This window comes from Enterobacter sp. C6 (genome assembly GCF_008122455.1).
GTDB classification, from domain to species: domain Bacteria; phylum Pseudomonadota; class Gammaproteobacteria; order Enterobacterales; family Enterobacteriaceae; genus Enterobacter; species Enterobacter pseudoroggenkampii.
On the sequence record NZ_QPFW01000244.1, the window covers coordinates 1 to 57,671 of the forward strand.

A 57,671-nucleotide genomic window follows, 5' to 3' on the forward strand; every position below is an offset into this window, starting at 1 on the left:
AAGCGTTTATTTTCGCTTTTCTCTGCTGACCCGGCGGCGTGTGTGCCGTTGTTCCGTGTCAGTGGAGGCGCATTATAGGGAGTTATTCTGAAGTGACAAGCACAAAATACAAAAAACTTTTCGTTCGCTCACTTTTCAAACTTAACGCTTATTTATGTCGCGAATCGTCCGTTAAATGTGCGATTTCTCGCGCAAAACTGGCTACCTGCGACCAGTCGGTATAAACCACTTCTTTACGCGTGTCGGTTTCGCCCCCGGTCATCTTCATAATCAGGCGGATCATAAAGCGGTCATACCAGCGGTAGCGAGGGTAGCGCAGCGCGCCGGCAAAGACAGCGCACAGTTCAGGCTGCCACGGCGAGCTGAGTAAAAACTTGCGCGTGTAGCTGTTGGTCTGCGGCGTGCGCTTCTCGGGTTTACGCGCGACCAGATTGACCGAGTAAAATGCACCGGGCAGTTTATTGAGCACCGCCGTGTGCTTTTTCACAAAACGATCCAGCGCCGGATGGAAATGCCCGTAACGAATAGATGCACCAATTACCACGCGGTCGTAATCCTGCCAGCTTATCTGCTCAGCACGGTTCAGGTTCACCACATCCGAGTAAATACCCAGCTCTTTTAATTCCGATGCCAGATACGCGGCAATCTCGCGCGTTTGCCCGTCTCGCGTAGAGAAAAGAATCAGTGTCTTCATCAATAGCTCCTTACTCGCGCCAGAATGTAGGGGTGAACAGCACCAGCAGCGTAAAGACCTCAAGACGACCAAACAGCATATTGGCGATGAGGATCCATTTCGCGACCGGGTTCATACTGGCAAAGTTATCCGCCACAACCCCCAGGCCAGGCCCAAGGTTGTTCAATGTTGCGACGACCGACGCAAAGGCGGAGAAATCATCCACACCCGTCGCGATAATCGCCAGCATACTGACGATAAAGACCAGCGCATACGCCGAGAAGAACCCCCACACCGCTTCGAGGATACGTTCCGGCAGCGCGCGGTTACCCAGCTTGATGCTGTAGACCGCGTTCGGGTGGACCAGGCGTTTCAGCTCACGGTTGCCCTGCTTGAACAGCAGCAGAATACGGATCACCTTCAGGCCACCGCCCGTCGACCCCGCACAGCCGCCGATAAACGCGGAACAGAGCAGAAGCACCGGCAGGAACAGCGGCCAACGGGCGATGCTGTCCGTAGTAAACCCGGCGGTTGTCGCCATCGACACCACCTGGAAGAAGGCCTGGTTTAGCGTGGTCAACGCGGAGTTATAGACATCATGGAACCAGAGCACCAGGGTACAGATAATTACCAGCGTCAGCTGGACGCCAATAAACATGCGGAACTCAGGGTCACGCCAGTACACCTTCAGGCTGCGCCCGCTCAGTAAAGAGAAGTGCAGGCCATAGTTACAGCCAGAGATCAGCAGGAAAATGGCAATAATCGTGTTAATCGTTGGGCTGTCGAAGTAGCCGACGCTGGCATCGTGGGTGGAGAACCCGCCGATAGCAATCGTCGCGAAGCTGTGTCCGATGGCGTCGAAAGCGGGCATCCCGGCAAACCATAGCGCCAGCGCACAGGCCACCGTCAGCAAGACATAGATAAGCCAGAGAGTTTTCGCCGTCTCAGCAATACGCGGGCGCATCTTGTTATCTTTCAGCGGTCCGGGCATTTCGGCGCGATAGAGCTGCATCCCACCAACGCCCAGAATAGGCAGAATGGCCACCGCCAGGACGATGATCCCCATCCCCCCGAACCACTGCAGCATCTGGCGATAAAAGAGAATGGCGTGCGGAAGTGAATCCAGCCCCACCAGCGTCGTCGCCCCGGTGGTCGTTAAACCGGAGAAGGATTCAAAAAAGGCATCCGTGATGCTCAGGTTAGGCTGTTCAGAGAAGATAAAGGGTAGCGAACCAACGCTCCCCAGCACCGTCCAGAACAGGACCACTATCAGAAACCCTTCGCGAGATTTCAGCTCACCTTTCTGGCGACGGTTTGGCCACCACAGCAGCGAGCCAATCGCCAGCGCGACAAAGAAGGTCTGGGTAAATGCCCGCCCCGCGCCGTCCCGGTAGATAAGCGCCACCAGTCCAGGGAGAATCATCGTCCCGGAAAAGAGTATGACCAGCAGTCCAACGATTCGGGTTATGGCACGAAAATGCATCTCTGCCGCTTCCTTTGGTATTCAAAAGTGAGGTGGGGATTATTCTTCAATCGGCAGCAATTGCAACGAACCACGACTAAAATCAGCCAGTTTTGCTGAAAAAGCAGCCAGTTCCGCCTGAGGAAGCGCCACGCGTAATTGCACCATTGCCTGATATTCACTGTGTGCGATGACACCGTTAAACTGCCGCAGCAGCGCTTCAATACCCGATAGCTGGGCGTAATCGCATAATAAAGTATATTCGGTAAGCGGCGTTTTGCGGGTAGTGACCAGCATATTAAGCGCCTGCTGCACGCCCCCGCCATAGGCTTTAACCAGCCCACCGGTGCCTAACAAAATGCCGCCGTAGTAGCGCACCACCACGGCGGTTATTTCGCCCACGCCGCTGCCCATAAGCTGGGAGAGCATGGGTTTACCGGCCGTGCCCGCCGGTTCACCGTCATCGGAAAACCCCAGCTGCTGTGAATCGTCCGGCGGCCCTGCTACCCACGCCACGCAGTGGTGACGGGCGTCAGGATGCTCAGCCCGGACGGACTCGACAAACGCTTTTGCCGCCTCTACGCCGTCGGTATGCGCCAGCAGCGTAATAAAGCGGCTTTTCTTGATTTCCTCAACAAAGGTGACCGGTTCAGCCGGTATTAGCCAGCTTTCCATCAGGCCAGCTTCAGGTCTCGCGTCATATTCTCGATACCGTTTTCGTGAATCACCACGTTATCTTCGATACGAATACCGCCAAACGGCTTCAGCGCGTCAATTTTTTCCCAGTTGAAGTGCTTGCTGAACTGGCCTTCACGCCACGGCGCCAGCAGGGATTCGATAAAGTAGATCCCCGGTTCAATCGTCAGCACCATGCGCGGTTCCAGAATGCGGGTGCAGCGCAGGTAAGGATATTTAGACGGTGCCGCCAGGTGCGTACCGGTATCATCCTGCATAAAGCCCGCAACGTCGTGCACCTGCAGGCCCAGCGGGTGACCAATGCCGTGCGGCATGAAGGGCCCGGTCAGATCGTTCTCGACCATCGCCTCTTCGCTCATGTCTTTCACAATCTGGTGCTTACGCAGCAGTTTGGCGATGCGCTGATGGAACTGGATGTGGTAATCCACATAGCTGGTGCCCGCCTTCATGGTGGCAATCAGCGCCAGCTGTTCATCGTTCACGTCTTTGATCAGCTGCGCGAACTCGGTGTCCGCATTCGCCGCCCAGGTGCGGGTCAGGTCGGCCGCGTAGCCGTTGTACTCTGCCCCTGCGTCCAGCAGGAAGCTGCGCATTTCCGACGGAACCTGGTGATCCAGTTTGGTGTAGTGAAGCACAGACGCGTGCTCGTTCAGCGCGACGATATTGCTGTACGGCACGTCGGTATCACGGTGGCCTGTCGCGGTCAGATAGGCCTGATTGATGTCGAACTCGCTCATCCCCGACTGGAACGCTTCATGCGCCGCACGGTGACCATTCACCGCCGTTTTTTGCGCTTCACGCATGCAGTAAAGTTCATAGTCGGTTTTATATGCGCGGTAATAGTGCAGATAATCCAGCACCCCTTTCGGATTGAGTTTGTCTGCCGGAATATCCAGACTCAGCGCACGCTCCGGAACAGGGCCAATGTAGCCGATGTTGCCGCGCGCGGCAGGCAGTTGGCTGCCAATACCGTCCGCTTTCGGCAGCGCAATGACCTCTATCTCTTCCGTCCAGAAAGAGGTCGGCAGCGGTTCTACGTTGTGCCAGTAATCGACCGGCAGGTAGAACCACAGTTTCGGTTTGTTCACGCCATCCACCAGCAGCCAGCAATTTGGAACCTGCGTCACCGGTACCCAGGCTTTAAACTGCGGGTTCACCTTAAACGGATAAGCGTGGTCATCCAGAAAGGTATTCATCAGCTCGCCGGAGTGGATCAGCAGCGCATCCAGCTTAAAGCGGGCCAGTACATCGCGGGTACGTTCTTGTAGGGTAACGATATGATTTTTATAAAGCGAAGCCAGTGAGTCCATCATTCTTCCTTTCGTTTTTTTGACCTCAAGTCATCGCATCTTAGCACACCTCACTCCGGCTGCGTGATTTCCACCGACCGTGATCAATGCAGCATTTTCTTAATGAGTAATTTGCATTTTATTAACATAAATCCCACACTCCGATTCATCTGGTATGACCAGATCCAATTGCTGGATTCAGGAGACTGACATGCTCTACAAAGGCGACACCCTGTACCTCAACTGGCTGGAAGATGGCATTGCCGAACTGGTGTTCGATGCCCCCGGCTCAGTGAACAAGCTTGATACCGCGACGGTGGCCAGTCTTGGCCAGGCGCTGGATGTTCTTGAAAAACAACCTGAATTAAAAGGGCTGCTGCTGCGTTCGAACAAAGCGGCCTTTATCGTCGGTGCCGATATCACCGAGTTCCTTTCGCTGTTCCTGGTCCCGGAAGAACAGCTGAGCCAGTGGCTGCACTTTGCCAACAGCGTCTTTAATCGTCTGGAAGATCTGCCTGTCCCGACCATTTCCGCCGTTAACGGCTACGCGCTGGGCGGCGGCTGCGAGTGCGTGCTGGCGACAGACTATCGCCTGGCGACACCGGACCTGCGCATCGGCCTGCCGGAAACCAAGCTGGGCATCATGCCGGGCTTTGGCGGCTCCGTCCGTATGCCGCGCATGCTGGGTGCCGACAGCGCGCTGGAGATCATTGCCGCAGGTAAAGACGTCGGCGCAGAACAGGCGCAGAAAATCGGCCTGGTCGACGGCGTTGTGAAACCTGAGAAGCTGGTTGAAGGTGCTGTCGCCATTCTGCGTCAGGCGATTAACGGCGATCTCGACTGGAAAGCCAAACGCCAGCCGAAGCTGGAGCCGTTAAAACTCAGCAAGATTGAAGCCACCATGAGCTTCACCATCGCCAAAGGCATGGTCATGCAGACGGCGGGCAAACACTACCCGGCGCCGATCACGGCGGTGAAAACCATTGAAGCGGCTGCCCGTCTCGGACGCGATGAAGCGCTGAAGCTCGAAAATCAGAGCTTTGTCCCGCTGGCGCACACCAATGAAGCCCGCGCGCTGGTCGGTATCTTCCTGAACGATCAGTTCGTGAAAGGCAAAGCCAAACAGCTGACTAAAAACGTTGAGACGCCAAAACATGCGGCGGTACTCGGCGCGGGCATTATGGGTGGCGGCATCGCTTACCAGTCGGCCTGGAAAGGCGTGCCGGTGGTGATGAAAGACATCAACGAGAAATCCCTGACGCTGGGCATGACCGAAGCGGCCAAGCTGCTGAATAAACAGCTTGAGCGCGGCAAAATTGACGGTCTGAAGCTTGCAGGCGTGATCTCCACCATTCAGCCCGTGCTGGAATACAGCGGTTTCGACCGTGTCGACGTGGTGGTCGAAGCCGTCGTCGAGAACCCGAAGGTTAAAAAAGCGGTGCTGGCGGAAACGGAAGACAAGGTTCGTCCTGAGACCGTGCTGGCCTCTAACACCTCCACCATTCCAATCAGCGAACTGGCGAGCGTGCTGAAGCGTCCGGAAAACTTCTGCGGTATGCACTTCTTCAACCCGGTACACCGTATGCCGCTGGTCGAAGTGATCCGTGGGGAAAAAACCTCCGACGAAACCATCGCTAAAGTGGTGGCATGGGCAAGCAAGATGGGCAAAACGCCGATCGTCGTTAACGATTGTCCGGGCTTCTTCGTCAACCGCGTGCTGTTCCCTTATTTCGCCGGTTTTAGCCAGCTGCTGCGCGACGGCGCGGACTTCCGCAAAATCGACAAAGTGATGGAAAAACAGTTCGGCTGGCCGATGGGACCGGCGTATCTGCTGGACGTTGTGGGCATTGATACCGCCCACCACGCCCAGGCGGTAATGGCGGCAGGCTTCCCGCAGCGCATGCAGAAAGACTATCGCGACGCGATTGACGCGCTGTTCGACGCTAACCGCTTCGGTCAGAAAAACGGTCTGGGCTTCTGGCGTTATAAAGAAGACAGCAAGGGCAAACCGAAGAAAGAAGAAGACGCGGCGGTGGATAGCCTGCTGGCTGACGTATGCCCGCCGAAACGCGACTTCACCGACGATGAGATCATCGCCCGCATGATGATTCCGATGATCAACGAAGTGGTGCGTTGCCTCGAAGAAGGCATCATCGCCAGCCCTGCAGAAGCCGATATGGCGCTGGTATACGGCCTGGGCTTCCCTCCGTTCCACGGCGGCGCGTTCCGCTGGCTGGACACGCTCGGTAGCGCCCGCTATCTCGATATGGCTCAGCAGTATCAGCACCTCGGCCCGCTGTATGAAGTGCCGGAAGGGCTGCGTAACAAAGCGCGCCATAACGAACCCTACTATCCAGCAGTTGAGCCAGCCCGTCCGGTTGGCGAACTGAAAACGGCTTAAGGAGTCACAATGGAAAAGGTTGTCATTGTTGATGCGATTCGCACCCCGATGGGCCGTTCAAAAGGCGGTGCATTCCGTAACGTGCGTGCGGAAGACCTCTCCGCGCACCTGATGCGTAGCCTGCTGGCGCGTAACCCGGCGCTGGATCCTGCTGCGCTGGACGATATCTACTGGGGCTGCGTGCAGCAGACCCTGGAGCAAGGCTTCAACATCGCCCGCAACGCGTCGCTGCTGGCGGAGATCCCACATTCAGTTCCGGCCGTCACCGTGAACCGCCTGTGCGGTTCGTCAATGCAGGCGCTGCACGACGCGGCGCGCATGATCATGACCGGCGATGCGCAGGCCTGCCTGGTGGGCGGCGTTGAGCACATGGGCCACGTGCCGATGAGCCACGGGGTCGATTTCCACCCGGGGATGAGCCGTAACGTGGCGAAAGCCGCGGGGATGATGGGTCTGACCGCCGAGATGCTTTCTCGTCTGCACGGCATCAGCCGTGAAATGCAGGATGCCTTTGCCGCGCGCTCTCACGCTCGCGCATGGGCGGCGACACAGTCCGGTGCCTTTAAGAATGAGATCATCCCGACCGGCGGTCACGACGCAGACGGCGTTCTGAAGCAGTTCAGCTACGACGAAGTCATCCGCCCGGAAACCACGGTCGAAGCGCTGTCTACCCTGCGCCCGGCGTTTGATCCGGTCACCGGTACGGTCACGGCGGGAACGTCGTCCGCCCTGTCCGACGGTGCCGCGGCGATGCTGGTGATGAGCGAAAGCCGCGCCCGCGAGCTGGGCTTAACCCCTCGCGCTCGGGTACGTTCGATGGCGGTTGTGGGCTGCGATCCTTCAATCATGGGCTACGGCCCGGTTCCGGCCTCGAAGCTGGCGCTGAAAAAAGCGGGCTTAACCGCCAGCGACATCGATCTGTTCGAGATGAACGAAGCGTTCGCCGCGCAGATCCTGCCATGCATTAAAGATCTGGGGCTGATGGATCAGATCGACGAGAAGATTAACCTCAACGGCGGCGCGATCGCCCTCGGTCACCCGCTGGGCTGCTCCGGTGCGCGCATCAGCACGACGCTGATCAACCTGATGGAACGCAAAGATGCCCAGTTTGGTCTGGCAACGATGTGTATCGGGCTGGGTCAGGGTATCGCGACGGTGTTTGAGAGAGTGTAGGTCTAATACGTAGGCCCGATAAGCATCGCGCCATCGGGCTTTTGCCGGGAGGCGCTGCGCTTTCCCGGCCTACGAGAGGTACCTCGCCGCCAGTGGCGTCACTGGCGAAGAGAGAGAGTTTAGTTGCCGTTCTTCCCGCCTGTCAGGGGCGGGTTTTTTATTTAAATGAAGGCAAACGCATCGCCAAACAGGCGGTCTTCACGCGCATCACGTTCGTTACAGAACAGATCGCGGGCGATTTTCGCCATCTCGAAACGGCCAGCGATATAGATATCGTGCCCAGCCAGCGTACCGTGATCCTGCAGCACCGCCGTCAGCACCGTACCGCTACGCCCGCGCCAGCCCTCTTCCGGCTGCTCAACCACCGGCTCAATGCGCAGGTTAGGATGGGTGACGCTCAGCGCTTCCAGTTCAGACAGATCGTACAGATGTTTCTCTTCGCGGCCACCCCAGTAAATGGTGATGTCACGGTCCGGGTTACGCGCCAGTGCGGTCAACAGAATGGAGCGCACGTAGGAGAAGCCTGTACCGCCAGCGATCAGGATCAGCGGACGGTCTTCGTCATCGCGCAGCCACGCATCACCGTGCGGAATATCCACCACGATTTCACGTTCCTTCAGGATGCGATCCATCACCGCCATCGCATACAGGTTAAGCTCTGACGCACCAATATGAAGCTCAATAAATTCCTGCTCCGCCGGCGTTGAGGCCATAGAGAAAGGACGCTTATCACGCTCATCCATCACAACCATCAGGTACTGACCCGCGCGGAAAGAGAATGGCGCTTCTGGCACTAAACGGACGCGATATACGGTGTCGGTGATGGCATCTACCGAGGTCACTTTACAGCTTAAGGTTGTCATTCGCTCTCTCTGTCGGGAAGTCTATAGGGCTTAACGGTCAGCTCAGGGTTTACCGTTATTCATTATGGCCAGCTCGTCCCAGATCGCGTCAATGCGCGCGGTCACAGCAGGATCTTTTTTGATCGGGCGACCCCATTCACGGTCGGTTTCGCCAGGCCATTTATTTGTGGCATCCAGTCCCATCTTTGAGCCAAGACCGGAAACCGGCGAGGCAAAATCCAGGTAATCTATCGGCGTGTTTTCGACTAACACCGTATCGCGCGCCGGGTCCATTCGCGTGGTAATGGCCCAGATTACGTCATTCCAGTCGCGGGCGTTAACGTCATCATCGCAGACAATAACAAATTTGGTATACATAAACTGGCGCAGGAAAGACCACACGCCCATCATCACGCGTTTAGCATGACCTGGATACTGCTTCTTCATCGTGACCACCGCCATGCGATACGAGCATCCTTCAGGCGGCAGATAAAAATCAACTATTTCCGGGAACTGCTTTTGCAGGATCGGCACAAACACTTCATTCAGCGCCACGCCCAGCACCGCCGGTTCGTCCGGTGGGCGTCCGGTATACGTGGAGTGATAAATCGCATCTTCACGCTGCGTAATGTGCGTCACGGTAAACACCGGGAAGTTATCCACTTCATTGTAATAGCCGGTGTGGTCGCCGTAAGGGCCTTCTGGCGCCATTTCACCCTGCTCAAGGTAACCCTCCAGCACAATTTCTGCACTGGCCGGAACTTCGAGATCGTTAGAAATACACTTCACGACTTCGGTTTTCGTTCCGCGCAGCAGGCCTGCAAACGCATATTCAGAAAGGGTATCCGGCACGGGGGTGACGGCTCCCAGAATGGTGGCCGGATCGGCGCCTAAAGCGACAGACACCGGGAAACGCTCCCCCGGATGCGCAGCGCACCACTCCTGGAAATCCAGCGCGCCGCCGCGATGCGACAGCCAGCGCATGATGAGTTTATTCTTGCCAATCAACTGCTGGCGGTAAATACCGAGGTTTTGCCGCTCTTTGTGAGGGCCGCGCGTAACGGTGAGCCCCCAGGTGATCAGCGGCGCAGCATCTTCCGGCCAGCACTGCATGACAGGGATTTTGGTCAGATCAACCTCATCGCCTTCCAGCACCTTCTGCTGGCACGGCGCGCCGCGCAGGCGTTTGGTAGGCATGTTCAGCACCTGCTTAAACTGCGGCAGTTTGTCGAACAGATCGCGGAAGCCTTTCGGCGGCTCCGGCTCTTTCAGGAAGGCCAGCAGCTTACCGACTTCGCGCAGGGCCGTGACGTCTTCCTGCCCCATCCCCAGTGCGACGCGACGCGGTGTACCAAACAGGTTGCAAAGCACCGGCATGGAGTACCCTTTCGGATTTTCAAACAGTAACGCGGGGCCACCGGCACGCAGGGTGCGGTCAGCAATTTCTGTCATCTCCAGATAAGGATCAACAGGAAGTGTAATACGTTTGAGTTCACCCTGCTTTTCCAGCAGCGTCAGGAAGTCGCGGAGATCGTGGTATTTCATGCAGTTAATCATGGCCTCTCTGTAAGCGCTTCATTATACGGCGTATGCCTGCTTGATGCTGTAATTTTGTTAAATAAGCGTGAACTTATGCGTTCTGTTCCGTTTTCCCCCATTATAATCAACTTAGCGATCCCGCCAGGGTTTTGATATGCTTGCGCCCCGAACTAAGGGAAAGAGTGATTATGCAGGCCTGGTATTTACTGTATTGCAAACGCGGGCAACTTCAGCGCGCGCAGGAACATCTTGAACGTCAGTCTGTAAATTGCCTGACGCCCGTGATCACGCTTGAAAAAATGCAGCGCGGGAAGCGCACAACCGTCAGTGAGCCGTTGTTCCCGAACTACCTGTTCGTGGAGTTCGACCCGGAAGTCATCCACACCACCACCATCAGCGCCACGCGTGGCGTCAGCCACTTCGTTCGTTTTGGTGCTCACCCGGCAACGGTTCCGTCGACGGTCATTCATCAGCTGTCGATTTATCAACAGCCTGAAGGGATCACCGACCCCGAAACCCCTTACACGGGCGATAGCGTCGTAATTACCGAAGGCGCTTTCGAAGGCCTGCAGGCGATTTTTGCCGAGCCGGACGGGGAAGCGCGCTCTATGCTGTTGCTCAATCTGCTGAACAAGCAGGTGCTGCAGAGCGTTAAAAATACCGACTTCCGCAAACTTTAAACGTTTATCCCGAACAGATTACGCGCGTTGTTATCCGTCTGCGCTGAAAGCCAGTGCGGATCCTCTCCGCGCCACTTCGCAACACTCTCAACAATGTGCCCCAGATACGCGGGCTCATTTCGCCGCGATGCCGGTTTGGGTTTCATATCGCGCGGTAGCAGATAGGGCGCATCGGTTTCAAGGAGCAACCGGTCAGCCGGGATCGCCGGCAACAGCTCCCGAAGTTCGAGCCCGCGACGCTCATCGCAAACCCAGCCAGTAACACCCAGATAAAGCCCTCGCTTCAGGCAATCCAGCGCTTCCTGTCGTGAACCGGTGAAGCAGTGCAGTACCGCGCCGGGCAGTTTCTCCAGCCACGGCTCCAGAAGTGCCAGGAAACGCTCATGCGCGTCGCGGCAGTGCATAAATACGGGCATTCCAAGCTCTGCCGCCAGCGCAAGCTGGGCAGTGAATGCTTTTTCCTGCTCTTCAGGCGTGGAAAAGTTACGGTTGAAATCGAGACCGCATTCGCCGATCGCTACCACTTCTGGCGTCTTCGCCAGCCTGTACAGGGTGTCGCCACTTTCCGGGGTCCACTGGCTACTGTCGTGAGGATGTACACCAGCAGTAGACCAACAGCGATCGTAGCGTTGCGCCAGCTGCTGCGCCTGCTCGCTCTCATGCAGGTTGGTGCCCGTCAGCAGCAGCCCTTTCACCCCGGCAGCAAACGCACGCGCAACCACCTCATCACGATCTTTCGCAAACTGCGAGCTGGTCAGATTGAGTCCGATATCAAACATGCAAATCCCCATATAACAACCGCCCTGACGGGCGGCTGGTTTTACTCTTCAGTGGTCTTGTCGGACGTATCGTCTTCGTCATCCGCTCGACGTCCTTTACCCACGTAGAAACGCGAGAAGAATACGCCGACCTCAAACAGACAGTACATCGGTATGGCCAGCAGCGTCTGCGAGAACACGTCCGGCGGTGTCAGCAGCATGCCGACCACAAAGGCGCCCACCAGGATATACGGACGCTTCTTACGCAGGTCATCCGGGGTTGTTACCCCTACCCAGCAAAGCAGCACAATGGCCACCGGCACTTCGAATGCCACGCCGAACGCCATAAACAGCGCCATCACAAAGCTGAGGTAGCTGGCGATATCCGTCGACACCTGGACCCCTTCCGGCGCGGTATGCGTCAGGAAGCCGAAGGCCAGCGGGAAGACAACGAAATAGGCAAACGCCATGCCGATATAGAACAGCAGCGAACTAGACACCAGCAGCGGGATCACCAGCTTACGTTCGTGTTTATACAGCGCTGGCGCCACAAACGCCCACACCTGATAAAGAATGACCGGCGCTGAGGCAATCAACGACACCCAGAAGGTCAGCTTGATGGGGGTAAAGAACGGAGAAGCAACGTCTGTTGCAATCATCGTTGCGCCCAGCGGCATCTGCTTAATCAGCGGTGCAGAGACCACCTGATAGATATCGTTGGCAAAATAGACCAGGCACAGGAATATGAGTAAAACCGCAATAATGCAGTTTAACAGGCGCTTACGCAGCTCAATGAGGTGCGCAATCAGCGGTTGAGTATCATCTACTGCCATGTTTACGCTTTATCACTCGACGAGGGGGATGATTCGGAAACGGACGCAGCGGGCTTCACTTCCGCCGTTTTTGCCACCGGCTCTTCCGGCTGCACCTGTTTTTTCACTTCGGTTTCCTGCGGCGTCTGTTCTGGCGCGGCAGCCTGATGTTCTGCGCTGGCAGGCGTTACGCCCTCGCGCTGCTCCTCGCTGCCCTTCACCACCGGGTTATGGATGGTGTTCGCTTCATCGCTCGCTTTTTCAGGATCGTTAACGCTGTAGGAGCGCTTCATGGATTCCGCCGCTTCGCGCAGCTCATCCATTGACGCTTTCAGTTCCGGCGTCAGGTTATCCATGCTCGCCTTCTCGACCTTTTTAAGGCTTTCCTGAAATTCCTGCAGCTTAAGCTCCTGAGCCAGCTCATTCTGAACGGTCGATGCCAGCGATCTCAGCGCACGAACCCAGCCCGCAACGGTCTTCACCGCCACCGGCAGACGCTGCGGCCCCAGCACAATCAGGCCAATCACAAAGACCAGCAGGAGCTCACTAAAACCAATGTCGAACACGACTTACACCTGCTCTTTATCGTGGCGTTTAGCGTCTTCCTTTTTGGCTTCTTCCTGCTTATCGGCGATGGACTTAGCAGTAAAATCAGCGTCCTGGCTGGTTTTATCCTGCTTGCTCTCATCATCGCTCATCGCTTTCTTGAAGCCTTTGATAGACGCGCCCAGGTCGGAACCAATAGAACCGAGCTTTTTGGTGCCAAACAGCAGCACGACGATGACGGCAATGATCAACAATTGCCAGATACTGATACCACCCATACATGTTCCTCAGGGATAGATGATTAATTAGTCAGGTCGCATTATACGTATGCGACCCGTCGATAGCGACGCAAACTCAGCGCGTTTTTCGCCATCCGGCAAGCCAGACAACCACCCCGGCGGCCATCAGCCAGGCGGGCATCATCTGCCAGTCCGGACGGTTGATCAGCAGCAGCGTACCGCTCAACAGCAGCGTTGCGCCAATCCCAAAGAGATAGCGTGACTGGCCCTGGCGAACCCGGCTGGACTGAAGCTCGCGGGCGATTTTATCCATGCTGTGCTGAAGGTTCTTGCTCTGACGCAAACTGTCATAAACCAGTTCAGGAATTTCAGGCATTTTTTCTATCCAGAACGGGCCTTTCTCTTTCAGAGAGCGCACCAGCGCCGGAATGCCAACCTGATCCTTAATCCAGGATTCAAGGAAAGGTTTCGCGGTCTTCCACAAGTCTAACTGAGGATAGAGCTGTCGGCCTACACCCTCAACGTAAAGTAATGTTTTCTGAAGTAAAACTAGCTGTGGCTGAACTTCCATATTAAAGCGGCGAGCCGTGTTGAACAGGTTTAACAGCACGTGCCCGAAGGAGATTTCCGCCAGCGGTTTTTCAAAAATCGGTTCACAAACGGTCCGGATCGCGAACTCGAACTCCTCGACGTTGGTGTCCGGCGGCACCCAGCCTGAATCGACGTGCAGCTCGGCCACCTTACGGTAGTCGCGGTTGAAGAACGCGATGAAGTTCTCAGCCAGATACCGTTTATCTTCCTTGTTCAGTGACCCCACAATCCCGCAGTCGATACCGATGTACTTCGGATCCTCAGGGTGTTCGTAGCTCACGAAGATATTGCCCGGATGCATGTCCGCATGGAAAAAGCTGTCGCGGAACACCTGGGTAAAGAAGACCTGTACCCCACGCTCGGCCAACAGCTTCATGTTCGTTCCCTGCTTCTCCAGGGCCACCACATCCGAAACCGGAATACCGTAGATACGCTCCATTACCATCATGTTCTGGCTGCAGTAGTCAGAATAGACTTCAGGAACATAGAGCATCGGGCTGTTTTCAAAGTTGCGACGCAGCTGAATGGCGTTTGCCGATTCGCGCAGCAGGTTAAGCTCATCAATCAGCGTTTTTTCATATTCCCGCACCACTTCCAGTGGACGAAGGCGACGCCCGTCCGGCAGCAAGCGTGGTACCCAGCGCGCCAGACGATAAATCAGCTTCATGTCTGCTTTGATGATGGGCAGGATGTCCGGACGAATGACCTTAATAACAACTTCTTTGCCGTTTTCTTTCAGACGCGCGGTATGCACCTGCGCGATAGAGGCCGATGCCAGTGGGTGAATGTCGAAATCGTCAAACCAGGTCTCGACGGGTACATTTCCCATCGCCTCTTCAATTTGCTTTTTCGCGCGCGCGCCGTCAAACGGTGCGACGCGGTCCTGCAGCATCGCGAGCTCATCGGCAATAAGCGGCGGGAAGAGATCGCGACGGGTCGACAGCATCTGTCCAAATTTAATCCAAACCGGACCGAGCTCCTGCAGCGCCAGGCGAAGACGCTCACCCAGCGGCTGACCTTTATGGCGATTGGGCATCCAGAACAGCATCCGCCGCCAGATACGAAGCGGCAGCGTGATACGCATTTTGGGGATAAGCTCGTCGAGCCCGTAGCTCAAAAAGGTGCGAATAATAAAATAGAGGCGCCGAATTTCACCAGGCGTCATTTGCCCTCCAGTTTTTCCAGCCGTTTGGTTAACGCATCAACCGCACGTTCAACAGCAGCGGTCTCTTCCGCAAACCACGCCACTTCCAATGGCCCGGGCGCCATTCGCCACTCCTCCGTCAGCACTTCCGCCGCATAGCGTTGCTGACGATGCAGGCTTTTACGCGCAAAGGAGGCGCCACCATGAAGGACTTTCCCGATGCCTTCGGCGGCGATGTCGCCAATAAAAGGCGCGAGCAGCTCTGCCGGGTCGAACTCCGCAAGATCGGTGAGCGCAACGAAGTTCTGCACGACCTGAATGTCGCCTTCTACTTCCAGCTCACCGCTGCGGATAAGCGCCGTTAATTGCTGGCGATCGCGCAGTTTTGGCAGCACGCTCATGTGCGTGATGACCGAGCAGTCAGCTTCACCTTCCCACTCCCCCAGTACGTCAAGCTGGCGTTCGCTGAAGACCAGTACAAGCGGCGTCGATAACTCTTTTAAAACAATGCGCAATACCTTCCCGTTTAGCCGCTGACGCGCAGCTTTCAGCGCCGGAGCGCGATACAGGAAAGCATTCAGTACATTCTCGATGCCTGCGGAGACTAAGGGTTTAAAGGGCACGGGACACCTCCACTCAGAATTTGTAACCGCGATGCAGCGCGACGACACCCGCCGTCAGGTTGAAATATTCAACGTTCTCAAATTCTGCATCCTGCATCATGGCTTTTAAGGTGTCCTGATCCGGGTGCATACGGATAGATTCCGCCAGATAGCGGTAACTTTCCGCATCGTTGGCCACCAGCTCACCGATGCGCGGCAGCACGTGGAAGGAATAGGCGTCGTAGGCTTTGCTCAGCGGCTCAATGATCGGTTTCGAGAACTCGAGCACCAGCAGGCGTCCACCCGGTTTCAACACGCGGTACATGGAGCGCAGCGCCTTTTCTTTATCGGTCACGTTACGCAGACCGAAGGAGATCGTGATGCAGTCAAAGGTATTGTCCGGGAACGGCAGCGCTTCGGCGTTTGCCTGAACATATTCCACGTTCCCCACCACGCCGATGTTACGCAGCTTTTCGCGGCCCATTTTCAGCATGGAGTCATTAATATCGGCGAGGACAACGCGCCCGGTTTCGCCCACCAGGCGAGAGAATTTCGCGGTTAAATCGCCCGTACCGCCGGCTAAATCCAGCACCGTTTGTCCGCGACGCACGCCGCTACAGTCAATGGTGAAGCGCTTCCACAAGCGATGAATGCCGAACGACATCAGGTCATTCATTACATCGTACTTCGCCGCCACGGAATGAAATACGTGGGCCACCATGTCAGCTTTCTGCGCTTTGGCGACAGTCTGAAAGCCAAAGTGCGTTGTGTCTTGTGAATCGTCAGCCATCTCAGAGCCTGCTTATCAGTAAAATGTTCGTGAAGTGTAACAGATTGGGCGCGTTTGCCCTACGTTTCAACCACCGCGAAAGAAACGCGCTGGAGTCTCGTCTGGTGATAAATCCACCGCTAACGTGTTGTCTTCACTGTTTGTCTTTTGTTCGTCCGCACCTTCTCGCAGGCGAAACTCGTCGTCCTGGGCGGTGGCCTGTTCCACCAATTCCGGATTAATCTCGCGTTTAACCTCTACCCCCAGGCTGCGGAATGATTCGGCCTGCGCCAGCAGATTGCCGCGTCCCGAGGCGAGTTTTTTCATCGCCTGGCGGTAGTTATCCTGCGCACGATCCAGGCTCTGCCCGACTGAGGACATGTCGTCCACGAAGAGGCGCATTTTGTCGTACAGCTTGCTGGCACGATCGGCAATCTGCTGCGCGTTGCGGCTCTGGTGTTCATAGCGCCACAGGTTCGCAATGGTACGTAACGCCACCAGCAACGTGGTAGGGCTGACAAGCATAATGTTATTTTTGAGCGCTTCGGTGATGAGTTCAGGCTGCCTGTCGAGTGCCAGCAGAAACGCGGGCTCTACCGGAATAAACATCAGGACATAGTCCAGCGAGCGAAGACCCGGCAACTGCTGATAGTCTTTTCTGCCGAGCAGGCGAATGTGGTTACGCACGGAGGCAATGTGCTCCTGCAGCGCCGATTCGCGGGTGTAGTCATCCTCCGCGTTGAAGTAACGCTCATACGCCACCAGGGTCATTTTGGCGTCAATCACCACATCTTTACCCTGCGGCAGCCGCACAATCACATCCGGCTGCATGCGCGAGCGGGCGTCGTTTTCGATACTCACCTGCGTTTCGTATTCATATCCTTCCCGCAGGCCGGAGGCTTCCAGTACGCGGGTCAGCACCACTTCTCCCCAGTTGCCCTGGGTTTTGTTATCCCCTTTGAGCGCGCGGGTCAGGTTGACCGCTTCCTGCGCCATCTGGGCATTCAGCTGCTGGAGATTGCGAATCTCATGCGCCAGGGTGTGCCGCTCGCGGGCTTCCTGACCAAAACTGTCCTGCACCTGACGACGAAAACCGTCCAGCTGTTCACGCAGCGGCGTCAGCAGGCTGTTAAGGCTCTGGCGGTTCTGTTCATCAACGCGGCGGTTGCTGTGCTCGAAAATACGGTTGGCGAGGTTCTCAAACTGTTCGCTGAGGCGCTGCTCGCTGTTGATCATCTGGCGGATTTTGTCTTCCGCATGCAGCTGAGTGGATTCAAGGCGGGTGGTCACTTCGCGGAGATCGGCCTCCAGCGAGGTGTTGATATCACGGAGATTGCGCAGCTCGTTGTTAAGCAGCTCGCACTCGTCGCGCCAGTGGTCACTCAGCGCAAGCTGCTGCTTTGCCGCACTTAATTCAGCGACTATCTCTTCGCGCTCTGCCAGTTGATCGGCCTTCTGCTGTGCATGCTGATAGCTGGAAATGAGCCAGCCTATCGCCATGCCCACCAGCGCAATCACCGCATAAATCAGGACTGAGATATCCACAATGCCCCCTGCATCAACGTATTACCTGCACAAAATAAGATTGTGCTGTATAAACGTCCAGTTTGAAAGGGTTTTCCTGCGAGGCGCTACGCAAAAAATAAAGGCCGAACGTGCCGGCCTTTGATTTCGAAAAGAGGGGACTAGATCAGGCGACGCGCGGCTTCGACCACGATTTTCACTGCATGGCTTTCGGTCTGCTTCATGGTTTCGGCGTTCGGGATCTCCTGCTGGGTACGGTTGACGATGACGCCCGCCACCATACCGGCACGCAGACCCTGGCTTGCGCACATGGTCAGCAGCGTGGCGGATTCCATTTCGTAGTTCATCACGCCCATCGACTGCCACTCTTCCATGGAGCCTTTGAAGCGGCTTACCACGCGGCCAGAGAAGGTGTCGTAACGCTCCTGGCCCGGGTAGAAGGTATCGGACGAAGCGGTCACGCCCACGTGGGTGGTGGCGCCCACGGATTTCGCGGCTTCAACCAGCGCGGTGGTGCACTCGAAATCTGCCACCGCCGGGAACTCCATCGGTGCAAAGTGGAGGCTTGCGCCATCCAGACGCACAGACGCGGTCGTCACCAGCACGTCGCCGACGTTGATATGCGGCTGAATAGCGCCAGTGGTACCGATACGCAGGAAAGTACGAATGCCCAGCTGTGCCAGCTCTTCAACAGCAATCGAAGTAGACGGGCCACCGATACCGGTAGAACACACAATCACGGCTTTACCATCCAGCTCTGCGCGCCAGGTGGTAAATTCACGATGGGCTGCCAGCTTAACCGGCTTATCCATCAGCGCGGCGATCTTTTCCACACGCTCTGGATCGCCAGGGACGATAGCGAGCGTAGCCCCTTGTAAATCGTTTTTAGTGAGGCCGAGATGAAAAACATCAGACTTAGACATAGGTGACTCCTCTGTGGGTCGGTTAGTCAGAAGAAGTAAAACGGTACTTTACAGAAGCAGTAAGCATAATTTCGTGACGCATCTCACCATGAATGAAAATGATTGCATCGAATTTCCATCAAAAAGTGATTTACATCACATTAACAAGTTATATCGTCAGGTGCTGCACAAAAGATAGACCGTTTAAGGCACTGTGAGTTGTTAACCTGGTGTCTATATTTACCTTTGCGCTAACTGATTGGTACGGAGAATGCCATGACTGAAAAAACCGGTTTTGCACCTGCTGCGGCCCCGCATGCCTCAACCATCGTCTCAACGTCTGAAGATGCCATCACCGCGGGTGAGACCTCTATTCCCACGCAGGGAGAGAACATGCCTGCTTACCACGCACGACCAAAATCGGCAGACGGCCCGCTGCCCATCGTGATCGTGATTCAGGAAATTTTCGGTGTTCACGAACACATTCGCGACCTCTGCCGCCGGCTGGCGCTAGAAGGCTATCTGGCCGTTGCGCCAGAGCTCTACTTCCGTCAGGGCGATCCGAACGACTACAGCGATATTCCTACCTTGCTCAGCAACCTGGTCAGCAAAGTCCCGGACGCGCAGGTGCTGGCCGACCTCGACCACGTCGCCAGCTGGGCGGCGCGCAACGGGGGCGATCCCCATCGTTTGCTGGTCACCGGTTTCTGCTGGGGCGGACGCATTAGCTGGCTGTATGCCGCGCATAACCCGCAGCTCAAAGCCGCTGTCGCCTGGTACGGCAAACTGGTGGGTGAAAAAACGCTGAATTCACCGAAACATCCGGTTGATATCGCCACCGAGTTAAATGCCCCCGTGTTAGGGCTTTACGGCGGTCAGGACACCGGTATTTCGCTGGATTCGGTAGAAACCATGCGCCATGCGCTCCGCGCGGCAAATGCGAAGGCGGAGATTGTGGTTTACCCGGATGCCGGGCATGCGTTTAACGCCGACTATCGTCCGAGCTATCACGCTGAATCGGCTAAAGATGGATGGCAGCGGATGCTTACGTGGTTCCGTCAGTACGGTGGTAAAAAAGGGTAAGCCTTTCCCATCATCATGACGCATAAGGAGTGCGTGTTATGGACAATTCCCTCGCGTTTCCACACGGTTTTTTATGGGGCGGCGCGATTGCCGCCAACCAGGCCGAAGGCGCATGGAACGTGGACGGCAAAGGGCCGTCCGTTGCCGACGCTGTCGCCTGGAAACCCAACCTCTCCGTGAAAGATTACAGCGGCCACATGGCCCTGACGGACGAAAATATTCGCGACGCGTTTGAAGGTAAAAATGATGCGCGATACCCGAAACGCCGCGGCATCGATTTTTATCACCACTATAAAGACGACATCGCGCTGTTTGCTGAGATGGGTTTTAAGGTACTGCGCGTATCCATTGCCTGGTCGCGTATTTTCCCGACCGGCGAGGACGCCGCGCCAAACGAGGCCGGGCTGCAGTTTTATGAAGAACTGTTCCGCGAGCTGCGTCGTCATAACATCGAGCCGCTGGTCACCCTTTCCCACTACGAAATGCCGCTGGCGCTGAGCGAAAAATATAACGGCTGGGTGCATCGTAATGTGGTTGATGCCTTTGTTCGCTTCAGCAATGTTTGTTTCGACCGCTACAAAGAGCTGGTGCGTTACTGGCTAACCTTCAATGAAATAGACAGTATTCACCGCCATCCCTTTACGACCGCGGGCATTCGCGAAGAGAAAAGCGCGCCGGGCAACGCGAAACAGGATATCTATCAGGGTCTGCATCATCAGTTTGTCGCGTCTGCACTGGTCACCCGCGACTGCCACGCCAAAATTCCGGGCAGCCAGGTCGGGTGCATGCTGACCAAACTGACGACCTATCCGCACAGCTGCCGTCCGGAAGACGTTGAAGCCACGCTGAAGAAAAACCTGGAAAACTATTTTTATGCTGACGTGCAGGTATTTGGCGACTATCCGCCGCTGATCCTGCGCGATCTGGAACGACGAAATATCCATATTGAAATGCACCCTGACGATCGGCGTATTTTAAAGGCGCATACCGTCGATTTCGTCTCCTTCAGCTATTACATGTCGATGACCGAATCCACTCAGCCTGACGCCGAACGCATTCCCGGGAATACCGTTCTCGGTGTGAAAAACCCGTATCTGCCTGCGTCCGAATGGGGATGGCAGATTGATCCGCTTGGGTTGAAAATCTCGCTGCTGGAGCTGTATGACCGTTACCAGAAGCCGCTGTTTATCGTTGAAAACGGTCTGGGCGCGAAGGATGTGGTCGAAAACGGCAAGATCCACGATAGCTATCGAATCGACTATTTCCGCGCGCATTTCGCGCAAACGCTGGCCGCGATTAATGAAGGCGTGGAGGTGATGGGGTTCACCACGTGGGGCTGTATCGACATCATTAGTGCGGGCACCTCGCAGATGTCCAAACGCTACGGTTTTATCTATGTCGATCAGGACGATGAAGGCAACGGTACGTTGAAACGGCTGAAAAAAGACTCCTTCTGGTGGTACCAAAAAGTGATTGCCAGCAACGGCGTTGATCTGAGCTAAGAATGCGCATTACAGGCCGGGCAGACGCCCGGCCATCGCGCGTCACAATTATGCCTGACGCAAGTTCTGTGCTGCCTTCACCATATTCGCCAGCGCCGCACGCGTCTCCGGCCAGCCGCGGGTTTTCAGGCCGCAGTCCGGATTCACCCACAGGCGCTCAGCCGGAATGCGCTGGGCCGCTTTTTTCAGCAGGGCTTCAATCCACTCCACGCTCGGCACGTTCGGGGAGTGAATGTCGTACACGCCCGGCCCGATTTCGTTCGGGTACTCGAACTCTTCGAACGACTCCAGAAGCTCCATGTCTGAGCGCGACGTCTCAATGGTGATCACGTCGGCGTCCAGCGCGGCAATCGAATCCATGATGTCGTTAAATTCGCAGTAACACATGTGGGTGTGGATCTGGGTGTCGTCCTTCGCCACCGCGGCGTTGATGCGGAACGCTTCCACACCCCACTGCAGGTAGGCATCCCAGTCGCTGCGACGCAACGGCAGGCCTTCGCGCAGGGCCGGTTCGTCAATCTGAATAATGCCAATGCCTGCTGCTTCCAGATCCGCCACTTCATCACGCAGTGCCAGGGCAATCTGTTTGGCGATGGTTTCACGGGTCACGTCTTCACGCGGGAAGGACCAGCAAAGAATGGTCACCGGACCAGTGAGCATGCCTTTCACCGGCTTGTCCGTGAGGGACTGCGCGTATTTCGCCCACTCCACGGTGATCGCTTCCGTACGGCTGACGTCGCCGATCACCACCGGCGGCTTCACGCAGCGGGAGCCGTAGCTCTGCACCCAGCCATTCTGGGTAAACACAAAGCCGTCGAGATGCTCACCGAAGTATTCCACCATGTCGTTACGCTCGGCCTCACCGTGTACCAGTACGTCCAGACCCAGACGTTCCTGCTCGATAATCGCCTGCTTGATGTGTTCGGCGATACCGGTGCGGTAGTGATTCGCATCCAGATTGCCCTTTTTGAAGTCCAGACGCAGGCCACGGATTTCGGTGGTTTGTGGGAAGGAACCGATGGTGGTGGTCGGCCACGCAGGCAGGTTGAAGCGGGCACGCTGCGCTTCGGCGCGGACTTCATACGGGCTCTGACGCTGGCTGTCCTGGGCGGTGATGGCCGCCAGGCGTTTTTCCACCGCCGGGTTGTGCACGCGCGCCGAGTGACGACGCGCCTGGATCGGTACGCTCCATTCGGCGATCGCCGCCGTGTCGCCGCTGTTCAGCGCATCGCGCAGCAGCGTCAGCTCTTCGCATTTTTGCAGGGCGAAGGCAAACCAGCTTTTCACCTCAGCATCCAGGCGGGTTTCGACGCTCAAATCGATCGGGCTGTGCAGCAGGGAGCAGGACGAAGCCACCCATAGCTCACGTTTGCCGACGATGTCTTTTATTTGAGCGTATTTCCCGGTGAGATCGGCACGCCAGACGTTACGACCGTTAATCAGCCCGGCGGAAAGCAGCCAGTCCACAGGCAGGCGCTTATGCAGCTCCGCCACATCGTCTTTACCGTGTACGAGGTCAACGTGCAGGCCCTGAACCGGCAACGCGGTAATGGTGTTAAGGTTCGGCGTTACGCTTTCGAAATAGGTGGTCAGCAGCAGCTTCACTTGCCCCGCCAGCGCGTCATACGCCGGTTTGAAGGCATCGAGCCATTCCTGGGGCAGCTCGAGCACCAGCGCCGGTTCGTCGATTTGTACCCACTGAATGCCGCGTTTGCCCAGCTCAATCAGCACCTGTTTATAGACCGGCAGAATGTCCTTCAGCAGGCTGAGTCGGTCAAACGGCTCGCCTTTTACTTTACCCAGCCACAGGTACGTTACCGGCCCGAGCAGAACCGGTTTCACCTGATGGCCCAGCGCCAGCGCTTCGTCCACTTCATCCAGAAGCTGCGTCCAGGTCAGCCTGAACTGCTGACCTTTCACGAACTCCGGCACCATATAGTGATAGTTGGTGTTGAACCACTTGGTCATTTCCGCCGCTGCCGCTGGCTCACCCGTTGGCGCACGGCCACGGCCGATGCGGAACAGGGTATCGATATCTACCGATCCATCTTTGTTCTGATGACGAGCCGGCACGTTGCCAAGCAGCAGGCTGGTCGTCAGAACATGGTCGTACCAGGCGAAATCGCCCACCGGCAACAGGTCAATGCCCGCCTGTTTTTGCTGATCCCAGTGACGGGCGCGCAGCTCGCGTCCCACCGCCAGCAGTTCTTCACGGGTGGCGTTCCCCGCCCAGTAGCTTTCTTGCGCTTTTTTCAGCTCGCGACGCAGGCCAACGCGAGGGAAACCGAGTGTGTGATTGCGGATTGTCATGTTTTCTTCCTCTAATTAATTGTAAATCCTTTGGATTTTGAATTTAGGGAAGGCGGCAAGTTTGCTCATCCCCGGGAGCTTACATGAGTAAGTGACCGGGGTGGGTAAACGCAGCCAACGCACCATAAATTTAAAAGACGAAGGATTTTAGCCATCCAGATGTTTACACATCCATAATTGGCAGTTACTGTATATTCCTCAAGCGCAATATGTTCATGGCGAAGTGAAGGACTTTCATGATCGAGATAAAACACCTGAAAACGCTACAAGCGTTGCGGAATTGCGGCTCGCTCGCGGCTGCGGCTGCCACGCTGCACCAGACCCAGTCCGCCCTTTCTCACCAGTTCAGCGATCTGGAACAACGCCTCGGCTTCCGTCTTTTTGTGCGTAAGAGCCAGCCCCTGCGCTTTACGCCGCAAGGTGAGATCCTGTTGCAGCTGGCGAATCAGGTCCTGCCGCAAATCGCCAGCGCGCTGCAGGCGTGTAACGAACCGCAACAAACCACGCTGCGTATCGCCATTGAGTGCCACAGCTGTATTCAGTGGCTGACCCCCGCGCTTGAGAACTTCCGCCAGAAGTGGCCGCAGGTGGAGATGGATTTCAAATCCGGCGTGACCTTTGATCCGCAGCCGTCCCTGCAGCAGGGCGAGCTGGACCTGGTGATGACCTCTGACATCCTGCCGCGCAGCGGCCTGCACTATTCGCCGATGTTTGATTATGAAGTGCGCCTGGTGCTGGCGCCGGACCATCCGCTGGCGGCGAAAACGCGCATCACGCCGGAAGACCTGGCGACGGAAACGCTGCTGATTTACCCGGTTCAGCGCAGTCGTCTGGATATCTGGCGCCACTTCCTGCAGCCCGCGGGCATCAGTCCGCAGCTGAAAAGCGTGGATAACACCCTGCTGTTGATTCAGATGGTGGCGGCCAGAATGGGTATCGCGGCGCTGCCGCACTGGGTGGTAGAGAGCTTTGAACGCCAGGGTCTTGTGCAGACCAAAACCCTGGGTGAAGGACTGTGGAGCCGACTGTACGCCGCCGTGCGCGATGGCGAGCAGCGTCAGCCGATTACGGAGGCGTTTATTCGCTCAGCGCGGAACCACGCGTGCGACCATCTTCCGTTTGTGCGGAGCGCGGAGCGACCCAGCGGCGATGGACCCACAGCGAAGCCAGGATCACCGCTCCCCCAATAAGGAAGCTCGGCCAGTGCGGCTGTTGCTGCCAGATGGCGAGGTTGACCAACAACCCAGCCGGGACATGCACGTTATTCATGATCCCCAGCGTACCGGCGTCGACCTGCGTCGCGCCGTAGTTCCACATGAAGTACCCCAACCCGGAAGCCACGACGCCCAGCCAGATCAGCACGCCCCACTGCACGGCGGTGGTCGGCAGCTTGTGCGGGTTACCGAGCATAAACCACGCCGCCACTGCGGCAATCGCGGCACCCATATAAAACCAGGCGAACGCGTTATGCTGCGGCATCGGGCGGGTTTCCATCAGGCGCTTATAGCCCACCATGCCGATGGCGAAACTGATATTGGCGAGCTGGACGAACATCAGTCCGGTCCAGAAGTGATCGCTGACTTTGTCGTAGCGAATAATCGCCGCGCCAATCACCGCCAGCGCCGCGCTAAGCAGGTATCCCCAGCGCAGGTGGCGTTTACTCAGCAGATCGTATATCAGCGTGATGTAGAGCGGCGTCAGCACGGTAAAGAGCAGGAATTCCGAGACGGACAGATAGACATAAGCCCGGAAGCTAAACAGGTACATGATGCCGAGCTGCATCGCCCCCACCAGCATATACAGCACAATCGTTTTCAGCGATTGCCCGCGCGTACGCAGAAACGGCAGGAACACCAGCGCCGCCAGCCCCACGCGCATCAGCACCGAGAAGTAGCTGTCGACCGAACCGGCAAGGTATTCGCCAATCAGGCTAAAGGAGAAGGCCCACAGGATAGTGGTGATAATGAGTAGCGCCACAATGCTTGTCTCTCAGAAAGAAGGAGAGGCATTGTAGCGAACTCTTTAGTTGACATCTGAGCAATAAACAACCAAATGAAGATTATTCAAGGAACAGTTTGCGCAGGTATTTCGGTACCGCATTGTCTGCGTTGGTGCCGATCACTTCCAGCTCCGGGTGCAAATCTTTCAGACGCTGGTGCGCATTCTCCATAATGCAGCCCTTGCCTGCCATCGACAGCATTTCGGCATCGTTCATGCCGTCACCAAAGGCGATACAGTCTTTCAGCTCGAAGCCCAGACGTTTCGCGACGGCTTCCAGCGCGTGGCCTTTGGAGACGCCACCCGCCATCACTTCCAGACAGGTCAGGGTTGAGAAGCTCACATTGACGCGATCGCCCCAGCGGGCGTTGATTGCCTGCTCCAGCGGGAGCAGTTCTTCGTGACTGTCGCAGGTGAAGAACACCTTACTGATCCCCTCCGGCTCCAGCAGACCCGGCTCGTACAGGGAGTAGTTAAATACCGCTTCTTTGAAGAAACGCATTTCATCCGGGCGGTGGCGGTTCATGAACCAGTCGTCGTCACGATAAACGTTGGTGACGATAGCCGGATTATTGTGCACCACGCCAAACAGATCGGCGGCAATATCGCGATCCAGGTTGTGGGTGAAGATCAGGTTGCCGTCGGTATCATGCACGCGCGCCCCGTTGGAGGTGATCATGTACGATTTGATCTCAAGATTATCGCGGATCTGCCCCACGTCGACGTGGTGGCGGCCGGTGGCAAACACAAAGTTCACGCCCCGTGCCGTCAGCAGCTTTAGGGTCTCTTTCGCGTAAGGCGACAGGGTGTGGTCAGGGGAAAGCAGCGTGCCATCTAAATCAGATGCAACAACCTGGTACATAGGGATTTCAACCTCTGGTGGAAAACAATAATCAATTATGCCTGTTGAAAAATTCAACAATGGCGTTGAGCGCGACTGAGCGCATAGCGTCCTTTTCAAAAAGGATCTCATGGTACGCGCCGTTAATGACCAGCGGTTTTCCCCCTTCACAAGGGTGACCGGCGGCCGCGCGCAGTTCACAATAGCGGTCATGCATGCGGTTATCCACCACACGCTCTTCTTCCGCCTGAATCAGGAGTGTTGGTGTATCGTCATTGCCGACACCCGCCAGAACCTGCTCACCGGCAAGGATACCTTCCCGCACCCAGTGGTAGGTCGGGCCCCCCACGCGCAGGCGCGGTTCATCGGCATAAAAACGCAGGTTACGACGATACCGCTGGCGACTGTGGGTCAGCACGTTCATCGCAAACGGCAGTGCCCGCCAGCGTCCCGTCCCGATGGCATAGCCTTCCCGAATGCGCTGATGGCCCTCAGCCCAGTCAAGAATATGACGTACCATCCAGTCAGGAAAACGCATGACGATGCCATACATCGGCGCGGTGAGCGCAATGGCGTCGCACTGGTGAGCGTGGCGCTGTAAAAACAGCGTTGAAATCGCACCGCCCATCGAGTGCGCCAGAATATAGCGCTTTCGCCAGGGGCCGGGCTCGACCTCCTGCTGCCAGAACGCGGCGAGATCGTCGACGTAATCGCTGAAGTTATCCACGTGGCCGCGATGCGTATCCGATAGCAGGCGGCCAGAAAGCCCCTGCCCGCGGTGATCGATAATCAACACATCGAAGCCCAGGTGGAAAAGGTCATAGGCCAGTTCGGCGTATTTGATGTAGCTCTCGATACGCCCGGGGCAGACCACGATGACCCGGTCATTTTTCTTATCGTGAAAACGCACAAAGCGTACCGGTATATCACCGACGCCCGTAAACTCATCTTCCTCACGCTGGCGCCAGAAATCGGTCAGCGGCCCCATGGAGAAAGCAGCAAATGCGTTTTCTCGTGTTTCCCAGTCCTTTTTCTGCTGAAACATCGGGTTTCTACTCACCTAAGCCAAGGAATATCGTTTTTTCGTAACCGGTCACAAAATGACTCAACAATAGCGTATTGTGGCATAAAAACAGACGATTCGGGAGTTTCAAATGACCTTCGAGTGGTGGTTCGCTTACCTGCTGACATCCATCATCCTTAGCCTTTCACCGGGCTCGGGCGCCATTAACACCATGACCACCTCCATCAACCACGGCTATCGCGGTGCGGCAGCGTCAATTGCCGGTTTGCAGACCGGGCTGGGCATTCATATCGTGCTGGTTGGGATTGGTCTGGGGACTCTGTTCTCCCGCTCGGTACTGGCCTTTGAGGTGCTGAAATGGGCCGGGGCGGCGTATCTGATTTGGCTCGGCATCCAGCAGTGGCGCGCGGCAGGCTCCATCAACCTGAACACGCTCGCGCAGACGCAAAACCGCGGTCATCTGTTTAAGCGTGCGGTGTTCGTCAACCTGACCAACCCGAAGAGCATCGTGTTCCTCGCCGCGCTGTTCCCGCAGTTTATCGTGCCGCATCAGCCCCAGGTGATGCAGTACGTGGTGCTGGGCGCGACCACCATTATCGTCGATATCATCGTGATGATTGGTTACGCGACGCTGGCGCAGCGGATTGCGGCGTGGATTAAAGGGCCTAAGCAGATGAAGGCCCTGAATAAAGTCTTTGGCTCGCTGTTTATGCTGGTTGGCGCGCTGCTTGCGTCAGCGCGTCATGCTTAGCGAGAAATGATGAGATGAATGCCGAAGCCGGCGAACAGCGCGCCGGCGAAGCCATCAATCCACTTCGCGATACGCTGGTAGCCGCGGCGCATCGCCGGTAAGGCGAACAGGCTTGCCACGATGGTAAACCAGGCAAAGGTTTCAACAACGATCAGCAGGAAGATGCCCCAGCGTGCGCCCGCACCGACGCTATCGCCGACAAACAGCGAGAACACGGAGCCGAAATAGATAATCGCTTTTGGGTTTGCCAGATTGGTCAGCAGCCCTTTTACAAAGCTGCGGCCGCCCGTTGCCAGCTCCACCTTTGGCTCTTCCGGTTTTTTCTGCTCTTTCTTCAGCGCCCCGCACAGCATCTGGTAGCCCATCCAGCACAGGTACAGCCCGCCGCCAACCATAATGATGTTATGCAGCCAGGCCATCTTCGCCAGAATCAGGTTCAGACCGAGCAGCGCAACGGCCGCCCAGACCATAACGCCCATGGTGATACCGAGCACGCCCATCATCGCCTCTTTGCGGGAGCGGCTGACGGCCGTTTGTGACACGAAGAAAAAGTCCGGTCCCGGGCTCATCAGCGCAACGATGTGCACTAACGCCACGGTGAGAAATAGCATCAACATAATTAACTCGCGGGGAAATAATTCAGTGAGTCATCATCCTGGCACTTTTTCGCCCGGCTGACTACTCCTCATCATCACCATCCGCGTGAGAGCGGATGAGCGCCATAAACTCTTTACCGAAGCGCTCCAGCTTGCGCGTCCCCACGCCGTTGACGCTGAGCATCTCGCTGGCGCTGAGCGGCATCTGCTCGGCCATCTCGATGAGCGTCGCGTCGTTGAACACCACGTAAGGCGGGATGTTCTCTTCATCGGCGATGGCTTTACGCAGCTTGCGCAGTTTGGCAAACAGCTTGCGGTCGTAGTTGCCGCCGTAGGATTTCTGCATCACCCGCGGCTTGAGGGCGACCACGCGCGGCACGGCGAGCTTCAGTTCAACGTCACCGCGCAATACCGGACGCGCAGCTTCGGTCAGCTGTAGCGCGGAGTGCTGGGCAATGTTCTGTGTGGCAAAGCCGAGGTGGATCAGCTGACGAATAATGCTGACCCAGTGCTCGTGGCTCTGATCCTTGCCAATACCGTAAACAGGCAGCTTGTCGTGGCCCATATCGCGGATACGCTGGTTGTTGGCACCGCGCAGCACTTCCACCACGTAGCCCATCCCGAAGCGTTGATTCACACGGTAAATGGTCGAGAGCGCCTTACGCGCGTCCATCAGACCATCGTACTGTTTCGGCGGATCCAGGCAGATATCGCAGTTGCCGCACGGCTCCTGGCGCCCTTCACCAAAGTAGTTGAGCAGCACCAGACGGCGGCAGGTTTGCGCTTCAGCAAACGCGCCCATCGCGTTGAGCTTGTGGCGCTCAATATCCTGCAGCTGTCCCTGCGGTTTCTCTTCCAGACAGCGGCGCAGCCACGCCATATCGGCCGGATCGTAAAACAGCATCGCTTCCGCAGGCAGCCCGTCACGTCCGGCGCGACCGGTTTCCTGATAGTAGGATTCGATATTGCGCGGGATGTCGAAGTGCACCACAAAGCGCACGTTCGGCTTGTTAATCCCCATCCCGAACGCCACCGTCGCAACCACGATTTGCAGGTCGTCGCGCTGGAATTTCTCCTGCACGTCGGCGCGGATGTGGTTCTCTAACCCGGCGTGATACGCGGCGGCGCTAAAGCCGCGGTTTTGCAGACGCGCGGCGGTGTCTTCCACCTTCGCACGGCTGTTGCAGTAGATGATGCCGGACTTGCCGCGCTGCTCCTGGACGTAGCGCAGGAGCTGATCCAGTGGTTTGAATTTTTCCATCAGCATGTAGCGGATGTTGGGGCGGTCGAAGCTGCTGACCTGAATATAGGGGTCGTTCAGCCCCAGCAGGCGAACGATATCCAGCCGCGTGGTGTCATCCGCCGTGGCGGTGAGCGCCATAAACGGCAGCTCGGGGAAGCGCTGACGCAGCTGGCCGAGGGCAGCGTATTCCGGGCGGAAATCGTGTCCCCACTGGGAGATACAGTGCGCTTCATCCACCGCCAGCAGCACTGGGTTCCAGTGCGCGAGATGGTCGAGGAAGTTATCCAGCATCAGGCGTTCCGGGGCGATATACAGCAGGCGGATCTGCCCGGTGCGGCACCCGGCCATCACCTCTTGCTGCTGCTCCCGGGTTTGCGTGGAGTTAAGGCAGGCGGCCGCGACGCCGTTGGCGAGCAGCTGGTCAACCTGGTCTTTCATCAGAGAAATGAGTGGGGATACCACGACCGTCAGGCCGTTAAGCACCAGCGCGGGCACCTGATAACAGAGGGACTTACCGCCGCCGGTCGGCATCACCACCAGGCAATCACGACCTTCCAGCACCGTTTCAATGATGGTTTCCTGGCCAGGGCGGAACTGCTGGTAGCCAAAGGTTTCATGCAAAACCTGTTTAGCCAGCGACTCCTGATTCAATACTTCCGCCTGCGCCACGTTAACCCCATATGCCTGAAATGAAACAGGCGCTATTTTCAGTGCCTGAGAGAGAAACTTCAACGTTTAACGCAAAAACATTCGAGCAGCCTAGAGAATATCGTTCAGCATCACACCCACGCCGATGCGGGTCTGGTTGAAGTTGTAATCGATAAGCGACTCGCCGTAACCGCTGTACACCTGGGTATAGATGCGGACATGCTTCGTCATTGGGTAGCTTAAGCCCACTTCCGCACCACCGTAGCCGGTGTTCCAGTTGTACTGGCCTTTGGCGCTGAGCACGGCATCACCTAGCTGGTAGCCGACCTTGAGCTGGTAATAGCCCATATATTTGGTGATATCCGGGTTGTCATCGGTTTCGCCCACCACATACCACGGCTTCACTTCCACCATCCAGTTACCGTTCTGCGCCATCAGACGCGTATAGGCACGGTTCCAGCTGCGCGAGGTGGGATCGGAACGTCCGTTTGAATCGTGGTTAAAGCCCACTTCGACATCGCGCAGCGTCCAGCCCGCAAACTCATAATCCGTTGCAAAACCGAGGAACAGCTGCGGCTCATAGTTGGTTTCACGGAACGGTGAGGACTCTCCGCTGTTAGAGAGCTGCCACCAGGATTTCTGCGTGTAAGACGCCCCGAGCACCGAGTTCGGCCCCAGAATACCGCGCCAGAACGGGAATGCCAGGCTGAGCTGGAACTTCACCTCATCTTTACGTGCATTATCAGACCAGTTATAGGAGCTTATCGCCTCTTTGTTGAGATCGCTGGTCTGGGTGTAAATCACGTAGTTGGTGTCATACGGATAGAGCGTGAACGGATTGTCATGCTCCTGAAGAAGGTTCGCGATAATGCTACCGTGAACGGCAGGTTTATCATGCACCTCTTTGATCGTCGCTTCCTGCGCATATGCTGTGAAGGGCAGCGCAACCGCTGCCAGTAACCATGCCAGATACGTCCGCATCGGTGGTGTTCTCCTGCAAAAGAGTAAAATTACCTGAATAGTTATGTGGCGGACATTCTACAGACTTCTGCGACAACTGCTGCATCCTCGTTTCTGAAAGTGGCATTCCTTGTTGCCGCGGCATAAAATCAACATTTCGTTAACAATAAGGATGTGATGCCTCATGTCAGCCATGCTTACCGCCGAAGAAGTGTTAAAACTCGTGGGCGAGATTTTTGTTTACCATATGCCGTTTAACCGCGCGCTGGGACTGGAGCTGGAGCGTTACGAGAAAGACTTTGCCCAACTGAGCTTCAACAACCAGCCGATGATGGTGGGTAACTGGGCGCAAAGTATTTTGCACGGCGGTGTGATTGCCTCCGCGCTGGACGTGGCGGCAGGTCTGGTCTGCGTGGGCAGTACGCTGACCCGCCATGACACCATCAACGAAGACGAACTTCGCCAGCGTCTGGCGCGAATGGGTACTATCGACTTACGCGTCGACTATCTTCGTCCGGGACGCGGAAATCGCTTTACCTGTACCAGCAGCCTGCTGCGCGCGGGGAATAAAGTCGCCGTGGCGCGCGTTGAGTTACACAACGAAGAACAGGTGTATATCGCCAGCGCAACCGCCACTTATATGGTGGGTTGAGGCGGCAAAATCGGGTAAAATTAATTCACTTTTTTGTAACGGATTTTCCCGATGGATGCTAAACAGACGCGGCAGGGCGTTTTACTCGCCCTTGCCGCTTATTTTATTTGGGGTATCGCCCCGGCGTATTTCAAGCTTATCGCCTACGTTCCGGCTGACGAGATCCTGACTCATCGCGTTATCTGGTCATTCTTCTTTATGATCGCGCTGATGAGCCTCAGCCGTCAGTGGTCGGGCGTCAAAACGCTGTTTAAAACCCCTAAAAAGGTCTTCCTGCTGGCGCTCTCAGCGGTGCTGATTGGCGGTAACTGGCTGCTGTTTATCTGGGCGGTGAATAACCATCACATGCTCGAAGCGAGCCTGGGGTACTTCATTAACCCGCTGGTAAACATCGTGCTGGGGATGATTTTCCTCGGCGAACGCTTCCGCCGGATGCAGTGGTTAGCGGTCCTTCTGGCCTTCTGCGGCGTACTGGTGCAGCTGTGGACCTTCGGCTCGCTGCCGATTATCGCCCTCGGTCTGGCGTTCAGCTTTGCCTTCTACGGCCTGGTACGCAAGAAGATTGCGGTGGAAGCGCAGACGGGGATGCTGTTTGAAACCCTCTGGCTGCTGCCGGTGGCGGCGATTTATCTCTTCGGCATCGCCAACAGCCCAACCAGCCACATGGGCAGCAACCCGTGGTCGCTGAACCTGATGCTGATGGCGGCGGGCGTGGTGACCACCATTCCTCTGCTGTGCTTCACCGGTGCCGCGACGCGTCTGCGTCTCTCCACGCTGGGCTTCTTCCAGTACATTGGCCCGACGCTGATGTTCCTGCTGGCAGTGGTGTTTTACGGAGAGGTACCGGGGGCGGATAAGATGGTGACGTTCGCCTTTATCTGGGTGGCGCTGGCGATCTTTGTTGCGGATGCGATTTATACCCAACGCAGAATGCGCAAAGGGCTGTGATGTTGCCCTCACCCTAACCCTCTCCCACAGGGAGAGGGAATTCGATCGTAGGGCGGGTAAGCGCAGCGCCACCCGCCAGTTTTTTACAGCCAGTTCCGGCGTTTGAAATAGAGATACGGCGCCAGCCCCGCGAGGATCATAAAGATAATCGCCCCCGGGTAACCAAAGCTCCACTTCAGCTCCGGCATAAACTCGAAGTTCATCCCGTAGCTGGATGCCACCAGCGTCGGCGGCAGGAACACCACGGACACCACCGAGAAGATCTTGATGATGCGGTTCTGCTCGATGTTGATAAAGCCCATCGCCGCCTGCATCAGGAAGTTGACCTTCTGGAACAGGGATTCGTTGTGCGGCAGCAGGGACTCGATATCTCGTAAGATCTCACGCGCCTGCTCCAGCTGACCGCCCGGCAGACGCGCCTTGCGCACCAGGAAGTTCAGCGCGCGCTGGGTATCCATCAGACACAAGCGCACCTTCCAGCCGATATCTTCCAGCTCTGCCAGCGTGGACAACGCTTCGTCATATTCGTCGCCCTGATGGCCTTCCATGATCACGCGGCTCAGCTTTTCCAGATCGCTGTAGATGTTTTCAATTTCGTCCGCCAGCTGTTCAATTTTGGTCTCGAACAGATCGAGCAGCAGTTCGTACGCGTTGCCGTCTACCATCGCCTGGCTGCGGGCGCGCATGCGGTAGAGACGGAATGCCGGTAGCTCACGCTCGCGCAGGGTAAACAGACGGCCGTCGCGAATGGTAAACGCCACGGTGGAGTTACCCGCGTGGTCTTCCGCATCTTCAAAGAAGAAGAAGGAGTGAATGTGCAGACCGTCTTCATCTTCAAAAAAACGGGCGGATGCTTCGATGTCTTCCAGTTCCGGGCGGGTTGCCAGGCTTTGCCCCAGCTCAGATTGTACGCGAAGGCGCTCATCGTCGTCCGGCTCGACCAGATCCACCCATACGGCATCAATGAGGGGCTGTGACTCTTCGGCTTCAAGCCGAGTCAGTCGGTTATTTTCGAGTTGAAATGCGCTCAACATGACCGGGACTCCCAATGCAAAAAATATCGGACAGTTCGGTGGGCACACAGAAACAAATTGGGTTTCAGACCATTAAACAGCCTGACTCAGCGCGACGGGAATAGAGCAGTCGCTGACAACCACTAAGGCCATCAGCAAGAGGAGATAGCCTTAGGAGTTGTTCCTGGATGACAGGGAATTGAGCCAGTATCTACTGGGTGTGTCCAAGGCGAATGTCCTCTTAGCGTAATCGTGCGCGCATGTTACGCCAGCTATAACTGCGGCGTCAACACGCAACGGAACGCTGAAGGGCATTAATTGACCTTCACTGTATAAGGCTAGCAGATTATTGCAAAATAATGATATTTTTCTGAATGTTAGACTGTTTCCAGCTTCGCGTAGGCCGCCACCAGCCATTTGATCCCCTGCCCCTGGAACGCCACCTGCAGGCGGCTATGCTCGCCGCTGCCTTCCAGATTCACAATGGTACCTTCGCCAAACTTCGAATGGCGCACGCGCTGGCCCAGCTTGTAGCCGGTATCGGTTTCCGCAATCGGCGAGCCCATGCGCTGATGGCTGACCGGACGGCTGATGCTTGCCCGCAGACGCACCTCCTCCACGCACTCTTCCGGCAGTTCACCGATAAAGCGCGACGGACGGTGGTAGACCTCTTTACCGTACAGACGGCGGGTTTCGGCGTAGGTCAGCGTTAGCTTTTGCATCGCGCGCGTCACACCCACGTAGGCCAGACGACGCTCCTCTTCCAGACGCCCGCCCTCATCCAGCGACATCTGGCTCGGGAACATCCCCTCTTCCATGCCAACGATGAACACCTGCGGGAACTCCAGACCTTTGGCGGAATGCAGGGTCATCAGCTGAACCGCATCCTGCCAGGTGTCCGCCTGCCCTTCGCCCGCTTCCAGCGCGGCGTGGGAGAGGAACGCCTGCAGCGGCATCAGGTCTTCGTCTTCTTCGTTGTAGCTGAACTGGCGCGTTGCCGTGACCAGTTCCTCTAAGTTCTCAATTCGGGTCTGGCCCTTCTCGCCTTTTTCCTGCTCGTACATGGTGCGCAGGCCGGAGTCTTTAATCACCCGGTCGGTCTGCACGTGCAGCGGCATGTCCGCGGTTTCCTGCGCCAGGGCGTCAATCAGCTCAAGGAAGCGCTGTAGAGCGCTGGCCGCGCGTCCGGCAAGGGCCTTTTCCTGCAGCAGCTCGCGGCACGCCTGCCACAGCGTCAGCTGGCGGTCGCGCGAGGCCTGACGCACCACGTCCAGCGTACGGTCGCCAATCCCGCGGGTTGGGGTGTTCACCACGCGCTCAAACGCCGCGTCGTCGTTACGGTTGGCAATCAGACGCAGATACGAGAGCGCATCTTTGATTTCCTGACGTTCGAAGAAGCGCATGCCGCCGTAAATGCGGTACGGCATGCTCACCTGCAGCAGCGCCTCTTCCAGCACGCGCGACTGGGCGTTGCTGCGATAGAGAATGGCACACTGCTCCAGCGCGCCGCCGTTGTCCTGCCAGGTTTTGATGCGGTTGACCACGAAGCGCGCTTCGTCGAGTTCGTTAAACGCGCAGTAAATCGAAATCGGTTCGCCGTCTACGCCGTCGGTCCACAGCTTTTTACCCAGACGCCCGTTGTTATTCTCAATCAGGGCGTTGGCCGCGCTCAGAATGTTGCTGGTTGAGCGGTAGTTCTGCTCCAGACGGATAGTTTCCGCGCCGGGGAAATCGTTGAGGAAGCGCTGGATGTTCTCCACCTGCGCCCCGCGCCAGCCGTAGATCGACTGGTCGTCATCGCCCACGATCATCACCTTGCCGGTATCACCGGCCAGCAGACGGATCCATGCGTACTGGATGTTGTTGGTATCCTGGAATTCGTCCACCAGGATATTGGTAAAGCGTTCACGGTAGTGCTGCAGAATGTGCGGCTTGTTGAGCCACAGCTCGTGGGCGCGCAGCAGCAGCTCGGCGAAATCCACCAGGCCGGCGCGATCGCACGCTTCCTGATAGGCCTTGTAGACGTTCTGCCAGGTCTGCTCGACCGGGTTGCCGAAGCTCTGAATGTGGTGCGGGCGCAGCCCCTCGTCTTTCTGACCGTTGATGTACCACATCGCCTGACGCGGCGGCCACTGCTTCTCGTCGAGGTTCATCGCCTTGATCAGGCGCTTCAGCAGACGGAGCTGGTCTTCGCTGTCGAGGATCTGAAAATCCTGCGGCAGGTTGGCGTCCATGTGGTGCGCACGCAGCAGGCGGTGCGCCAGGCCGTGGAAGGTACCGACCCACATGCCGCCCTGGCTGGTGCCCATCAGCTGCGCGATGCGGTGTCGCATCTCCGCCGCCGCCTTGTTGGTGAACGTGACCGCCATGATGGAGTACGGTGAGCAGTTTTCCACGCTCTGCAGCCAGGCGATACGGTGAACCAGCACGCGCGTCTTACCACTGCCCGCTCCAGCCAGCACCAGCAGGTTGGTGCGCGAGGCGGCAACCGCGTCACGCTGTTTGTCATTAAGGCTGTCGAGCAGGTAAGAAACGTCCATTGGCACCGTCACGTCATGTCGGGCAGGCGAATAGCATTCGCCAAAACCCTGTTAATTTATACAGAACAATTGATGATTATATCAGCGTCGTGAGGGATGCCAACCGCGAAATTTCCACGTGCGGCAGAAGACGGCTATCGGAGGCGATCATCAGGTCAGCGTTTTCCGGCTTGATCCAGCAGGCCTGCATGCCGCAGCGGATAGCGCCAGCCACGTCCGTGGTCAGGTCATCCCCCACGTGCAGGATCTCACCCAGCGGCAGGTTAAGCTTATCTGCCGCCAGATGGTACATGTCACTGAACGGCTTCGCGCGCCCGTGAGGACCCGCACGCAGCACGAACTCAAAATAATCACTCAGGCCAAACAGCTCCGGCTGGGCATTGCCGTTGGTGATGGCCACCAGCGGCCACTTTTCGGCAAGCTTCGCCAGCGTGTCGTGGGTTTCCTGCGGCACGTCGATACGGCTGCGCCATTTGGCGAAGTTTTCCATGGCCGCTTCCGCCCCAATGGCGGCATCCTGCGCGCTCAGACCCACGTTAAGCATCGCCTGCTCAACCGCGCGACGACGCCATTCGGTCACGTCGTGGTAAATATCCGGCTCGGTCTCCCGCAGGGACTGGCGCAGCTTCTGGAAATCCTTGTTCTGTATCGCCTTCAGCGCGGGATGGTAGTTCTGCACGAACGCCAGCGACTCCTGCTCGGTACGCAGGATCACCTCGCGGTTGTCATAAAGGGTGTCATCAAGGTCAAACGTCAGAGCTGAAATCTGACCGAGTGGGCGGTAAAAACGCATTATTTCCCCCGTTTGGCGCGTGGATGCGCCGCGTCATACACCGAGGCAAGGTGTTGGAAGTCTAAGTGGGTATAGATTTGAGTGGTAGACAGATTTGCGTGCCCGAGGAGCTCCTGCACGCCGCGCAGATCGCCGCTCGACTCAAGCATATGTGTTGCAAAGGAGTGGCGCAGCTTGTGCGGATGCACGTGGCTATTCAGCCCCTGCTTAATGCCCCACTCCGCAAAGCGCTTCTGCACGTTACGCGCCGAGATCCGCTTGCCGAGTTTCGACAGGAACAGCGCATCTTCGTCGGAGCCAAACAGCCCGCGCAGGTCAAGCCAGTGCTCAATCCAGGAGACCGCATTGCGGCCAATCGGCAGGCGGCGCTCTTTGCTGCCCTTACCCATTACCCACACTTCGCCAGATTCCAGATCGAGATGCTTGAGGTCAAGGTTGACGAGTTCAGACAGACGCAGCCCGGCACCGTACATCACCTCCAGCATCGCGCGGTCGCGTACGGCAAGCGGATCGTTAAGGTCGATATCCAGCAGGCGGTTTACGTCGTCGACGTCGATATTTTTGGGCAGATGGCGCGGGGCTTTCGGCGTGGCGATCCCCTTTGCCGGGTTGGCTTTTAAGCCACCCTGACTGACCAGCCAGTCGAAGAAACTGCGCAGCGCTGAGAGCCTGAGCGCCAGGCTCGCCGGGCTGAGATTTTTTTTACGGCTACGCACAACGAATCCGCGTACCGTCGCAGCGTCACATTGTTGCCAGCTTTTCAGGCCGATCTCGTCGGCGATCTGCATGATGGCATCAAGCTGACGCTGATAGTTAAGCAGCGTAATGGGGCTTAGCTGGCGTTCCACGCCCAGATAGCGCAGAAAGCGCGAAACGTCAGTGGCGAGCAGTCCGTCCGTCATACGCGCTCAATCCAGCGCTCCAGCAGCTCGGGCAGCATCAGGGCAATCTCCTGAAGCAGGTGCGTGGCTTGCCCCTGCTCATAGTGATGCGCGTCGCGGCTGGTAAATAACATGACCCCCAGATCGCCGTCGCGCCCCATCAGCGACATCGCCACCGAGCCAATCGCTTTGGCTTCCGGTAATACCACCAGTAGCTCAGGCCCGTTCAGCGGCCCCAGATAGTGGTGCTCATGGCCCAGACGCTGAATGCGCAGCGGTTCAAACGCCTGACGGCTCAGTGCCAGATGGGTAAACCCCGACGGCGCGCCAATGCGCCAGCGGTCAGGGAACAGGCGAATCGTTGCGCCTGCTAGCCCCAGCTCCCGAGCCCAGCGGTGGAAGCGGCTGAGGAACTCGTCAAGACTGTGCGCCGACGCCAGACGCGCCTGCAGATGCAGCAGACGATAGAAAAGGCTTTCGTTGGTGCTGGCCTGCTCCATCAGCAGCGTCATGTTCTCTTCAAGCTGGTTAATATGGTTGCGCGCGCGCGCCATATGCCATTCCACCAGCGACACGGTCCCGCGAACCGGATGCGGCACGCGCATCTCTTCGACAACGCGTGCATTGCGAATAAAAAACTCAGGATTGCGCAGCAGATAATCAACAACAGCCCTGTCGTCCAGTTCCGTCACTGTTTCCTGCAGTTCTTCCCCTGGTTGTTTCATAGATGGATAAACCCGTCATAGACATGTGCCGCCGGGCCAGTCATATACAGTGGATGACCCGGTCCTTTCCAGGCGATATCAAGCCGACCGCCCGGTAATTCCACGCGAACCTCTTCTGCCAGTAACCCCTGAGAGATGCCCACGGCCACCGCCGCACAGGCACCGCTTCCGCAGGCCTGAGTCTCACCCGCGCCGCGCTCGTAAACCCGCAGGCGAATGTGCTCGCGCTTCACCACCTGCATAAAACCGATGTTCGCGCGCTCCGGGAAACGTTCGTGGCTTTCCAGCACCGGGCCGAGCGTTTCGACCGCCGCGGTTTGCACATCATCAACCTGAATCACGCAGTGTGGGTTACCCATTGAGACGACGCCGCACAATACTGTCTGCTCGGCCGCCCGCATAATATAGGTCTTTTCCGCTTTGTTTGCGCGAAACGGCACGACGGAGGGCTCGAAGTTAGGCTCGCCCATGTTTACGCGCACCAGCTCATCATCGGTGACGCTGAGCACCATGCGACCATTGGCCGTGCTGACGCGAATATCACGCTTGTTGGTCAGCCCTTTCAGACGGACAAAGCGGGCAAAACAGCGCGCGCCGTTGCCGCACTGGTTAACTTCGCTGCCGTCCGCGTTAAAAATACGGTAGTGGAAATCGAGGTCGGGATCGTACGGCGGCTCAACCACCAGCAGCTGATCGAACCCCACGCCCAGATGCCGATCCGCCAGGCGACGGATCAGTTCCGGGGAGAAAAACACATTCTGCGTTACCGCGTCGACGACCATAAAATCGTTGCCAAGGCCATGCATTTTAGAGAACTGCATCATTTGCTCCATTGCGCGGGTACAGAACGTTGTCGTCAGAGATTAACCTGAGTCGGGCCACCGTTGTCGCCACGGTCGTTAGTATTTGGCGTGGTAGACTCAATGCCGCTGTTAACCGGTTTCGTCGGCGGCGGTGCGGTTTTATCCGCAGGTGGGAAGTACAGTGGTCCCTTCAGTCCGCAGCCAGTCAGGCTAAACAGCGTGATGAGAACGGCAAGCGTTCGGAAAGCGTTTTTCATTATAAAGTTGCCCGTAAGTTCAAATCTGTTTCTATCATCGCAGGAGAAGACACAAAAGCAAGAGTTTGCCGCTTTCCTGCAACGGGAATTATTTAGGGTTATACTGCCGGCATCACGAAAAACAGGAACAAAACCATGAACGACAGTGAATTCCATCGCCTTGCCGACAACCTGTGGATGACCATCGAAGAGCGTATTGACGACTGGGACGGCGACAGCGATATCGATTGTGAAATTAACGGCGGTATTCTGACCCTGAGCTTCGAAAATGGCAGCAAAATTATTATTAACCGCCAGGAGCCGCTTCACCAGGTCTGGCTGGCCGCGAAACAGGGCGGCTATCATTTCGATCTGAAAGACGGGGAATGGGTTTGCGACCGCAGCGGCGTAACGTTCTGGGATCTGCTGGAACAGGCGTCGACCGCGCAGGCGGGTGAGACAGTGAGTTTCAGGTAGTTTTGTCGCCCGGTGGCGGCTACGCCTTACCGGGCCTACAACGGCTCGAACCGTAGGCCGGGTAAGCGTTAGCGCCACCCGGCGAAAAGAGTCAGGAAAAATACTGCTGCAACAGCGGCGCGGTGTCCTGATTGGCAGGCGCGGCAGGCGTGACGGCCTGGGTGCGGAACGGAATCACCTGCGTACGGCCGTCGACGTTCACAATCTGGTAGAACTGCGGCAGGTTAAAGTTGATAAAGCTTGAGCCGTAGGTAAAGCGGTCATGCGAAGAGGAGTAGAAGCGGCTGACGTCGCGCACCAGCTCCTCTTTACTGCCTTCACAATGGTGATACACCTCGGCGCGGTTGGTCTCATCCAGAATGTAGATGTTGAACCCGGCATCGTCGCCCGACTCTTCAAAGAAGAACTGAATAATCCCTTCGCTGGCAAAGCCGTCCACCACCTGCGGCAGCTTAACGTGGTTGGTTTCCACCTGCACCGACAGACCGTGCAGCTTGTTATGCGAAATCGCGCCGTAGAATTCGATGGCGTTTTCCAGCTTCTGTACCGACACGTTCAGGCGCTCGAAGAACAGGCCCCAGGTCTGACCGGAGACGCGCAGTGCTTTAAAGCGCCCGGTTTCCTGACGGGTACTGGAGAGACGCAGTTCGATACACTCAGAAACCAGCTGCTGCACGCGGGTACGAATCAACCCACGCAGGTGCTGGCTGTAGCAGAACACTTCCACGCTGTCCGGCGGCGCGGCATCCTGGTGCATCTTGCCGAGGATGGTTTTCAGCGCCTCGATCATCGCCTGCTCGCCGTTGAAGTGCAGGGTACGCACTTCGTTCCACGAGTTGCGATAGAGCAGGTCCACGCTGCCGACCAGGCAGTTTTGCTGCTCGCCAAAGCTAAAGACGTCCAGCTTGCGGAAGTCAAAATGGACCACCTGATTGCGGAAGGCCGCCGTCGGGTCGTATTCCAGGTTGACGATGATCGCCAGATGGCGAATCTCGCACGGGCTGTAGAGCGCTTTCGGCGTTGGGGCAGGCAGACGCAGCGGGAAGTGGTGCGACACATCCGCGACCATCTCCTGCAGTTTAGCGAGATCGACCACCTCGTTGCCTTTGATAAACAGGCGCGTACGCGAGGTCAGCAGGCCGTTAAACCAGGCCCAGGCCACCAGCTTGTTCAGATAGCGGTTATATTCCAGCGGCTGATGGCTGATGATTGAATCCATGCTTGGCGCACGGTTGTACAGATACCACCCGGTGCGGTTCGCGCGGCCCGGCGGCACGTAGATAAAGGTCAGGTTCGGTTCTGACAGGTCAGGCGAAATCTGCGGGTTAACCAGGGTGACTTTGCCCGGCAGCGCTTCAAACGCGGCGTACAGCTTACGGGTCAATACCCCGATGTCCTGCGGGCTGGCGGAAACGCTGAGGTTGTTACGGCGCGCAAAGCGGATCAGATTACGGTAGCTTTGCATCATCGCATCGAGCAGTTCGTTGTGCGCTTCGCGCACCTGATCGATTTTCCAGTTGGCCCGGTTGTCGAGCATGGACAGACGCGCTTCGTCCCATCCCCACTCTTTCACTAACTGACTGACCACTTCACGACGCCAGCCCACGCAGGCGCGCTCGCGGCTCAGTTTCTCACAGACTTTGAGATAGAAACATCGACGCACCAGGTCAAGACGCGTGGTGTCATCAATGGCTTTCAGGTATTCGGTCACGCGCTCCAGCATCATGCAGTAGGCGTCCAGCCCGAAGGAGACGATTTCCCCGTCGTGCAGACGCTGCTTGATATCTTTCGCCAGCAGGCGCGGCGTAGGGTATTCCCAGGAATAGGCTTCAAGCAGCAGCGTTTTCAGCACCGCTTTGTACGGTGAGTCGATACTCTTATAGAGCTGCCAGAGGCTTGCGCCGAAATACTCTTCTGCTGACAGGGAACTCAGGCCGCCGAGATCCAGCCATTCGTTTGGCGTCAGTACGCCCTGCGCGTAAAGCGACATGACGTAATCATCGTAATGCTCTTCTTCTTCGCACGGGACCATATTCCACAGAATACGCTTCCCGGCCAGGCGCACAGCAGTACGGTAAAATTCATCCAGCAATAAGATGTGCTGAGTCGAGCCGCAGTCTTCACCACCCAGACTGCCGCTTTCGTTATGGCGGAAACGGTTTTCATCAATCAGGAAGAAGCTCACTTCCACACCGAGCGATGCCGCCCAGCTCTCCAGCAGGCTGCATTTACGCTGCAGCAGCTGACGCTCGTCGTTATCGAGCCAGGACTGATGGCAGACCCAGATGTCCAGGTCCGAAGAACAGCTTTGCCCTACCGATGAGGTGCTCCCCATTGAGTAAACGCCGGTAATCGGCAGTTCACCTTTCGGGGACTCCTGTGGCGGCATGCCGCGGTAGAGTTCCAGCTCGTTCAAATAATGCTGTTGGGTTTCATCAGGCGTGAAAAGGCAAATGCCCTGGGGAACGTTACCATCAAGGTAGCCAGGCATCAGCGGGTGGTGATAGTGCAATAATGTCGGCAGCAGACTGTATACCTGCTGGAAAGCAGGGCCCATAGCAGCAAGCGCGCGATCCACACGCAGTTGATTTATGGCATCCAGTCTCTGTTTCAGAGTCTCAATATAGAGGTACAAGACGTATCGCCTGATGTTTCCGGGTGTCGCAGCTATTCAAAACACGAGTAACAGCGGACCCGCAGTATTTCAAAAAGATAACCGTTACCCTTTTTCGCCCTTATCATTTTTGGTGGTACCGACGAAAAAATGGTCTAAAACGTGATCAATTTAACACCTTGCCGGTTGACCGTAAAGAAAGATGCACTACATACAAGTGTAGCACCGTTCTGTACGTGTAAATTCCTGAATACGGCTATGGCTGGCGAATACGCCGCCTTGTCCCTCTCACGCTTCATCAACCGTAAAACTGCCATCCCAGAGTCAACAATGTTAGGATGGTTAGCGATTGATAATGACGGTAACAAGCATGTTAGACAATGTTTTGAGAATTGCCACACGCCAAAGCCCTCTCGCGCTCTGGCAGGCACATTATGTGAAGCAGCGCCTTGAGGCCTGCCACAGTGGATTGCGCGTCGAGCTGGTGCCGATGGTCACGCGCGGTGACGTGATCCTCGATACGCCCCTGGCGAAAGTGGGCGGCAAAGGCCTGTTTGTCAAAGAACTGGAACTGGCATTGCTTGAGAACCGCGCCGATATCGCCGTACATTCGATGAAAGACGTACCCGTCGAGTTTCCGGAAGGGCTGGGGCTGGTGACTATCTGCGAGCGCGAAGATCCGCGCGATGCGTTTGTCTCTAACCACTATGACTCCCTCGACGCGCTGCCAGAAGGTAGCGTGGTTGGCACGTCCAGTTTACGCCGTCAGTGTCAGCTGGCGGAACGTCGTCCTGACCTGATCATTCGCTCGCTGCGCGGTAACGTCGGCACGCGTCTGGGCAAGCTGGATAACGGCGATTACGATGCCATTATCCTCGCCGTTGCCGGCCTGAAGCGTCTGGGGCTGGAGTCGCGCATTCGCGTGGCGTTACCGCCAGAGCTGTCGCTGCCGGCCGTGGGCCAGGGTGCCGTCGGCATCGAGTGCCGTCTGGACGATGCGCGTACCCGCGAACTGCTCGCCCCGCTGAACCATGACGATACCGCTACCCGCGTAAAAGCCGAGCGTGCGATGAATACCCGCCTCGAAGGGGGATGCCAGGTTCCAATTGGCAGCTATGCTGAATTGACGAATGGCGAACTGTGGCTGCGCGCGCTGGTGGGCGCCCCGGACGGTTCGCAGATGGTACGCGGCGAACGTCGCGGTAAAGCGCAAGATGCCGAGCAGCTTGGCGTGTCGCTGGCAGAAGAGTTACTGGATAACGGCGCCCGCGAGATTCTGGCTGACGTTTACAATGGAGAACCCCCTGCATGAGTATTCTCGTCACCCGCCCTTCTCCCGCAGGAGAGCAGTTAGTGAGCCGTCTGCGCGCACTGGGGCAGGTGGCCTGGAGTTTTCCGCTCATTGAATTCTCCCCCGGTCGCGAGCTCTCTGCGCTCGCCGACCAGATGAATACCCTTCAGGACGGCGACCTGCTGTTTGCGCTGTCGCAACATGCCGTGGAATTTGCCCACGCGCAGCTGCAACAGCAGGGTTTGACCTGGCCAACCGCCCCCCGCTATTTCGCGATTGGCCGTACAACGGCCCTTGCGCTGCATACCGTAAGCAGCGCGGACGTTCGTTACCCGTTAGATCGGGAAATCAGTGAAGTCTTGCTACAATTACCTGAATTACAAACTGTTGCCGGAAAGCGTGCGCTCATTTTGCGCGGTAATGGTGGCCGCGAACTGTTGGGCGAAACGCTGCGTGAACGTGGTGCAGACGTGACGTTCATTGAGTGCTATCAGCGCTGTGCAAAACACTACGATGGCGCGGAAGAGGCGATGCGCTGGCACGCGCGCGGCATTAATACGCTGGTGGTCACCAGCGGTGAAATGTTACAACAGCTTTGGTCGCTGATACCGCTTTGGTATCGCGAAAACTGGTTACTCCGCTGTCGGCTTCTGGTCGTCAGTGAGCGTCTGGCGAACCAGGCCCGGGAACTGGGCTGGCAGGATATTCGGATCGCTGATAACGCCGACAACGATGCGCTGCTGCGCGCATTACAATAACTCTCAAATGGGAAGCCATAATGACGGAACACGACAAATCCTCCGCCGTGGTTGAAGAGACCAGGGAGACTGTGGAGACGACGCCACAGCCAGAGACGACAGAGAAAACCGCTGAGAAGAAAAACGGCAGCAACAAAACGAGCCTCACGCTGAGCGCGATTGCCATCGCCATCGCGCTGGCAGCAGGGGTTGGCCTGTACGGTCTGGTGAAACAACAGGGCGCTAACCAGACGTCCACCAGCGATGCGCTGGTGAATCAGCTCACTGCCCTGCAAAAAGAGCAGGAGACGCAGAAAACCGAGCTGGAAGCCGTGATTAAGCAGCAGGCCGCCGCGCTTGCCGAAGCGAACAGCAAACAGGAAGAGCTGACCAAACAGCTGGGTGAAGTTCAGCAGAAAGTCGCCACCATTTCCGGCACCGATGCCAAAACCTGGCTGCTCTCGCAGGCCGACTTCCTGGTGAAGCTCGCCGGACGTAAGCTCTGGAGCGATCAGGACGTCACCACTGCCGCGGCGCTGCTGAAAAGCGCCGATGCGAGCCTGGCAGACATGAACGATCCAAGCCTTATCACCGCCCGTCGCGCGATCACCGAAGACATCGCCAGCCTCTCCGCCGTCTCACAGGTGGATTACGACGGCATTATCCTTAAAGTGAATCAGCTTTCAAATCAGATTGATAACCTGCAGCTGGCGGATAACAACGACGACGACTCCCCGATGGATTCCGACGGTACCGAGCTGTCCAGCTCCCTGAGCGAATGGCGCATAAACCTGCAGAAAAGCTGGCAGAACTTTATGGACAGCTTCATCACTATCCGCCGTCGTGACGAAACGGCCGTACCGCTGCTCGCACCAAACCAGGACATCTATCTGCGCGAGAACATTCGTTCCCGTCTGCTGGTGGCGGCGCAGGCCGTACCGCGTCATCAGGAAGAGACCTACAAGCAGGCGCTGGATAACGTCTCAACGTGGGTCCGCGCCTACTACAACACCGATGATGCGACGACCACCGCCTTCCTCGAAGACATTGATAAGCTGAGCCAGCAGAACATCACCATGAACGTGCCGGATAAGCTGGCCAGCCAGCCGATTCTCGAGAAGCTGATGCAAACGCGCGTGCGTAATCTGCTGGCACAGCCGGGCGTACCGGCAGAGCAGACGAGCGGAGCAGCACCTGCTCCGGCTCCTGCGCCTGAAAGCGCACCGCAGGGAGAGTAATGATGCTAAAAGTCCTCTTACTCTTCATCCTGCTGATCGCCGGGATCGTCCTGGGGCCTATGCTTGCGGGTCATCAGGGTTACGTCCTGATCCAGACCGATAACTACAACATTGAAACCAGCGTAACGGGTCTGACGATCATTCTGATCCTCGGCGTGGTGGTGCTGTTTGCGATCGAGTGGATCCTGCGCCGTATTTTCCGTACCGGTGCCCATACCCGCGGCTGGTTTGTTGGCCGTAAGCGCCGCCGCGCCCGTAAACAGACCGAGCAGGCGCTGCTTAAGCTCGCAGAGGGTGATTATCAGCAGGTTGAAAAGCTGATGTCGAAAAACGCCGACCACGCCGAACAGCCGGTGGTGAACTATCTGCTGGCGGCCGAAGCAGCGCAGCAGCGCGGTGATGAAGCACGCGCCAATCAGCACCTGGAACGGGCGGCTGAGCTGGCTCACGGCGACCCGATTCCGGTGGAAATCACGCGCGTTCGTCTGCAGCTGGCACGTAATGAGAATCACGCGGCTCGCCACGGCATCGACCGCCTGCTGGAAGTCGCACCACGTCATCCGGAAGTGCTGCGCCTTGCCGAGCAGGCCTACATCCGTACCGGCGCCTGGGGCTCACTGCTGGACATCATTCCTTCCATGGCGAAGGCCGAGGTGGGCGACGATGAACATCGTGATGAGCTTCAGCGTCTGGCGTGGATAGGCCTGATGGATCAGGCGCGCGCTGACCTGGGCAGCGACGGTCTGAAAACGTGGTGGAAGAATCAGAGCCGGAAAACGCGTCAGCAGGTTCCTCTGCAGGTGGCGATGGCGGAACATCTTATTGAATGTGACGATCACGACACGGCTCAGGAGATCCTCCTCGACGGTCTGAAGCGCCAGTACGACGATCGTCTGGTGATGGTGATCCCGCGCCTGAAAACCAACAATCCTGAGCAAATCGAAAAAGTGCTGCGTCAGCAGATTAAAACTGTTGGCGATCGTCCACTGCTGTGGAGCACGCTCGGCCAGTCGTTGATGAAGCACGGCGAATGGCAGGAGGCAAGCCTCGCCTTCCGTGCAGCACTCAAGCAGCGTCCGGACGCGTTTGACTACGCATGGCTTGCCGATACGCTGGACAAGCAGCATAAGCCGGAAGAAGCGGCCGCCATGCGCCGTGATGGGTTGCTGTTGACGCTGCAAAATAACGGTACGCAGCAGTAATTAATCAGGAGGCCAGATGGCCTCCTTTTTTTATCGCCTTTCTCCTGCTACATTCTTTACACCCGCATCCGCAAACGAACCCGCCAATGTAACGATGTCTTTTCATTAACTTTTTTTCACACACGCGCACATTCTGCAGCGTGGATTAAATCGTTTTTGAAAGGAAATCGTCATGAACTCGCTTTTATATACGCTTATTGAAGCGCTGCGCGGCCACCGCTGGCTGCGCCTGCTTGCCTGTGCTTTTATCTTTTCTTCGTTGGGGAATGGCTTAACCCAGGTTGTGGTCTTCGGCTTGCTGTTAGCGTGGTCGGCCTCGCCTGCTCTGCTAACCCTTGCTTTTCTTTTCGCTACGGTACCGGGATTTATCGGCAGTACGATCGGCGAAAAGCTGTGCTCACGCTGTTCTCCAATATCCCTGCTGATACTGACCGAAGGGCTGGGCCTGCTCGCCCTGCTCTTTCCCCTGCTTGGTGTGGGTTATCACAGCGTTGCCGCATTACTCGCCGTACAATCCACCGAGGCGCTGCTCAGCGGGATGAGCTGGCCCGCGCTGACGTTGCTCTTCAAGCGCGGCCTCAGTGAAGCAGAGCTGCCTGCTGCGACCTGTCTGGAAAATGTGATTTTTGCCTCGCAGGTATTGTTAGGGACCGGCCTGGGCGTGGTGCTGTTCCAGAAGACTTCCGTGTTTACCCTGCTGGCCATTGATGCCGCCAGCTTTCTCGGGTCACTGCTCATGCTATGGCTGGCTGGACGCCGGTTTTCTGCGCCATCACTCACGCCCCCCGAGGAAGAGGAAGCCCCTGCGGCATTACGCTGGCGGACGTTGACCGTTCGGCAGAAACGCAGCCTGCTCATCCTGCCGTCGCTGGCGGCCGTCGGCTCACCGGCCATGGCGCTGCTTCCGGCGCTGGCACAGCAAATCCATCCTCAGGATGCGGCGGGGCTTGCTCTGCCGCTGCTTTTCGCAAGGAGCATGGGACAACTTTGCGGCCCCATGCTGATAAAAAAAGAGAGCCTGACGCGCTTTGCCGCTCACACGCCGCGCATCATCGTTTGTCTCGGTATCTTTCTGACCGGTTATGGTGTGCTGCCGTTTTTGTCCGGATGGACGGCATGTGCGCTGAGCATGATCTTTATCGCGCATCTGGCCTCGAATATTCTCTTCGCAGCGGGCACGTTTGGCGTACTCAGTAGTTTTCATCTCACGCAAACCGCTTCAGCCAGTGGGAAAGCCTGGCGCTGGCAAACGCTCAGCGCCTCTCTTTTCACCGGTATTGCAGCGATGGTGGCTGTTGGGCTTGGCTCAGTGCTGGCGCTCTATACGGTCTCGTCAGTTGCCCTGCTGTTGGTCGCCCTGATCATGCGCAGGTATCGGGAATAAGGCATAAAAAAACGCCTGCTATAAAAGCAGGCGTTAAAACAGGTCTGTAAGACAACATATTTGGTGCTTCACTCAACGTTATGTCCATGGTGTCTGATGAGGCCGAAGCGACATCTGTCAGTGGACGATAAGCACCGTAAATGGCTCTGCGTCATTCCTGAGTTTATGAGGCACTAAGGCGAACATAAGAGATGGAATGAGCATCTACACGCATATTATTGCACGTAACGTGCCAACATGACACCCAGAACTTTTACATGACGCAACATTTTAAGATAAAAGGAAATTATGCTGTTAAGTGCCGTCTTAAGCTCCACAACGTATCGGGAAAAGGCGGGAAGATGTCGCCAGGAGGAGACAGCAAAACCCATAAACAGTTATTTACCTAACTTTCAATGAGTTATATGTCGCTGGATTGCGACAATGAAAAAGGACGTTGTGGGGGAATGACGACAGGGATGAAGAATTGCAGAAAACAAAAAACCCCGCCGAAGCGGGGTTCAAAATTGGTCGGCGAGAGAGGATTCGAACCTCCGACCCACTGGTCCCAAACCAGTTGCGCTACCAAGCTGCGCTACTCGCCGATGTACTGCTTTTTGAATTTTTAGTTCAATTCATTTAAAAAGTCGTGGTGCGAGGGGGGGGACTCGAACCCCCACATCCAAAGGACACTAACACCTGAAGCTAGCGCGTCTACCAATTCCGCCACCTTCGCAATTCACAACTCTTTCAAATAATGGGGTGGCTAATGGGATTCGAACCCACGACAACTGGAATCACAATCCAGGGCTCTACCAACTGAGCTATAGCCACCACTGTATTCTTTCACGCGGTACTGACTACTTCTCAGACCACCGCAGCTCCAGCACCGGGTTAATGGTGCGCCCGACAGGATTCGAACCTGAGACCTCTGCCTCCGGAGGGCAGCGCTCTATCCAGCTGAGCTACGGGCGCTTAGCGCCGTTGCGGGGCTGGATATTACGTACCTCCGTCCCCGCTGTCTAGTGCTTTTTTGAAAAAAATGCGCGTTTGGTTATGGTTTGCACATTTTGCCGCTTATTCCTCCACTTTCTGCGTGGTGGCACGGCGACCCAGGCCAAAAAGCTTATATGCGGCCGTCACAGCCGCCAGGAAGATCACCCCGACAAACAGCGACATGCGGGTATCTTCATTAAAGTACATCCCGATTAATACGCAAATCAGGAACGCCATCGTCAAATAGTTCGCATACGGGAACAGAATTGAGCGGAACGGATGGCTTTCAATCGCCTTTTTGTGCGCATGACGGAAGCGCAGCTGGCTGATGAGGATAACAAACCACGGCACCATGCCCGGCAGTACGCTGGCGCTGTAGACGTAAACGAACACGCGCTGCGGGTTAGGTATGATGTAATTCAGGCAAGAGCCAATCAGCAGGATCGCAATGGAGACCGCCACCCCCGCCACCGGCACCCCGGCACGTGAGACTTTACTCATCGCCGCAGGCAACTGGTTGTTCTTCGAGAGCGCATAGAGCATACGTCCGCAGCTGTACATCCCACTGTTACAGCCTGACAACGCTGCCGTCAGGACCACAAAGTTGATGATACCCGCCGCCGCCGTGATACCAATTTTGGCGAAGGTTAAAACAAACGGGCTGCCGGTCGTGCCAATTTCGTTCCACGGGAAGATGGTTACGATAACGAAGATTGCACCCACATAGAAAATCAGGATGCGCCACAGCACTTTGCCTACCGCGCTACGCAGCGTGACCTGCGGGTTTTTCGCTTCACCGGCGGTAATGCCGATCAGCTCCACGCCCTGATACGAGGCCACAACGATACACAGCGCCGTCAGGAAGCCCTTCCAGCCGCCAGCGAAGAAGCCGCCGTTTTCGGTCAGGTTGCCAAAGCCGATAGCATGTCCACCGTTGCCAAAGCCGAAGAAAATCACGCCCAGGCCGACGACAATCATCACGATAATCGTGGTGACTTTGATCATTGCGAACCAGAACTCAATTTCACCGTAAAGGCGCACGGCGGCCAGGTTTGCCAGCGCCACCAGCCCCACGGCAATGAGCGCGGGTATCCACTGGACCATGTCCGGGAACCAGAACTGGACGTAGACCCCTATCGCGGTAATCTCTGAGATGCCAACCGCCATCCACATAAACCAGTATGACCAGGCCGTCAGGTAGCCAAAGAACGGGCTCATATAACGATGCGCGTAAACGGCGAACGAGCCGGTTACCGGTTCCAGGAAGAGCATTTCGCCCATGGAACGCATAATGAAGAAAACAAACAGCCCGGCGATAATATACGCCAGTAATACGGAAGGGCCTGCCCATTTGAGCGTACTTGCGGAGCCCATAAACAGGCCCACGCCGATAGTGCCGCCCAGCGCTATCAGTTCAATATGACGAGCTTCCAGCCCACGCTGTAGCTCCGGTTTTTTCTCTGCCATAGATCCTCGATTGTGTTTGCTGTTTCCCGGCTTAAGACCGGGTATTGTTTTTTAGGGGTACTAAAATACGGAGCGAATGGTTTCTTAAAATCGGCCAAATGGCAAACGATGCATTAAAAAAATGAATGCATTGCACAGATTGTCAGCAGTTTTGCAGGCGAGTTGCAGCGCGAATAGCATATCGCGCTACATTTTGATTACATTTTCCCGGTGTAATGCCAGGCGAGGTAGCGAAGCAGACGGATCTGTCGTTTAATGCGCGTCGGTTGCGATAGCAGACGGTACAGCCACTCCAGCCCCAGATTTTGCCAGACCCTGGGCGCACGCTTAACGTGGCCGGTAAAGACATCGTACGTACCGCCAACGCCCATGTAGAGGGCATCCGGACAGACCAGACGGCAGTCACGCATCAGGATCTCCTGGCGTGGGGACCCCATCGCCACGGTGACAATTTTCGCCCCGCTGTCACGAACCCGCTCAAACAGCGCCTGCCGATCTTCCGGTTTGAAGTAACCATCCTGGCTGCCGACGATATTAACATTCCATTGACGACGCAGTTTCTCCTCCGTCTGGGCCAGTATCTCCGGCTTACCGCCAATCAGGAACACGGGCGTGTTCTGCGCACCTGCGCGGGCCATAAGCTGCTCCCAGAGATCGGCCCCCGCCACGCGGGAAACATTAGCGTCAGGATACTTTTTACGGATAGAGCGGACCACGCTGATCCCGTCCGCATATTTAAATTCAGCCGCTTCAATCAGGCTTTTGACTTCCGCGTTATCCTCAACCGCCAGCATTTTTTCCGCGTTGATAGCCACCAGCGTACCGGATTTCATCTGGCCGTCGGCAAACAGAAAGTCCAGCGCGTGCTGCATGTCGCGCCAGCCAATAAGCTGCAGGCCACGTAGCGCATAGCGCGGTGCAGAAATTTTATCAGTCATTACTATCCTTACTCAGACTTGCGACAGCGTTGTGCTGCCCTGCCGCTCGCGCTTGTGCACAAGCCCTGCGCTGTCAAACAGCCAGTACAGCAGTTTGGCCAGTAACAGGCAGACGCCAAAAACGACCATGAAGAACACCACGCGCGACACGAATGAATCCAACCCTTCGCGCGCCAGCACGATCATATTGAAAATGGCACCAAAGCAGAAACTGTGCAAAATGGCGGCTTTATAGCGGTTGGTCTCTTCGTTGCCCCGCACGTAAAGCCAGTCGAACCACTTAATAATCAGCCCCACGGCAACCGCCCCGGGCAGAATGAACCACGCCCCGCCCATCACCACCAGGGAACCAATCAGCGTTGGCGAGATTGCCAGACCGGAATGGTTGTTCAGCACTTCCCAGGTAAAATAGTTCGCGGTATTGAGCACCACACCAGGCCGGTCCGGCCAAAGCCAGGAAGGGATAAAGACGTAGAAGTCGCGAACAATTGGCGCCAGCCCCTGGAAATCAATCTTGTCGTAGTTTTGCAGCAGCAATGCCAGGTTTTCCCACGGCGAGAACGTATCGCGCGTCAGGTAGAGGAACGTGTAAAACGCCTCATCTCCCGCCACGTTCATCCCGTAACGCTTCAGCGCGAGCCAGAACATCCCCACTATGCCAAACACCCCTGCCGCAACCAGCATCCACAGCGAGATCCAGCCGCGAATGATGCCGATAAACAGGAAGATGGCGAAGGCGATAATAATGTTCGCGCGCGTACCGCCCACAATCATGTAGGTCAGGATGCCAAACGCGACGGTGCTGACCAGGAAGAACAGCCACGCTTTGCTGTCCTGACGCAGGAAAAAGATCACCAGCATCGCCGGAATGAAGAAGTAGAAGAAACGCTTAAGCGCCACGCCCGAGACTTCGGCCGAAAAAATCTGGCTGTAGGAGTGGAGCTTAAACAGCAGGAAGCCGTTATGCATGAAGAAGATACCGACGCTGACCAGGGCGATGGTCATCAGCATCACCCACGTCAGGTGGGTCTCCACCCGATTCATGGTAAAAAGCGCCCGACGCGGGGCTGTAGCCTGCGCTGAACGCAGACGCGTTTTATAGGTAACGTAGTAGACCGCATAGAAACAGGTCGCCGCCAGAAGCGCCTGGAGCAGGATTTCCGGCGGCGCGACGCTCACGTCAAAACGGAAGACCAGAATGCTGGTGAGCGGGAAGCCGAAAAAGAAGGTCAGCAGAAACAGTAACGAGAAGAATACGTTAAAGTTGAAGCGTACCCGGCGGAATTCAAACCAGGTAAGCGTGGCGATAAACAGGGTGCTCAGAAGCCAGACAACCAGTAACCCGCTGAATTGCAACTGACTCATGCTTTGTCTCCTGACGCGATACGCAGCGCACGGTGCCACGGCGTGAGGTAATTCGGGCTGAAAAAATCGATGCTATTTTTATCCACCAGCGTGAGCTGGCGTTGAGCTTCCCGTACCACCTCGACATTCAGCGTGTCTGAGGTAAACAGCACCGGAATATGCTGCTCGGCCATGTCCTGCCAGAACGGGTTGTCGCGGTTGAGCACGCACGGTACCCCCGCCTGAATCAGCAGACACAGCGTGCCGATTCCCTGCTGTCGGGCAAAGATGAAATAGCCAAGATCGCATTTTCTCAGCAGCGCAAGATATTCATCAAATTCCAGCTTATCGCTAAGGATGTGCAGATTTTCTGCGCTAAACAGCGCAAGTCCCTGTTGACGAACCTCATCAATATAGGCGTCGTTGTTGGCGGGATAGCCCATCGGCACCACCACGTTCACCGTGTCGCCAAACTGCTGATGCACCGCCCTGAGCGCCGCGGTGTGTTCGTTACTGCGATCGCCGGAATTCCCCACCAGGATCGTTAGCTTGCCTTCACGCACCGTGTCATTCGCCATGGCGTTCAGCGCCGGATCCATGCGGGTGGGGAAATAGAGGAGTTCTCCGCGCACGCTCGGGTGCTGTTTAGCAAAATAGTTGAGATCGCCACGGGTGGCAAACACACAGCCCACGCGCCCCTGCGCCATGCGGCGCAGCGGATAGAAAAGACGGAATTTCCAGCCGCGGGAGACTTCGTAGAGATCGGCTCCCCAGATATGCCAGCTGCACTGGGAGGGTTTAATCCCCCCGCTGAGAAGCGCCAGCCACAGGCCTGTATTAAACTGCCCGTGGAAAAAGAAACGTTGCTCGCGGTCCGCTTTCGCTCTGGCAACAACCGCCTTCGCCAGCGAGGCCTTATCCGGCCAGAAGCGAATAGCGAGCGCCGGAAATGCTGCGCTCAGGCCCTTATCCTGACCTGCAACCATAAACTCACGCGCATCAGGATTACCTGATGCCAGCTCGTCGTTGAAGAACCGCAAAACGGTCTGGTTATGGTGTGGGATATCCGATCCCAGGATGTGAATCAGTGCAGTCATGCGCGTTTACGCCACAATAAAAATACGCCGCAACAGGCGGCGAAATAAACGATATAGGTTGCCATGTAGGCCTGAGCCGCCCCCAGCGCACCGTGCGCGGGTATCAGCCAGTGTGAAAATGCTGTCAGCAATGCAAACTGGCTAATTTCCGCCAGGATATACAGCCGCAGGGACGCTTTTGCAATCACCAGATAGCCGAAAACGTAAGCACCCACTTTCAGCACATCGCCGACCAGTTGCCAGGCAAACAGATCGCGCATGGCGGTGAACTTTGCCGAGAACAGCAGCCAGATGGCGACATCACGCAATAACCAGACGGTCAAGCTGGCAGCTGCAACCGCCGGCAACACAAAGCGCAGCGATCGGAAAATCTCGCGGGTAATATCCTGCCTGGACGTCAGACGCGATAATGTTGGCAACAAATAAACGCTAAAGGAAGCCGTAATAAACTGGAGGTAGGCGTCGGAAATGCTGCTTACGCCCTGCCAGATCCCCACTTCATCCCAGCTATAATGCGCCGCCAGCAGGTTTCGCATCATCACGTAGGCCACCGGCAGAGTGACGGAGGTGATGAGCGCCATCAGGGTAAATTTACCCAGCTGACTGGCAAGCACTTTATCCCATTGCGGTTTCAGGTAGCTCAGCGGGATGACGCCCCGACGCATCAGCATAAGCGCCGCAGGCACAACAACCAGAGCCGGGACCAGCGCCAGCCCAAGCAGCGCGCCTTCATAGCCTCCCAGGCGATAGCAGAAATAGTAGGCAATCACGCCGATGACGCTGCCCAGGATTAAGGCAAGCGCGTTCCCAGCAGCATCACGAAACCCTTTCATCAGCGCCAGCAGCAGGTTAGCCCAGGCAATGCCCATCTGAACCAACGCCACCAGACGCACCAGCCCCTGGTAATGGGTGTGCCCGAACAAGCCCTGGCTGATAGGGGCCGCCGCCAGCAGAAAGATAATTGCCATCAGGGTCGAAAAACCCGTGACCATCGCCGAAGAGGTGCCCACGACTCTGCGAAGCTGAGCCGCATCATCATGGTACTGCGCAACGTATTTGGTCACGCCGTTAAAAATACCGGCACCGGCCAGCACCCCAAGGACGGTGACTAGCTGGCGGAAATTACCCGCTAGTCCCACACCAGAGGGGCCAAATGAGACGGCCAGCAGCTTGACGACCAGCAGCCCGGCGCCAATTTTTACAAGCGTGGACGCGGCGGTCCACACCGATGCTTTTGCCAGAGACATATCAGCCGAAATAACTCAGAAGGGTATTAATCACCGTACGCTGGTTAACTGGCGCGAGGTTGTAGAACAGTGGCAGACGAAGCAAACGCTCACTTTCTTTGGTGGTGTAACGGTCTTCACCCGCGAACACCCCAAACGTTTCGCCCGCCGGGCTGGAGTGCAGCGGGATATAGTGGAATACCGCCATAATTTCGGCCTCTTTTAGCCAGGCAATGAGCTGGCTGCGGTCGTCGTTATCGCGCAGCTTGATGTAGAACATGTGCGCGTTGTGGACGCAATCAGCCGGAATGGTTGGCAGCTCAATACGCCCGGCTTTGGCCAGAGGCTCAAGGGCATCGTAATAGGTTTGCCACAGGGAGAGACGCTGCAGGTTGATACGTTCCGCCGCTTCCAGCTGCGCCCACAGGTACGCCGCCTGCAGATCCGCCATCAGATAGCTTGAACCAATATCGCGCCAGGTGTATTTGTCCACCTGCCCGCGGAAGAACTGGCTGCGGTTGGTGCCTTTTTCGCGGATCACTTCCGCACGCTCCACGAGCGCCCGGTCGTTAATCAGCGTCGCGCCACCTTCTCCGCCTGCCGTGTAGTTTTTGGTTTCGTGGAAGCTAAAGCAGCCGATGTGGCCGATGGTACCCAGCGCGCGTCCCTTGTAGGTAGACATCACGCCCTGCGCGGCATCTTCCACCACAAACAGATCATGTTTTTTGGCGATGGCCATGATGGTGTCCATTTCACAGGCCACGCCCGCGTAGTGAACCGGCACGATCGCGCGCGTTTTGTCAGTGATCGCCGCTTCAATCAGCGTCTCATCAATGTTCATGGTATCCGGGCGGATATCCACAAAGACGATTTTCGCCCCGCGCAGAACAAACGCGTTCGCGGTGGAAACGAAGGTATAGCTCGGCATGATCACTTCATCGCCGGGCTGGATATCCAGCAGCAGCGCCGCCATTTCCAGCGATGCCGTACAGGACGGGGTCAGCAGCACTTTGGCGCTGCGAAAACGCTGTTCCATCCACTGCTGACAGCGACGGGTAAAACCACCGTCACCGCAGAGTTTGCCGCTGCCCATGGCAGACTGCATATAGTCGAGTTCAGTTCCGACGACGGGTGGTGCGTTAAATGGAATCATCTTGTCACCTGTATAACCAGTAGGCGGTGGCGTCGATGTTGGCACCACTCGCAATATAACGTTTAAGCGCGGCGGTGTTGCCCAGTTGGGTCGCGACCCGCAGCGTCACAAGCTGTTGCTGCTGCGCCCAGTGCAGCGCCGCCTGCATGAGTTTCTCACCCATGCCGCGCCCGGCTAATAAGCCGATACGCGCCTCGCGCTCGTTGAGCTTACGCAGCGAGACGAACCCCTGGATTTGACCGTCCCCTGCACGGAAAACCAGGCAGACGTGGTCAAAGGTGCCTTTGACGGCATTCTCTATCCACTGGGCATAGAAACGCCCGCTATCGTCAGGTGCAT

General features: G+C 56.7%; 53 protein-coding genes and 4 tRNA genes (1 of these 57 running past the window's edge). 15 read left to right on the forward strand and 42 right to left on the reverse strand.

Features of this window, described 5'->3' with window-relative positions:
• Window positions 1-148: 148 nt before the first annotated feature.
• The 4 genes from hemG to pepQ are packed head-to-tail and all read right to left on the reverse strand — an operon-like array spanning window position 149 to window position 4,141.
• Window positions 149-694 carry a menaquinone-dependent protoporphyrinogen IX dehydrogenase gene (gene hemG / locus DOU50_RS18835; RefSeq protein WP_148769902.1) on the reverse strand — a complete coding sequence of 182 codons (546 nt, stop codon included), beginning with the start codon at window positions 692-694 and terminating at the stop codon, window positions 149-151.
• 10 nt (window positions 695-704) lie between these two features.
• Window positions 705-2,156: a Trk system potassium transporter TrkH gene (trkH, locus tag DOU50_RS18840; protein ID WP_023309600.1), complete on the reverse strand. Its 1,452-nt coding sequence runs from the start codon at window positions 2,154-2,156 to the stop codon at window positions 705-707.
• A gap of 39 nt (window positions 2,157-2,195) precedes the next feature.
• A complete protein-coding gene (locus tag DOU50_RS18845) occupies window positions 2,196-2,810 on the reverse strand; it encodes an IMPACT family protein (protein WP_024908007.1) in 615 nt (204 codons plus the stop codon).
• Window positions 2,810-4,141: a Xaa-Pro dipeptidase gene (pepQ, locus tag DOU50_RS18850; protein WP_148769929.1), complete on the reverse strand. Its 1,332-nt coding sequence runs from the start codon at window positions 4,139-4,141 to the stop codon at window positions 2,810-2,812. Before pepQ ends, DOU50_RS18845 begins: the two co-directional genes overlap by 1 nt.
• 190 nt (window positions 4,142-4,331) lie before the next feature.
• Between pepQ and fadB the strand changes: the two genes are divergently transcribed.
• Complete coding sequence (gene fadB, locus DOU50_RS18855; protein ID WP_148769903.1) at window positions 4,332-6,521, forward strand: fatty acid oxidation complex subunit alpha FadB; 2,190 nt, start codon at window positions 4,332-4,334, stop codon at window positions 6,519-6,521.
• Between the two features lie 9 nt (window positions 6,522-6,530).
• Window positions 6,531-7,694, forward strand: coding sequence for an acetyl-CoA C-acyltransferase FadA (gene fadA, locus DOU50_RS18860; RefSeq protein ID WP_090420960.1), 1,164 nt, complete (start codon window positions 6,531-6,533; stop codon window positions 7,692-7,694).
• 161 nt (window positions 7,695-7,855) lie between these two features.
• Here fadA and fre read toward each other — a convergent pair whose 3' ends face one another.
• A complete protein-coding gene (gene fre, locus DOU50_RS18865; protein WP_008501516.1) occupies window positions 7,856-8,557 on the reverse strand; it encodes an NAD(P)H-flavin reductase in 702 nt (233 codons plus the stop codon).
• 42 nt (window positions 8,558-8,599) lie between these two features.
• Window positions 8,600-10,090 carry a 4-hydroxy-3-polyprenylbenzoate decarboxylase gene (gene ubiD, locus DOU50_RS18870; RefSeq protein WP_194266162.1) on the reverse strand — a complete coding sequence of 497 codons (1,491 nt, stop codon included), beginning with the start codon at window positions 10,088-10,090 and terminating at the stop codon, window positions 8,600-8,602.
• A gap of 173 nt (window positions 10,091-10,263) precedes the next feature.
• Between ubiD and rfaH the strand changes: the two genes are divergently transcribed.
• Window positions 10,264-10,755: a transcription/translation regulatory transformer protein RfaH gene (gene rfaH, locus DOU50_RS18875; RefSeq protein WP_023309605.1), complete on the forward strand. Its 492-nt coding sequence runs from the start codon at window positions 10,264-10,266 to the stop codon at window positions 10,753-10,755.
• On the opposite strand, the gene tatD is transcribed toward rfaH, so the two are convergent.
• The 9 genes from tatD to udp all read right to left on the reverse strand — a co-directional run bounded on the left by tatD (window position 10,752) and on the right by udp (window position 18,663).
• A complete protein-coding gene (tatD, locus tag DOU50_RS18880) occupies window positions 10,752-11,534 on the reverse strand; it encodes a 3'-5' ssDNA/RNA exonuclease TatD (protein WP_148769905.1) in 783 nt (260 codons plus the stop codon). The two genes, rfaH and tatD, sit on opposite strands and share 4 nt — an antisense overlap.
• A gap of 41 nt (window positions 11,535-11,575) precedes the next feature.
• The gene (gene tatC, locus DOU50_RS18885) at window positions 11,576-12,346 is read right to left on the reverse strand and encodes a Sec-independent protein translocase subunit TatC (protein WP_032646063.1); all 771 of its coding nucleotides are present in this window, start codon (window positions 12,344-12,346) and stop codon (window positions 11,576-11,578) included.
• Window positions 12,347-12,348: 2 nt separating this feature from the next.
• Window positions 12,349-12,891: a Sec-independent protein translocase protein TatB gene (gene tatB / locus DOU50_RS18890; protein ID WP_024908001.1), complete on the reverse strand. Its 543-nt coding sequence runs from the start codon at window positions 12,889-12,891 to the stop codon at window positions 12,349-12,351.
• 3 nt (window positions 12,892-12,894) lie between these two features.
• Window positions 12,895-13,149 carry a Sec-independent protein translocase subunit TatA gene (gene tatA / locus DOU50_RS18895; protein WP_024908000.1) on the reverse strand — a complete coding sequence of 85 codons (255 nt, stop codon included), beginning with the start codon at window positions 13,147-13,149 and terminating at the stop codon, window positions 12,895-12,897.
• A gap of 76 nt (window positions 13,150-13,225) precedes the next feature.
• Window positions 13,226-14,866, reverse strand: a complete 1,641-nt coding sequence (ubiB, locus tag DOU50_RS18900; protein ID WP_024907999.1) for a ubiquinone biosynthesis regulatory protein kinase UbiB — start codon at window positions 14,864-14,866, stop codon at window positions 13,226-13,228.
• Window positions 14,863-15,468 carry a ubiquinone biosynthesis protein UbiJ gene (ubiJ, locus tag DOU50_RS18905; RefSeq protein WP_061716323.1) on the reverse strand — a complete coding sequence of 202 codons (606 nt, stop codon included), beginning with the start codon at window positions 15,466-15,468 and terminating at the stop codon, window positions 14,863-14,865. The genes ubiB and ubiJ overlap by 4 nt, the downstream gene beginning before the upstream one ends.
• Window positions 15,469-15,481: 13 nt before the next feature.
• Window positions 15,482-16,237 carry a bifunctional demethylmenaquinone methyltransferase/2-methoxy-6-polyprenyl-1,4-benzoquinol methylase UbiE gene (gene ubiE, locus DOU50_RS18910; RefSeq protein WP_023309612.1) on the reverse strand — a complete coding sequence of 252 codons (756 nt, stop codon included), beginning with the start codon at window positions 16,235-16,237 and terminating at the stop codon, window positions 15,482-15,484.
• Between the two features lie 66 nt (window positions 16,238-16,303).
• Window positions 16,304-17,761: a DNA recombination protein RmuC gene (gene rmuC, locus DOU50_RS18915; protein ID WP_148769906.1), complete on the reverse strand. Its 1,458-nt coding sequence runs from the start codon at window positions 17,759-17,761 to the stop codon at window positions 16,304-16,306.
• A gap of 140 nt (window positions 17,762-17,901) precedes the next feature.
• Window positions 17,902-18,663, reverse strand: coding sequence for a uridine phosphorylase (gene udp, locus DOU50_RS18920; RefSeq protein WP_003860792.1), 762 nt, complete (start codon window positions 18,661-18,663; stop codon window positions 17,902-17,904).
• A 255-nt stretch (window positions 18,664-18,918) separates the two neighbouring features.
• Here udp and DOU50_RS18925 point away from each other — a divergent pair, with 255 nt between their 5' ends.
• Both DOU50_RS18925 and DOU50_RS18930 read left to right on the forward strand, forming a co-directional pair.
• Entirely contained in the window at window positions 18,919-19,725 is an 807-nt protein-coding gene (locus DOU50_RS18925; protein ID WP_148769907.1) for a dienelactone hydrolase family protein, read from the forward strand.
• 38 nt (window positions 19,726-19,763) lie between these two features.
• Window positions 19,764-21,227 carry a glycoside hydrolase family 1 protein gene (locus tag DOU50_RS18930; protein ID WP_148769908.1) on the forward strand — a complete coding sequence of 488 codons (1,464 nt, stop codon included), beginning with the start codon at window positions 19,764-19,766 and terminating at the stop codon, window positions 21,225-21,227.
• Between the two features lie 48 nt (window positions 21,228-21,275).
• On the opposite strand, the gene metE is transcribed toward DOU50_RS18930, so the two are convergent.
• Window positions 21,276-23,537, reverse strand: a complete 2,262-nt coding sequence (metE, locus tag DOU50_RS18935; protein WP_148769909.1) for a 5-methyltetrahydropteroyltriglutamate--homocysteine S-methyltransferase — start codon at window positions 23,535-23,537, stop codon at window positions 21,276-21,278.
• 236 nt (window positions 23,538-23,773) lie between these two features.
• Here metE and metR point away from each other — a divergent pair, with 236 nt between their 5' ends.
• Entirely contained in the window at window positions 23,774-24,727 is a 954-nt protein-coding gene (metR, locus tag DOU50_RS18940; RefSeq protein WP_032646068.1) for an HTH-type transcriptional regulator MetR, read from the forward strand.
• Here metR and DOU50_RS18945 read toward each other — a convergent pair.
• The 3 genes from DOU50_RS18945 to pldB form a co-directional block, all read right to left on the reverse strand.
• Window positions 24,615-25,514 (reverse strand): carboxylate/amino acid/amine transporter, encoded by a 900-nt coding sequence (locus DOU50_RS18945; protein WP_148769910.1) that lies wholly within the window; start codon window positions 25,512-25,514, stop codon window positions 24,615-24,617. The two genes, metR and DOU50_RS18945, sit on opposite strands and share 113 nt — an antisense overlap.
• 82 nt (window positions 25,515-25,596) lie before the next feature.
• A complete protein-coding gene (gene yigL, locus DOU50_RS18950; protein WP_024907991.1) occupies window positions 25,597-26,397 on the reverse strand; it encodes a sugar/pyridoxal phosphate phosphatase YigL in 801 nt (266 codons plus the stop codon).
• Between the two features lie 31 nt (window positions 26,398-26,428).
• Window positions 26,429-27,421 carry a lysophospholipase L2 gene (gene pldB, locus DOU50_RS18955; protein WP_024907990.1) on the reverse strand — a complete coding sequence of 331 codons (993 nt, stop codon included), beginning with the start codon at window positions 27,419-27,421 and terminating at the stop codon, window positions 26,429-26,431.
• A gap of 109 nt (window positions 27,422-27,530) precedes the next feature.
• Here pldB and rhtB point away from each other — a divergent pair, with 109 nt between their 5' ends.
• A complete protein-coding gene (gene rhtB / locus DOU50_RS18960) occupies window positions 27,531-28,151 on the forward strand; it encodes a homoserine/homoserine lactone efflux protein (protein ID WP_008501533.1) in 621 nt (206 codons plus the stop codon).
• Here rhtB and rhtC read toward each other — a convergent pair.
• From rhtC to pldA, 3 genes are all read right to left on the reverse strand, one after another.
• Window positions 28,148-28,768 (reverse strand): threonine export protein RhtC, encoded by a 621-nt coding sequence (gene rhtC, locus DOU50_RS18965; RefSeq protein WP_148769911.1) that lies wholly within the window; start codon window positions 28,766-28,768, stop codon window positions 28,148-28,150. The two genes, rhtB and rhtC, sit on opposite strands and share 4 nt — an antisense overlap.
• 61 nt (window positions 28,769-28,829) lie before the next feature.
• Window positions 28,830-30,659 carry an ATP-dependent DNA helicase RecQ gene (recQ, locus tag DOU50_RS18970; RefSeq protein WP_032644788.1) on the reverse strand — a complete coding sequence of 610 codons (1,830 nt, stop codon included), beginning with the start codon at window positions 30,657-30,659 and terminating at the stop codon, window positions 28,830-28,832.
• Window positions 30,660-30,749: 90 nt separating this feature from the next.
• Entirely contained in the window at window positions 30,750-31,619 is an 870-nt protein-coding gene (pldA, locus tag DOU50_RS18975; RefSeq protein ID WP_024907987.1) for a phospholipase A, read from the reverse strand.
• Window positions 31,620-31,782: 163 nt separating this feature from the next.
• On the opposite strand from pldA, the gene yigI reads away from it, so the two are divergent.
• A complete protein-coding gene (yigI, locus tag DOU50_RS18980; protein ID WP_008501538.1) occupies window positions 31,783-32,250 on the forward strand; it encodes an acyl-CoA thioesterase YigI in 468 nt (155 codons plus the stop codon).
• A gap of 51 nt (window positions 32,251-32,301) precedes the next feature.
• Window positions 32,302-33,198, forward strand: a complete 897-nt coding sequence (gene rarD / locus DOU50_RS18985; RefSeq protein WP_148769912.1) for an EamA family transporter RarD — start codon at window positions 32,302-32,304, stop codon at window positions 33,196-33,198.
• 83 nt (window positions 33,199-33,281) lie between these two features.
• Here rarD and corA read toward each other — a convergent pair whose 3' ends face one another.
• From corA to lptM, 8 genes are all read right to left on the reverse strand, one after another.
• Window positions 33,282-34,232, reverse strand: a complete 951-nt coding sequence (gene corA, locus DOU50_RS18990) for a magnesium/cobalt transporter CorA (RefSeq protein ID WP_008501540.1) — start codon at window positions 34,230-34,232, stop codon at window positions 33,282-33,284.
• A 150-nt stretch (window positions 34,233-34,382) separates the two neighbouring features.
• Window positions 34,383-34,439: a YsgD/CorL family protein gene (gene ysgD / locus DOU50_RS23915; protein ID WP_212743980.1), complete on the reverse strand. Its 57-nt coding sequence runs from the start codon at window positions 34,437-34,439 to the stop codon at window positions 34,383-34,385.
• A 149-nt stretch (window positions 34,440-34,588) separates the two neighbouring features.
• The gene (gene uvrD, locus DOU50_RS18995) at window positions 34,589-36,751 is read right to left on the reverse strand and encodes a DNA helicase II (protein WP_032646073.1); all 2,163 of its coding nucleotides are present in this window, start codon (window positions 36,749-36,751) and stop codon (window positions 34,589-34,591) included.
• Between the two features lie 76 nt (window positions 36,752-36,827).
• A complete protein-coding gene (gene yigB, locus DOU50_RS19000; protein ID WP_045909227.1) occupies window positions 36,828-37,544 on the reverse strand; it encodes a 5-amino-6-(5-phospho-D-ribitylamino)uracil phosphatase YigB in 717 nt (238 codons plus the stop codon).
• Entirely contained in the window at window positions 37,544-38,446 is a 903-nt protein-coding gene (xerC, locus tag DOU50_RS19005) for a tyrosine recombinase XerC (protein ID WP_024907983.1), read from the reverse strand. Before xerC ends, yigB begins: the two co-directional genes overlap by 1 nt.
• Window positions 38,443-39,150, reverse strand: coding sequence for a DUF484 domain-containing protein (locus tag DOU50_RS19010; protein WP_048989630.1), 708 nt, complete (start codon window positions 39,148-39,150; stop codon window positions 38,443-38,445). Before DOU50_RS19010 ends, xerC begins: the two co-directional genes overlap by 4 nt.
• Window positions 39,147-39,971, reverse strand: coding sequence for a diaminopimelate epimerase (gene dapF, locus DOU50_RS19015; RefSeq protein WP_024907981.1), 825 nt, complete (start codon window positions 39,969-39,971; stop codon window positions 39,147-39,149). Before dapF ends, DOU50_RS19010 begins: the two co-directional genes overlap by 4 nt.
• Before the next feature lie 35 nt (window positions 39,972-40,006).
• Complete coding sequence (gene lptM, locus DOU50_RS19020) at window positions 40,007-40,210, reverse strand: LPS translocon maturation chaperone LptM (RefSeq protein ID WP_024907980.1); 204 nt, start codon at window positions 40,208-40,210, stop codon at window positions 40,007-40,009.
• A 135-nt stretch (window positions 40,211-40,345) separates the two neighbouring features.
• On the opposite strand from lptM, the gene cyaY reads away from it, so the two are divergent.
• Window positions 40,346-40,666, forward strand: a complete 321-nt coding sequence (gene cyaY, locus DOU50_RS19025; protein WP_090420923.1) for an iron donor protein CyaY — start codon at window positions 40,346-40,348, stop codon at window positions 40,664-40,666.
• Window positions 40,667-40,757: 91 nt separating this feature from the next.
• Here cyaY and cyaA read toward each other — a convergent pair whose 3' ends face one another.
• Window positions 40,758-43,301, reverse strand: a complete 2,544-nt coding sequence (gene cyaA / locus DOU50_RS19030) for a class I adenylate cyclase (protein WP_023309629.1) — start codon at window positions 43,299-43,301, stop codon at window positions 40,758-40,760.
• Window positions 43,302-43,650: 349 nt separating this feature from the next.
• On the opposite strand from cyaA, the gene hemC reads away from it, so the two are divergent.
• The 5 genes from hemC (at window position 43,651) to DOU50_RS19055 (ending at window position 49,132) form a co-directional block, all read left to right on the forward strand.
• On the forward strand, window positions 43,651-44,592 hold the full coding sequence (gene hemC, locus DOU50_RS19035) for a hydroxymethylbilane synthase (RefSeq protein ID WP_032646077.1): 942 nt from the start codon (window positions 43,651-43,653) through the stop codon (window positions 44,590-44,592).
• The gene (gene hemD, locus DOU50_RS19040; RefSeq protein ID WP_048989627.1) at window positions 44,589-45,329 is read left to right on the forward strand and encodes a uroporphyrinogen-III synthase; all 741 of its coding nucleotides are present in this window, start codon (window positions 44,589-44,591) and stop codon (window positions 45,327-45,329) included. Before hemC ends, hemD begins: the two co-directional genes overlap by 4 nt.
• Window positions 45,330-45,349: 20 nt before the next feature.
• Window positions 45,350-46,546, forward strand: a complete 1,197-nt coding sequence (gene hemX, locus DOU50_RS19045) for a uroporphyrinogen-III C-methyltransferase (RefSeq protein ID WP_148769913.1) — start codon at window positions 45,350-45,352, stop codon at window positions 46,544-46,546.
• A gap of 2 nt (window positions 46,547-46,548) precedes the next feature.
• Window positions 46,549-47,748, forward strand: coding sequence for a protoheme IX biogenesis protein HemY (gene hemY, locus DOU50_RS19050; RefSeq protein WP_008501551.1), 1,200 nt, complete (start codon window positions 46,549-46,551; stop codon window positions 47,746-47,748).
• A 172-nt stretch (window positions 47,749-47,920) separates the two neighbouring features.
• Window positions 47,921-49,132 carry an MFS transporter gene (locus DOU50_RS19055; protein WP_090420912.1) on the forward strand — a complete coding sequence of 404 codons (1,212 nt, stop codon included), beginning with the start codon at window positions 47,921-47,923 and terminating at the stop codon, window positions 49,130-49,132.
• 507 nt (window positions 49,133-49,639) lie between these two features.
• Here DOU50_RS19055 and DOU50_RS19060 read toward each other — a convergent pair.
• The 11 genes from DOU50_RS19060 to rffC all read right to left on the reverse strand — a co-directional run.
• Window positions 49,640-49,716 (reverse strand) — tRNA-Pro (locus tag DOU50_RS19060).
• A 45-nt stretch (window positions 49,717-49,761) separates the two neighbouring features.
• Window positions 49,762-49,847 (reverse strand) — tRNA-Leu (locus DOU50_RS19065).
• A gap of 22 nt (window positions 49,848-49,869) precedes the next feature.
• A tRNA-His gene (locus tag DOU50_RS19070) sits at window positions 49,870-49,945 on the reverse strand.
• A 64-nt stretch (window positions 49,946-50,009) separates the two neighbouring features.
• Window positions 50,010-50,086, reverse strand: a tRNA-Arg gene (locus DOU50_RS19075).
• 102 nt (window positions 50,087-50,188) lie between these two features.
• Window positions 50,189-51,574: a bifunctional threonine/serine APC transporter ThrP gene (gene thrP / locus DOU50_RS19080; protein WP_024907972.1), complete on the reverse strand. Its 1,386-nt coding sequence runs from the start codon at window positions 51,572-51,574 to the stop codon at window positions 50,189-50,191.
• Window positions 51,575-51,771: 197 nt separating this feature from the next.
• Window positions 51,772-52,512 carry a lipopolysaccharide N-acetylmannosaminouronosyltransferase gene (gene wecG, locus DOU50_RS19085; RefSeq protein WP_032646082.1) on the reverse strand — a complete coding sequence of 247 codons (741 nt, stop codon included), beginning with the start codon at window positions 52,510-52,512 and terminating at the stop codon, window positions 51,772-51,774.
• A 12-nt stretch (window positions 52,513-52,524) separates the two neighbouring features.
• Window positions 52,525-53,877, reverse strand: a complete 1,353-nt coding sequence (wzyE, locus tag DOU50_RS19090; protein ID WP_048989608.1) for an ECA oligosaccharide polymerase — start codon at window positions 53,875-53,877, stop codon at window positions 52,525-52,527.
• A complete protein-coding gene (locus DOU50_RS19095; protein WP_024907969.1) occupies window positions 53,874-54,953 on the reverse strand; it encodes a TDP-N-acetylfucosamine:lipid II N-acetylfucosaminyltransferase in 1,080 nt (359 codons plus the stop codon). Before DOU50_RS19095 ends, wzyE begins: the two co-directional genes overlap by 4 nt.
• Complete coding sequence (gene wzxE, locus DOU50_RS19100; RefSeq protein ID WP_148769915.1) at window positions 54,950-56,200, reverse strand: lipid III flippase WzxE; 1,251 nt, start codon at window positions 56,198-56,200, stop codon at window positions 54,950-54,952. The genes DOU50_RS19095 and wzxE overlap by 4 nt, the downstream gene beginning before the upstream one ends.
• Before the next feature lies 1 nt (window position 56,201).
• A complete protein-coding gene (gene rffA / locus DOU50_RS19105) occupies window positions 56,202-57,332 on the reverse strand; it encodes a dTDP-4-amino-4,6-dideoxygalactose transaminase (RefSeq protein ID WP_024907967.1) in 1,131 nt (376 codons plus the stop codon).
• A gap of 4 nt (window positions 57,333-57,336) precedes the next feature.
• On the reverse strand, window positions 57,337-57,671 hold the end of the coding sequence (gene rffC / locus DOU50_RS19110) for a dTDP-4-amino-4,6-dideoxy-D-galactose acyltransferase (protein WP_090420906.1). Its footprint extends 343 nt past the window's final position; the window shows 335 of its 678 coding nt (coding positions 344-678); its start codon lies beyond the right edge, outside the window; it ends in the stop codon at window positions 57,337-57,339.

Coding starts and splice junctions, on each gene's coding strand:
- hemG (WP_148769902.1), bottom strand. CDS start 694: ATGAAGACACTGATTCTTTTCTCTACGCGAGACGGGCAAACGCGCGAG.
- trkH (WP_023309600.1), bottom strand. CDS start 2,156: ATGCATTTTCGTGCCATAACCCGAATCGTTGGACTGCTGGTCATACTC.
- DOU50_RS18845 (WP_024908007.1), bottom strand. CDS start 2,810: ATGGAAAGCTGGCTAATACCGGCTGAACCGGTCACCTTTGTTGAGGAA.
- pepQ (WP_148769929.1), bottom strand. CDS start 4,141: ATGGACTCACTGGCTTCGCTTTATAAAAATCATATCGTTACCCTACAA.
- fadB (WP_148769903.1), top strand. CDS start 4,332: ATGCTCTACAAAGGCGACACCCTGTACCTCAACTGGCTGGAAGATGGC.
- fadA (WP_090420960.1), top strand. CDS start 6,531: ATGGAAAAGGTTGTCATTGTTGATGCGATTCGCACCCCGATGGGCCGT.
- fre (WP_008501516.1), bottom strand. CDS start 8,557: ATGACAACCTTAAGCTGTAAAGTGACCTCGGTAGATGCCATCACCGAC.
- rfaH (WP_023309605.1), top strand. CDS start 10,264: ATGCAGGCCTGGTATTTACTGTATTGCAAACGCGGGCAACTTCAGCGC.
- tatD (WP_148769905.1), bottom strand. CDS start 11,534: ATGTTTGATATCGGACTCAATCTGACCAGCTCGCAGTTTGCGAAAGAT.
- tatC (WP_032646063.1), bottom strand. CDS start 12,346: ATGGCAGTAGATGATACTCAACCGCTGATTGCGCACCTCATTGAGCTG.
- tatA (WP_024908000.1), bottom strand. CDS start 13,149: ATGGGTGGTATCAGTATCTGGCAATTGTTGATCATTGCCGTCATCGTC.
- ubiB (WP_024907999.1), bottom strand. CDS start 14,866: ATGACGCCTGGTGAAATTCGGCGCCTCTATTTTATTATTCGCACCTTT.
- ubiE (WP_023309612.1), bottom strand. CDS start 16,237: ATGGCTGACGATTCACAAGACACAACGCACTTTGGCTTTCAGACTGTC.
- udp (WP_003860792.1), bottom strand. CDS start 18,663: ATGTCTAAGTCTGATGTTTTTCATCTCGGCCTCACTAAAAACGATTTA.
- DOU50_RS18925 (WP_148769907.1), top strand. CDS start 18,919: ATGACTGAAAAAACCGGTTTTGCACCTGCTGCGGCCCCGCATGCCTCA.
- DOU50_RS18930 (WP_148769908.1), top strand. CDS start 19,764: ATGGACAATTCCCTCGCGTTTCCACACGGTTTTTTATGGGGCGGCGCG.
- metE (WP_148769909.1), bottom strand. CDS start 23,537: ATGACAATCCGCAATCACACACTCGGTTTCCCTCGCGTTGGCCTGCGT.
- metR (WP_032646068.1), top strand. CDS start 23,774: ATGATCGAGATAAAACACCTGAAAACGCTACAAGCGTTGCGGAATTGC.
- yigL (WP_024907991.1), bottom strand. CDS start 26,397: ATGTACCAGGTTGTTGCATCTGATTTAGATGGCACGCTGCTTTCCCCT.
- pldB (WP_024907990.1), bottom strand. CDS start 27,421: ATGTTTCAGCAGAAAAAGGACTGGGAAACACGAGAAAACGCATTTGCT.
- rhtB (WP_008501533.1), top strand. CDS start 27,531: ATGACCTTCGAGTGGTGGTTCGCTTACCTGCTGACATCCATCATCCTT.
- rhtC (WP_148769911.1), bottom strand. CDS start 28,768: ATGTTGATGCTATTTCTCACCGTGGCGTTAGTGCACATCGTTGCGCTG.
- pldA (WP_024907987.1), bottom strand. CDS start 31,619: ATGCGGACGTATCTGGCATGGTTACTGGCAGCGGTTGCGCTGCCCTTC.
- yigI (WP_008501538.1), top strand. CDS start 31,783: ATGTCAGCCATGCTTACCGCCGAAGAAGTGTTAAAACTCGTGGGCGAG.
- rarD (WP_148769912.1), top strand. CDS start 32,302: ATGGATGCTAAACAGACGCGGCAGGGCGTTTTACTCGCCCTTGCCGCT.
- corA (WP_008501540.1), bottom strand. CDS start 34,232: ATGTTGAGCGCATTTCAACTCGAAAATAACCGACTGACTCGGCTTGAA.
- uvrD (WP_032646073.1), bottom strand. CDS start 36,751: ATGGACGTTTCTTACCTGCTCGACAGCCTTAATGACAAACAGCGTGAC.
- yigB (WP_045909227.1), bottom strand. CDS start 37,544: ATGCGTTTTTACCGCCCACTCGGTCAGATTTCAGCTCTGACGTTTGAC.
- xerC (WP_024907983.1), bottom strand. CDS start 38,446: ATGACGGACGGACTGCTCGCCACTGACGTTTCGCGCTTTCTGCGCTAT.
- DOU50_RS19010 (WP_048989630.1), bottom strand. CDS start 39,150: ATGAAACAACCAGGGGAAGAACTGCAGGAAACAGTGACGGAACTGGAC.
- dapF (WP_024907981.1), bottom strand. CDS start 39,971: ATGCAGTTCTCTAAAATGCATGGCCTTGGCAACGATTTTATGGTCGTC.
- lptM (WP_024907980.1), bottom strand. CDS start 40,210: ATGAAAAACGCTTTCCGAACGCTTGCCGTTCTCATCACGCTGTTTAGC.
- cyaY (WP_090420923.1), top strand. CDS start 40,346: ATGAACGACAGTGAATTCCATCGCCTTGCCGACAACCTGTGGATGACC.
- hemC (WP_032646077.1), top strand. CDS start 43,651: ATGTTAGACAATGTTTTGAGAATTGCCACACGCCAAAGCCCTCTCGCG.
- hemD (WP_048989627.1), top strand. CDS start 44,589: ATGAGTATTCTCGTCACCCGCCCTTCTCCCGCAGGAGAGCAGTTAGTG.
- hemX (WP_148769913.1), top strand. CDS start 45,350: ATGACGGAACACGACAAATCCTCCGCCGTGGTTGAAGAGACCAGGGAG.
- hemY (WP_008501551.1), top strand. CDS start 46,549: ATGCTAAAAGTCCTCTTACTCTTCATCCTGCTGATCGCCGGGATCGTC.
- DOU50_RS19055 (WP_090420912.1), top strand. CDS start 47,921: ATGAACTCGCTTTTATATACGCTTATTGAAGCGCTGCGCGGCCACCGC.
- thrP (WP_024907972.1), bottom strand. CDS start 51,574: ATGGCAGAGAAAAAACCGGAGCTACAGCGTGGGCTGGAAGCTCGTCAT.
- wecG (WP_032646082.1), bottom strand. CDS start 52,512: ATGACTGATAAAATTTCTGCACCGCGCTATGCGCTACGTGGCCTGCAG.
- wzyE (WP_048989608.1), bottom strand. CDS start 53,877: ATGAGTCAGTTGCAATTCAGCGGGTTACTGGTTGTCTGGCTTCTGAGC.
- DOU50_RS19095 (WP_024907969.1), bottom strand. CDS start 54,953: ATGACTGCACTGATTCACATCCTGGGATCGGATATCCCACACCATAAC.
- wzxE (WP_148769915.1), bottom strand. CDS start 56,200: ATGTCTCTGGCAAAAGCATCGGTGTGGACCGCCGCGTCCACGCTTGTA.
- rffA (WP_024907967.1), bottom strand. CDS start 57,332: ATGATTCCATTTAACGCACCACCCGTCGTCGGAACTGAACTCGACTAT.